Source organism: Rhodococcus sp. YL-1, from assembly GCF_001942025.1.
Lineage (GTDB): Bacteria > Actinomycetota > Actinomycetes > Mycobacteriales > Mycobacteriaceae > Rhodococcus_F > Rhodococcus_F qingshengii.
In genome coordinates this window covers 4125172-4181397 of sequence record NZ_CP017299.1, presented here as the reverse complement: position 1 = coordinate 4181397, position 56226 = coordinate 4125172, and the positions used below count along the sequence as shown (strand labels likewise).

Here is a 56226-nt window from a genome sequence, read left to right as displayed (position 1 = left end):
GGGTATCCGGATGGCGGTGTATTCGCGTGGAAGGGCATGCCCTACGCAGCGGCGCCGGTGGGTGAGCGGAGGTTCCGAGCGCCACAACCCGCACAGCCGTGGGACGGGGTGCGCGACTGTCGTGAGTTCGGGCCGATCGCGCCGCAAGGCCAGAGTCCGGCGGTTCCGATCGATCGGGCCTTCAAAATCGACGAGGACTGCCTGTCGATCAACGTCTGGGCCCCGCGACCCGACGGCACGCCGCGACCGGTGATGGTGTGGATTCACGGCGGCGCCTACTGCCTCGGATCCGCCGCCCAAACGATCTACGACGGCCGTCATCTGGCTGAAACCGGTGACGTCGTTCTCGTCTCCTTCAACTATCGCGTCGGCGCACTCGGATTCCTGGACCTGTCTGCATTCTCCACCGCGGATACTGTTTTCGAATCGAACTGTGGTCTGCGAGACCAGATTGCGGCACTCGAATGGGTTCGAGACAACATCGACGCCTTCGGTGGTGACCCGAGTGCGGTGACCGTGTTCGGTGAGTCCTCCGGCGCAGGATCCATCACGACGCTCATGACCTGTCCGAGCGCCGAAGGTCTGTTCCATCGTGCGATTGCCCAGAGTCCGCCCGCGACCTCCGTCTACGGGGCCGAGCGCGCCAAGACCGTTGCAGAGCGGTTTCTCGAACTGCTCTCGATCGACCCCGAAGACGCAGGCGATCTGCTGACCACGGATCTGGAACTGCTCGTCAAGGCAAGCGATGATTTGGTCAACGAAATTCCGACCCGGATTCCGGGAACTTTGGCGATGGCACCCGTTGTCGATCGCGATCTGGTGCCGCACTACCCGGTTGCGGCTTTCCAGAAGGGTTACGCGCACCGAATCCCACTGATCATCGGTTCCAACAAGGACGAGGCGTCGATCTTCAAGTTCATGAAGTCTCCGCTGATGCCGGTGAGTGCGCAGTCCGTCGAGGCAATGCTCCAATTACTGGCCGACGATCACCCCGACATCTCCGCGACCAAACTTGCCGAGATCATGTCGGCTTACCCTGACCATGCGAAACCGAGTGGCGCGCTGGCACTGTCACGGGACGCTGCGTTTCGCATGCCGACCCTCTGGATCGCAGACGCGCACTGCAGGCATTCCCCTACATGGGTCTACCGCTTCGATCACGCGACGCCGATGCTCAAGGCGGCGCGGATCGGCGCGGGCCACGCGACCGAATTACCTTATGTATTCGGCAATTTCGGAACCCTGAACGTCGACCCCACGTTCTGGCTCGGCGGTCGGAAGGCCGCGATGGAGGTGGCCGGCCGTATCCAACGGCGATGGTTGGCCTTCGCCAGGCATGCCGTGCCGGCGGCCCTCGACGGCTCGAAGCACTGGGCGCCGTACGAGGAAGAGAAGCGGTCGACGCTGTTGATCGACTCCGCCGACACCCTCGTCAGCGACCCCGATCACGGATTGCGCGTCGCCTGGGGCAACGACGTGATGGGGTTCAACTGACGTCGGTCGAGTGCCGCGGACGATCCAGTTCGCGAAGCACCGGCAGAGAGGCACAGACTGCGGCGATCAGGATGATCGGAATCGACAGGGCCACAAAGGTCGACGCGATTCCGAGTTGATCGAGCAGCGGGCCGACCGCGAGGTAGCCGAGCGGGCCTGCGGCGTAGGCCGTCGACGTCATGACACCGACGACGCGTCCACGCATGTGCTCCGGGCTGTGCGTCTGCATGGCGTAGTTGGCGATCGGGCCGACTGGTCCGTAGACGAGGCCCTGCAGTCCGGCAAGTACGAGGATCACCCACAGTGGAGGTAGGAGCGCCATGGCCAGCATCGCTATGCCGAGAACGGCGACGGCAAAAATCATGATCAGCCGCCGGGACATGATCGGCGCCAGTGGGGCGTAGGCGAGAGAGCCGATGATGCCGCCGATCGCCAAGGCCATCAACACCGATCCGAGTTGGGCCGGTTGATCCAACTCTGTGAAGTACACCGGGAACACGACACTCTCCACAGGCATGTAGAGCGCGACGACTGCCATGTCGATCAGCGCCAGGGTGCGCAGCAGTTTGTTGTTCCAGACGAACCGAAGACCGTCGAGTGTGCCGTGCCAGATCGATTTCGGACGGTGTTCGTGTTCGGGCACTCCGGCGCCGGGAAGCCGGATGAAGGCGACCATGACTATCGAGAACACAAAACCTGCCGCCGTGACCCAGAGCGTGTTCACCGCTCCGATCGTTGCGATGAGGACACCGCCGATGCCAGGGCCGATCAGATACGCGACGTTGAAGTTGGCCTCGTACACACTGTTGGTTCGATCGAGCTTCCACTTGGCGGTCCGAGTCGCTGCAGGCAGCATGGACTCCCTCGCCGCCATTCCGGCGGGGTCGAACACGGCGCCGAGTGCGGCCAACGCCGCGATCACCGGGATCGTCAAGCCCGCGGTGGCCGCGATGATCGGAATCGCTGCAACGGACATCGCAGAGAGAGCGTCGGAAATCATCGACGTTCGACGGCGTCCGAACTTGTCGACGAATGTCCCCGAAAACAGGCTCGACACGAGTAGCGGAATGGCTGCTGCGCCGGCAACTATCGCCGCGTCGGTAGCCTTACCGGTTCGTTCGAGAACCAGCCAGGGGAGCACGACGATGGCGATACCGTTGCCGATCGCCGAGAACAGCGTCGCGAGATTGACCAGTACGAGAGGGAGATAGCTGGGGATAACTACGTCCGTGGACGCAGGTGGACGCCGATCTGCTGAGGCGACCACGTTCTTTCCTTCCCCGAGATGGTGCCGCCCAGGATTTCGACGACGGCACCATCGACGCTAGCAGCGGGGTCTGCAGGTTCGCGACTGGTTTTTCGCCGGCCGTTCTCGTTCGGTTATGCCTGGTAGGCGGGGTTCTCCGCAACAAACTTCTCGACGTACGAGCACGTCGGAAGGATCTTCAATCCCTCGTTCCGGGTCTGATCGAGCGCTTCACGCACCACGATGGCGGCAAGCCCGCGCCCACGAAACTGCGGATAGGTCACCGTGTGGTGGAAATCACGGACGCCGGAATGGTCCGAGTACTCGGCGAAACCGGCGAGTTCGCCGTCGACTCGGATCTCGAAACGCGTTTCCGCGGGATTGTGCGCCACTGTCTCGGTCATCTTCGGGCTCCGTTTCGAAAGGGCGGCCGGTTGCGCCGCGCCGCGTCTACGTTCTCTGGAGCACGCTACCTGGCAGGCCGTCCGCAATATCGGTTGCCGACGTGGGATCCGTTACTTAGCGCAACTACAACTGGACGACCGTTCAAGGGACCTTCGTCGCCATGGAGAACGAACAAAACTGGTCTGTACGTGCCGATTTGCCCGTACTTTTGTGCCCACAACGGGTGATACATATGCATCACGATCGTAACTATCCCAATATGTGGGACCGGTCACAAAGTTTTTTGTCGTCTGTTCGGATGGATTAAGTGGAGGGCCTGAAACGGGCAAATTGCAGGTCAGCGGCGCGCTGGTTGCGTGTCGATGATGGGTGCGAGTGGCCGGAAACCCCAGGGGTATTGCGTTGGTCATCAGATCGTTTCTCGGACGTGATCCCAAAGACCCGCTCGGGGGGTTAGCGTTTGAATCGTCGGGGATAGAAGAAGCGTTACAACTTCGCCAAAAAAACTTTGGCGTCGCTGCTCAACGGTTCGATTTCGAGTCTTCGTCGGACAACTTCGAGGAAGGAACGCACATGATTTTCGGGCAGCGTGAGTCGAACAGTTACTTTGCCGCAATTTTTTCGTACGACTTCCTTGACGAAGGTCTGGGATACGAGACCATCGCACGGATTCACCGAGGCGAGATCTGCGAATGGATTCGTGATCTCGAGGCTTCCGGGTTGTTCTCGGCTGCGGAAGTCCATGCCGCTGAACTGGCATGGCGCGAAAATCCACGCCTGCTCCTCGACGCCCTTCTCGAGGACGCTGACGAGGTCTCTGTCAAGCGCTGGGAGATCGCGTGGACGAGGCTCGAGCGTCAGTCGCCGGCAGCCGGAACCGCGGTGGCAGAGCACGGCTGATCCGGTCGGGCCGAGTCGACTGCTCAGTCTGCGTCAAGATCAACCGTCTGCGTTACATCAACGGTCGACGAGTATCGCCTCGTGATCTGTAAGCACGGTGAATTGCGCGCCCGCCGTGGTCAGGGCCGCAACCGTCCGCGCAGTCACCTGTGGATCTTCGAGTAGCGAATCGCCGCCGTGCGGCACTATCGCGAAGTCGATCAGCGCGAGCCCGGACCAGATCGGGTCGATACCGCACGTTGGCATGACTTCAGCGGGGTCGTCCGACGCGTCCAGCCCGATCAGAGTCGGAGTCGCCAGGCACGCTCCGGCGCTGTATCCCGCATAGGCCACGACGCCTGAACGAACCAGCATCTCGATGACCCTGTCAGCGCCACTTCGAGCTAGCTGAGCTCGCAGGACGAACGTGTTTCCGCCGCGAACCCACAGGCAGTCGAATTCGCGGAGCCGGAGTTCCAGTGCTTCCGATGCACCCAGGAAGTCTCGGACATCCACTTCCTCTGCGGTGAAGCCCGCTGCCCGTAGCGGAGTCAATTCGCTGGTGACTGCTGAACTGCGGGCATTCGCGGGCCACGAATCTGCAGCCGCGGCGATGACCGCGATGCGAGCGCCGCGGCCTACGAGATCGACAAAAGCCTCGCGGTGGTCGCCGAATCGGTAGGACGAGAGAAACAGTTTCACTTCTCAGTACCTTCGCGACCTACCCACCCAGCCCTCAAATCGTGAACGCCAGATTGTCGACGACGCGTGTGCCCACCGTGGTGTCACCGCGAAGCGAGATGTCGGTTCGGTGATCCGACGCGTGGACGCGGCCACCGGCAATTCGGGTGAAGAGCGGTGAGCTCATCGAGATGGTCGTGGTCGCCGGACCGTCCAACTCCGGGACGAGTGTTGCTCGCGCGTCGACCGAGACGTGAAGTGAACGGGCAAGTGGCCCTTCGAGTTCGAAAGTGATCCGTGCTCCCTCTGGCGCCTTTCCTCGTTTTCCGACGACGAATCCGAGCGCGCTGGTGATTTCGCCGAATGCAGTCTCCGCGCGCAATCCGCCTTCCTCACCCGGAATGCCAACTGCATCTCTGATGTCGAGTTCGTGCATCCAACAGTCGAAGGTCCGAATACGCATGAACCGGCCATAGGGCGCAAGACCGACCGGTGTTTGTGTCTCGGCGTCCCAGTCCGCGCTGGTCATCGAGCGCAGCGCTTCGGTTCGTTCGGCGGTGATCTCGCGATATCGGGTCAGCAGGTCCGAGTGCAGTGTCCGCCGCAGGCCTTCGACCCAGCGCTCGTTGAACGCCGCAATCTCGTTGTGGACGTGGGGCAATGCGTGCACGTCCAGATTGATCGACGGCGGATTGATGCCCGAGAGCAGTGATTCCGTACCGATCAGATGGGACACGATGTCGTGAACCGTCCACCCCGGAAGGTTCGACGGTGCCAACCACTGATCGCCGTCGAGTTCGGCCAGCAGTGCGTCGATGACTCTCCATTCCTCGGTCAATGCGTCGACTACTGAGTCCTGGGGCCAACCACTCATGTGGACATCTCCTGTTTCGGACGGTGCGGTTCTCCTCACTGTATGTCCCGGCGGATAAGTGAGCGGACATTCCCATGCTTCGAGTCGGTGTCACCAAACCTCCGAGGGTGGCAGAGTTCCTGTGGTAGACCAGGATTGTCGACGCCGAAGCAGGCTCACGCGGCGTTGTCGTCACCGACAGAGGAGTCTTCGTGTTTCCAGGAAATTTTGTCCAGTCCACGCCGGACAAGCCCGCCGTCATTCGCCCTGCGACGGGTGAGTCCATCACCTATCGGGAACTCGACGAACGGTCGACGCAGTTGGCGCGATACTTCCGAAGTGTCGGTGCCAAGCCTGGGGACCACGTCGCTCTCATCTCGAACAACGATCTCCGGGCGTTCGAGGTGTACTGGGCAGCGTTGAGATCCGGCCTCTACATCACCGCGGTGAACTGGCATCTCACGGCTTCGGAGGCTGCCTACATCGTCGACGACTGCGAGGCGACAATTCTGGTGGCGTCGGGGCAGGCGTCCGCAGCAGTTCCGTTGGACGAGAAGCTGATTCCACGCGTGCGACACCGATTGGTGTACGGCGGCGCCCTCGAGGGCTTCGACGACTACGAAGAAGCGGTCGATGCGCAGTCCACTGCTCCACTCGACTCGCAGCCGCGTGGGGCTGACATGCTGTATTCGTCGGGAACCACCGGCAGGCCGAAGGGGATCAAAGGAGATCTCCCGGAGGGTGAGGTGAACACCACCATGGATCCGTACACCGCGGTGTTCGCACCGATGTACGGGTTCGATTCCGACACAGTCTATTTGTGCCCGGCTCCGGTCTATCACGCGGCGCCCCTGCGTTTTTGCGGCGTGATCAATTCGGTCGGCGGAACCGTGATCTTGATGGATGCATTCGAAGCCGAAACCGCGCTGGAGTTGATCGGTAAATACGCTGTGACGCACAGTCAGTGGGTACCGACGATGTTCGTTCGAATGTTGAAACTTCCGAAGGAGACCCGTGATCGTTACGACGTCTCGACGGTGAAGGTCGCCATTCACGCTGCTGCTCCCTGCCCGCCCGAAGTGAAGACAGCAATGATCGACTGGTGGGGGCCGGTGATCTACGAGTACTACGCCTCGACCGAGGGTTCGGGCGCTACCTTCATCAACAGTGAGCAGGCCTTGTCGCATCCGGGTTCCGTCGGGCGTGACGGAGTGATGGGGATCGTGCACATCTGTGACGACGCCGGGCGCGATCTTCCGGTCGGCGAGATCGGTACCGTGTTCTGGGAGCGGGAGACTTTGCCGTTCCGGTACCACAATGATCCCGAGAAAACGGCTGCCGCGCAGCATCCGGATCATCCGACGTGGACGACGAGTGGAGATATCGGCTATATCGACTCCGAGCGTTTCCTTTATCTGACCGACCGCGCCGCGTTCACGATTATCTCCGGTGGTGTGAATATCTACCCACAGGAGTCCGAGAACATCCTTACTTTGCACCCGAAGGTGTTCGACGTGGCGGTCATCGGTGTTCCCGACGAGGAAATGGGTGAGCAGGTCAAGGCGGTTGTCCAACTAGCGGAGGGAATCGAGCCTGGTGCCCATGTCGCCGAGGAATTGCTGGAATACGTTCGCAGTCAGGTCGCACATTTCAAAGCTCCGAGAAGCATTGACTTTGCCGACGAATTGCCTAGGACCGCTACAGGAAAGCTCGTCAAGCACAAGTTGCGGTCTCAATATGTGAGCAATTGATGCTCTAGTGAAATACTAGGACATCAGAGTAATTCTGCGAGATAGTCGGCAAGGACCTGCGCGTGACTGCATGGCAGGTCCTTGCTTGCTGTCAGTAGAACAACGGGTCGAGCATCCGAGGCCGGTGCGAGGCGTACTGCAGGTTTTCACGTTTGAGGCCGCGTGGCCGGAGTCGGTCTACGCGGAGTCGGACGGCGTTACATTCGGAAGCTGGTTCGTAAACTCGCTCGAGGGTGATTATTCGGCGCGTCATTCTGATGCCTTTACGTCTTTCGGCCGTTTCAAATAGTGGAATAGTCCGCCATTCCGGTGTGATCGGCCTCACAGTAGGCTTCTTCAGGTATGTCCAAACATACTGTTCGGACTCGATTCAGATGGAGAAAGTGCGTCGTCGGTTTCCCTACGCCGCGTTAACTCTGGCTACTATCAGTCACCATTCACCCAAAAGCGGGTCATCTTCCGCTCATCACATGCTGGTTGCCGCTCGTCGCAGCAGGCGAACCACCAACCGCAGAAGGTAATGGAAAATGGAAACATCGAAGAGCGCACAAGTGCGTCCGTCGGTCGGCGTCCCTCGAGAATCGAGTGATGGTGAGCGTCGGGTCGCATTGGTGCCGAAAATTGTGTCCGCTTTGATCGGCAAGGGTGTCGACGTGGTCGTCGAGTCCGGGGCCGGTCTCGGGGCGTTGATTCCCGACGAGTTGTACACCGCTGCCGGCGCGAAGATCGGCGATCCGTGGACTGCTGACGTGGTGGTCAAGGTTGCGCCTCCGTCCACAGAAGAGATCGCCCGGATCAGTACCGGCGCGAAGCTCATCGGTTTCCTGAATCCGCGTAATGCGGACAACCGCATCGCCGAGTTGAAGGCCGCCGGCATCGAGGGATACGCCGTGGAGGCGATTCCTCGTATCTCCCGCGCGCAGGTGATGGACGCGTTGTCCTCGCAGGCGAACGTGTCCGGGTACAAGGCTGTTCTGTTGGCAGCATCGGAGTCGACGCGGTTCTTCCCGATGCTCACCACCGCTGCGGGCACGGTGAAGCCTGCGACGGTTCTGGTCCTCGGAGTGGGAGTGGCAGGTCTGCAGGCGCTGGCGACAGCCAAGCGTCTCGGTGGCCGCGCTACCGGGTACGACGTGCGTCCTGAGGTCGCCGACCAGGTGCGTTCGGTGGGTGCACAGTGGCTCGACCTGGGAATCGATGCGGCGGGCGAGGGTGGATACGCCCGCGAGTTGACCGACGACGAGCGAGCGAAGCAGCAGCAAGCACTCGAAGATGCGATCAAGGGCTTCGACGTTGTGATCACCACAGCTCTGGTTCCGGGTCGTCCCGCGCCGCGCCTGGTGACCGCTGCCGCGGTCGAAGGCATGAAGCCGGGCAGTGTCGTGGTCGACCTCGCGGGTGAAACCGGTGGTAACTGCGAGCTGACCGAGCCGGGTCAAACCGTCGTCAAGCACGGCGTGACCATCTGCTCTCCGTTGAATTTGCCGGCGTCCATGCCGGAGCATGCGTCCGAGTTGTACTCGAAGAACATTTCCGCGCTGATCGAACTCATGTTGGTGGAAGGCGCCTTGGCGCCTGATTTCTCCGACGAGGTTCTGGCCGGTGCGTGCGTCACCCGTGAAGAGAAGGGCGCCTGATGTACACATCACTGCTGGCGAACATCGCGATCCTGGTGTTGTCCGGGTTCGTCGGTTTCGCTGTGATCTCCAAAGTTCCGAACACCCTGCACACCCCGTTGATGTCCGGTACGAACGCCATCCACGGCATCGTCGTCCTGGGTGCGTTGGTTGTCCTTGGCAAGGTGCACGATCCCTCGATCGGGTTGCAGATCATCTTGTTCGTAGCGCTCGTCTTCGGAACCGTGAACGTTGTCGGTGGTTTTGTGGTCACGGACCGCATGTTGGCGATGTTCAAGGCCAAGCCGGCCGCCAAGTCTGTGTCGAAGGATGGTGACCAGTAATGGAATACCTGGTCAATGCGCTCTACATTGTCGCGTTCTCGATGTTCATCTACGGCCTCATGGGTCTTACCGGCCCGAAGACCGCAGTCCGCGGCAACCAGATCGCCGCGGTCGGCATGCTCATCGCCGTCGTTGCAACTCTGATCTCCATTCGTGATGCGGAGATGGGGAACTGGATCCTCATCGCTGCCGGCCTTGTCATCGGTGTCGTGCTCGGCGTTCCGCCGGCGCTCCGGACGAAGATGACGGCCATGCCGCAGTTGGTGGCACTGTTCAACGGTGTCGGCGGCGGCACGGTCGCGTTGATCGCGTACGCGGAGTTCCTGGACTCGGACGGTTTCACCGCATTCCAGCACGGCGAGTCGCCGACGGTACACATCGTCATCGCGTCGCTCTTTGCCGCGGTGATCGGATCGATCTCCTTCTGGGGCAGCGTGATCGCGTTCCTGAAGCTGCAGGAAACTCTGCCTGGTCGTCCGATCGGAATCGGTAAGCTCCAGCAGCCGCTCAATGCTCTGCTGCTCATTGCCGCCGTCGCGTTCTCGGTGATCATCGGTATCAAGGCGATCTCACCGGAAGGCCCGACCAGCTCACTGTGGATCGTCGGCGTGCTCGTGCTCTCGGGCATCCTCGGACTGATGGTCGTGCTGCCCATCGGCGGCGCGGACATGCCCGTCGTCATCTCGCTGCTCAACGCTCTGACCGGTTTGTCAGCTGCTGCTGCAGGTTTGGCGCTCAACAACCAGGCGATGATCGTCGCCGGCATGATCGTCGGTGCTTCGGGCACCATCTTGACCAACCTCATGGCCAAGGCCATGAACCGGTCCATCCCGGCCATCGTTGCCGGCGGCTTCGGTGGTGGTGGCGGTGAAGCCGCATCCTCCGACGGCGTCGTGCGCACGGCAAAGGCGACCTCGGCCGCCGACGCGGCTATCCAGATGGCCTACGCCAACCAGGTCATCGTCGTACCCGGATACGGACTTGCCGTCGCGCAGGCTCAGCATGCCGTCAAGGACATGGCGAAACTGCTCGAGTCGAAGGGCGTCGAGGTCAAGTACGCCATTCACCCGGTCGCCGGCCGTATGCCCGGTCACATGAACGTTCTTCTCGCAGAGGCGGATGTCTCGTACGACGCGATGAAGGAAATGGACGACATCAACGACGAGTTCTCTCGTACCGATGTCACCTTGGTGATCGGCGCGAACGACGTCACCAACCCGGCGGCGCGCAACGATCCGAGCTCACCGATTCACGGAATGCCGATCCTCAACGTCGACCAGTCGAAGTCCGTCATCGTGCTCAAGCGCTCGATGAACTCCGGTTTCGCCGGTATCGAGAACCCGCTCTTCTTCGCCGAGGGCACTTCGATGCTCTTCGGTGACGCCAAGAAGTCGGTCTCCGAAGTAACCGAGGAGCTCAAGGCGCTCTAGCGCTGGTACTCGGAAGGGGCGTCCACTCGCAGCTGCGAGTGGACGCCTTTTTTCGTGGCCGTGTGTTGCAAAGATGTCGTGTGTTGCAACGACTTCTTGTGCTGAAACGACTTCTTGTGCTGAAACGACAAAGGCGCCTGCTCCGAGACGAAACTCGGAACAGGCGCCTCTGGCGACGTTTTACGGAACCTCGGGGGTTTCGGGGTCGGAAGAGAAGCCGGAAAGTAGTTCGATCAACTTCTGGATCAGTTCGAGCGGGTTCAGATCTTCGAGGCTCACGGTAAAGACTCCTTCGCTGTGGAACTACTTGATTCGGACATTTCAGAACATACGTCATGTCCAACCGTGGCGGGAGAGCTATCGGCGAAAATCTCTGAATCCCAAAGATTTAGGACTAAAGTCGGATGCTCCGGTGCCTGGAGAACGCGATGGCTGCCGTATCTGGGCGCAGCTCTTCACGTTTCGCGGCGATGGGCGATCGTGCCATCAAAATGGCTGCGGCACAGGCCCATACCAGGGTGATCAGAATGCCAGCTATCACTCCGAAAAGGCCGCTCAGCTCGGCGGCGAGCGCGCTGGCACCGATCGCAGCAACTCCGACGAATCCGAGCCCGGCGACCACCGGACGCCACTGCGGGGCGGAGATCAAGATCGCCGAGCAGTACAGCGCGGTCGCCGCTGCGACGTGACCGCTGGGCAATAGGTCCTGGGGAACATCGGGGAGCCAGGAACCGAATGCCGCGTTGGTGAGATTGGCGCCCATTCCGAGGAGCAGGATCGCGCCGATGCCGTATGGCAGTCCGCGGACCATCGAGACGACGGCCAGAGCGGTAGTGGCTGCGAGTACAGCGGTGACGTCGAATCGGCCTACCGTCCACTCGGCAAGTGCGCGCACCTGTTCCGGGACGCTCAAACCGGGCGAGGTGGGTCGCACGAAATACAAGACGCCCAGCGCTACGACGGCGATCGCGGCAAGGACGAGGAAGCGAGTGGTTGTGGAGGGAGCGGGGTGCTGGGTGGAGGTCGAGACGGTCACGAGTACCAGCATCCCTGTTGAGTCTGTGCCGATCGTGAGGATCAGCTGTGAGGTCTGTAGGCGGTCGGAGAATCGCGCCGAACGACACCCGCACAACCCGCTGCGACCAGGACGCATGCAAACGGGATCAACATTGCTGTGGTGAGAGGCACAAGCTTGGTGACCCAGCCGATGGTTGCCGGCCCGGCGAGGAATCCGATGTATCCCATGCCGACGACGCGAGACATGTTGGTACCGGCCGAACCTGAGCCCAGATTTCCGGCCGTGGTGAAGATCTGCGGAATGCATCCCGACAGGCCTGCGCCGAACAGTGCCCAACCGAGCAACGTCAGTGGTAGCCAGCCGGATACCACGACGGTCAGCATTCCGACGGACGACAGCAACGCGCCGTAGCGAACCACGGCCACCGGGCCTACCGCCGCGCTGATCCGATCCGCGGTGAACCGGCCGACGGTCATCATGGCGGAGAATGCGCCGAACGACAGTGCGGCAACGGCATTCGAAACACCGAGATCTTCCTTGACCTGCAGCGCGCTCCAGTCGTTTGCCACTCCCTCGGCCAGCATCAGAACAAAGGCGAGGGTTCCGAGGGCAAGTACGCGAGCCGAGAATCTGCCGTGTGTCTTTCCGGTAGTCGACCCGGTTTCGGCATGCACGTCGACGTGAGGGAGAAGGGGTCGCGAGCACAACCAGACTGCCAGCAAGCCGATTGCCGACGCGATGCTGAGCGTGACGTACGGCGGAAGATCCAGTGCGAGAGTGCCGAATCCGATGACAGAGCCCAATACGCCACCGACCGAGAACATGCCGTGAAAGGCCGCCATGATCGGGCGCCGGTACAACTGTTCGGCCTCGACGGCCTGCGAGTTCATCGACACGTCCAACGCGCCGTTCGCGAAGCCGAATACAACAAGTGCAGCGCCCAGTTGCCAGGTGTTCGTGGCAAATCCCGGGCCGAGAGTGGCGAATGCCAGCCCGCTACCCGCCAGGATGACCATGCGCCTGCTGCCGTATCGATCGGCGAGCGGACCGCTCAATTGCATACCGGCAATGGCTCCGACAGCAAGAAGGAGAAGCAGTGAGCCGAGCGTCGAGTGACTGATCCCCACTCGGTGTTCGATGGACGGGATGTGGACGACCCACATCGCGAGGAGAAATCCGTTGATGCCGAAAATGCCGAAGATGCCGGCGCGGGCGCGCACCAGGGCGGAGGTGGGGACTGCGCGGTCGGTGGGGTTGACGCTCACTCGTTCCTTTCTACAGGTGAGTCAGCAACAGGTCCGGGTTCGCGAGCATCTCTGCGACAAATGAGAGGAATCTCGCGGCCTGCTCACCGGTCAGCACGCGGTGGTCGAACGTCAACGTCAGTGTCACGACGCTCCGCACTTCGATCTTGCGCTCGATCGCCCACGGACGCTCGCTCACCGAGCCCAGACAGAGGATGACGGCTTCTCCTGGATTGAGAAGCGGAATGCCGCCGTCGACGCCGAAGACTCCGACATTGGTGATCGTGACGGTGCCACCCGTCAGGTGACGGACGTCCGTCTTTCCCTCACGGGCAGCAACGGTCAGTTCGGTCACCGCGCGTGCGAGTTGGACCAGGCTCAGGGTCTGGGCGCTCTTGATGTTGGGCACGGACAGTCCACGTTCGGAGGCGACGGCGATGCCGAGATTAACGTCATCGTCGACGGCGGCGTCGCCGCGGGCCTCGTCCCAATGCGCGTTCACCATCGGGTGCGAGGCGATGGCGGCCACCATTGCCTTGGCAGCGAGTGTCAGCGGAGTGAGAGACAGTCCGGTGAACGCCTCCGAGGAACGGAGCCTGCCGAGCAGTTCCATCGAAGGCGTGACATCGGCGGTGAGGAAGACGCTGGCCTGCGGAGCACGGGTGCTGGCAACCATCGCCGACGCCATCTGTTTTCGTATGCCGGACGAGGCCAGGCGTGTCGCGTTATCCGAAGGCGCCTGCACGGTAAGCGCGTCTGCGACGTCAGCCGCGGTGACGGCACCGTCGAATCCGCTGCCGGTGATTTCGCTCAGATCGATGCCGGCTTCGCGGGCCGCGCGCCGCGCCGCGGGGGTTGCGGGCCGACGCTCGGCACTCGCCGCGGATTGCGAGTATGGCGTGATCCTGCTCCGTCGTCGGCTCGGTCTCTCCGCCGCGGGTCCGTATCCGACCAGCACGCTCGGAGACTGTGAATCACTTGGAGACGGTGAATCTGCAGGCTCCTCGATACGGATGATCGGAGTACCCACCGGAACGGTAGTGCCAGGTTCGACGAGGAGTTCTCTGACAACGCCGACGTAGGGCGACGGCAGTTCGACAAGAGCTTTGGCTGTCTCTACCTGGGCGAGAACTTGATTGAGTGCCACCGTGTCGCCGACGCCGACCGTCCACTCGACCAGATCGGCGGACGTCAGGCCCTCGCCGAGATCCGGCAACCGGAATTCGTGCCCTGTACTCATGCTGCCAGCGTCCGGTCGAGTGCTGCGAGGATCCGGTCGGCGTCCGGAAGGTGAAATCGCTCGAGCTTGGCGGGCGGGTAGGGGATGTCGAATCCGGTGACCCGCAGGATCGGTGACTCCAACTGATAGAAGCAGTGTTCCGCGACGTGTGCTGCGATTTCGGCGCCGACGCCGAGAAACTTCTGCGCCTCGTGGACGACGACCAGCCGTCCTGTCTTGTTCACCGACGCCTCGATCGTGTCGAAGTCGATGGGGGAGAGTGAACGCAGATCCACGACCTCCAGATCGTGGCCTTCTTCTTCGGCGATCCGCGCGGCGTCGAGTGCGGTGGCGACCATGGATCCGTACGCAACCACTGTCGCGTCGTTCCCCGAGCGGGCGACGCGAGCACGGTGGAGCGGAAGCTCGGGCGCGGCATCGGTATTCACGTCGGCGGTATCCCAGTAGCGCCGTTTGGGTTCGAGGAATATCACCGGGTCGTCGGCCGCAATGGATTGGCGGATCATGTGAAAACCGTCGATCGGATTGCTCGGGTACACCACCCGCAGTCCCGCGGTGTGAGCGAAGTACGCTTCCGGCGACTCCGAATGATGTTCCACCGCACCGATTCCGCCGCCACTGGGAATCCGAATCGTCAGTGGCGCAGAGGCAGCGCCTCGGGTGCGGTACTGGATCTTTGCCACCTGCGAGACGATCTGATCGAAAGCCGGGTAGACGAAACCGTCGAACTGGATTTCGCAGACAGGCCGATATCCGCGCAAGGCAAGACCGAAAGCTGTTCCCACGATCCCTGATTCGGCGAGGGGCATGTCGATCACCCGAGTATCGCCGAAGTCCTTCTGCAAGGCGTCGGTAACCCGGAATACACCGCCGAGACGGCCGACGTCCTCTCCCATGATGACAACGCGACGATCGTCTTCGAGTGCGCGTCGCAGGCCGGTGTTGAGCGCTGTCACCAGATTCATGACGGTCATGACGAAGCCCCTTCCAGGCTGCCCAGATACGCGCGATGCTCTTCGCGTTCAGCGTCGATCAGTGGGTGTGCCTCGGCGTAGACGTGATCGAAGAGCGCTGACGGGGGCGGATCGGCGAGCGCGATGGTTGCGCGTCGCAGTCCAGCGGCGACGTCGTCGGCGGCTGCCGCGATGGTGCTGAGTTCGTTTTCTCCGAGAAGATCGCGACGGCCGAGGAGCAGACGCATTCGCTCGAGCGGATCGCGGCTTTTCCACTCCGACATATCCGTATCGGTGCGGTACCTGCTCGGATCGTCGGAGGTCGTGTGCGGGCCCATCCGGCAGGTGATCGCCTCGATGAACGTCGGGCCGCTGCCTTCGCGTGCGCGATTGAGCGCCGAGCGCGTCACGGCGAGCACGGCAAGGACGTCGTTACCGTCGACGCGGATCGCGGGGATGCCGTAACCGATTGCCCGATGTGAGATGGGCGTGCGTGACTGGAGGGATACCGGTTCACTGATTGCCCACTGGTTGTTCTGGCAGAAGAAGACAACGCCGACACGGAAACTGGCGGCAAATCCCATCGCCTCGGCGATGTCGCCCTGACTTGTGGCGCCGTCGCCGAAGTACGCGATCGTTGCGATCTCGGCGCCGTCCAGGTGTGCGCCGAGTGCGTATCCGGTGGCGTGCAGCCCTTGGGAGCCGACGACGATCGCCGGGTTGGTGACGTTGAATTGTTCTGGATCCCAACCGGAATGGGAGATTCCTCGCCACATGGTGGTCAGCAATTCGGGGGGAACACCCCGGCAGTACGCGACGGCATGTTCGCGGTAGCTGGTGAACGCGAAGTCGTCTGGGGCGAGCGCTCTCGCGGAACCGACCTGGGCGGCTTCTTGGCCTAGCATCGGAGCCCACAAACCGATTTCGCCTTGACGCTGCAGGGCAACAGCTTCGGTGTCGATGCGGCGACTCACGACGAGATCGCGATACAACGACAGCAGTTCGTCAGGCCCGATGTCTGTTATCAGGCGGTCGAATTCGGGACGGCACACTCGTGCGCCGTTCGGTTGGATGAGTTGGACCGGATAATCGAGGTTGTCGATCATCTTCGCTCACCTCGGTTTCTGCTCATGCCCGGCGCGCCTCGTGAGTACGCCGCACAATCCCGATGTGTCGTATGCAGTTGTCGCTCTACCATCAGGATCCCCCTGATTGGGAAATCCGCAAGTATTTTCACTGCCGTATCAAGACCTGAACTGCGAACTGGCGAGTAACAAACGTGTCGGTACGGCCAACCGATCGGACTTCAACCGCTAGCATCGGTGCGGTGACTGCAGTCGGTTTGAACGAAGAAGCTGTTTCCGCGTGGATCGCCGAACTGGGGGTCGGCGCCACGACACCACTGACTTTCGAGAGGATCGGTAACGGGCAATCGAACCTGACCTACTCCGTGACGGATGCGGGCGGAGGACGGTGGGTACTGCGCAGACCTCCACTCGGCACGTTGTTGTCGTCCGCGCACGACGTCGTTCGCGAGCACCGCATCCTGTCCTCGCTCCAGGGAACCAAAGTGCCGGTTCCGAAGATCCTCGGCATCACGGAAGATCCGGAGATCACGGACGCTCCGCTGGTCCTCATGAGCTACATCGACGGCGTTGTGATCGACGGCGTTCCGGTGGCTCAGAAGTTGACCGAGGACGAGCGTCGCGCGGTCGGCTTGGCGATGCCCAAAACCCTTGCAAGCATCCACGGAGTTGACCTGGAAGAGACCGGGCTGGACGACCTGGCCAGCCGCAAGCCCTTTGCCGAGCGTCAGCTCAAGCGGTGGTCGGCGCAGTGGGAGAAGTCGAAGACCCGCGATGTTCCGGATGTCGACCGATTGGCCGAGATTCTGCACCGAAACATTCCGGAACAGAACGAAGTGACGTTGGTTCACGGCGACTTCCACCTCAACAACGTCATCACCGATCCGGCCGAGGGGCGCATCGTTGCCGTCGTCGACTGGGAGCTGTGCACGTTGGGGGAGCCGCTCGCGGATCTCGGTGCGCTACTCGCGTACTGGCCGGAAGCCGGTGACAAGGTTGCCGGTCCGTTCATGGCGTCCACGCTGGAAGGCTTCCCGAACCGTGACGAGCTGGTCGCTGCCTACGTCGAGGCGACTGGCCGCGACGTGTCAGCGGTCGGATACTGGCACGTACTCGCTCTGTGGAAGCTCTCGATCATCGCAGAGGGCGTGCTGCGACGCATTCTCGACGATCCGCGCAACAAGGCCGAGCACGGCGGCCCGACGGTCGCGCTGATCGACGGAATCGTTGCACGCGCCGTCTTGACGGCAGATCAGCTCGGCCTGAGCTAGTTTTCGGTCAAGATCCCGGCTGCCGATCTGATGGCCGCCGGGATCTCCACCGGCTTACGGGTGTCGGCGTCGACGTAGACGTGGACAAAGCGGCCGGTGGCAGCGGGTTCCCAATTGCCACCGTCGACCTCGTGGAATATCGCCAGGGCGTAGACGATGCTCTTGGTGCCCAGCTTCTCGACGGAGATACCCACCTGCAACGGCTCGGGGAACGACAGCTCGCTCAGGTACCGGCACGACGTCTCGGCGACGACGCCGATGGCAGGCAGGGTGCGGATGTCGGTTCCAGTGGAAGACATCAGCCAGGCGTTGACCGCGGTGTCGAAGTACGAGTAGTAGGTCACGTTGTTGACGTGGCCGTAGTGATCGTTGTCGTCCCACCGCGTCGGGACGGGCCAGAGAACGGGAAACTCGCTGATCGACGGGGGCGTCTGCGCTGTGCTCACGGCTTCGACTGTAGTGAGGACTTTCGCGAGAGTGGGGGCAGGGTGGTGCCCTGTAGGACGGCGCGCACGATCAGCCCCACTAACAGCGCCCAGAATGCCGATCCGATTCCCAGGATACTGACCCCGGATGCGGCGATCAGAAACGTGACCACGGCGCCTTCACGTTCACTCGCCTCGCTCAGCGCCGACGTGAGGGCGCCGGCAAGCGTTGCCAGGAGCGCCAGTCCGGCAACAGTTTCCACGACTCCGGCCGGAGCGGCGGCTACCAGAGCGGCCACCGCGGCCGCGCCGGCAGCGAGAACGAGATACGCCCAGCCTGCGGTGAAGGCAGCGATCCATCGACGTTTGGGATCCGGATGTGCGGTGGGGGCGGCGGCCAGGGCTGCGCTGATCGCCGCGAGGTTGATCGCATGGCCACCGGCCGGTGCGCCGACGATGGTGCCGATACCCGTCACGATCATCGACGGTCGCCAGGGAACGGTGTATCCGAACGAATTCATCACGGCCACACCGGGAATGTTCTGCGAAGCCATCGTGACGATGTAGAGGGGAATCGCAATGCCGATCATTGCCTGCCAGGTCCACGACGGCGCGGTGAGATCGATGCGGGGAATCATGGCGCTGGCGTCGAGCACTCGATCCGACGTGACGAGGCTGATCCCGATCACGACCGCGGCGGTGAGGAACGCGAGCGGAACCGCCCATCGCTTGGAGAAGCGCTGCGCGGCAAGCCAAACCAGGATGACGGGCGCGACCGCTGCGGGGGCGTCCCGGACGGCGATGATCGGCGCCAGGCACAACGGCATCAGAACCCCGGCGAGCATCGCCTGCGCGAGGGGCGTCGGGATTGCCGAGATGATCCTTCCGAGCGTCGGCCACAGTCCGGTCAGAACAATCGCGATTCCGACGACGATGAATGCTCCGACCGCCGCCGGCCACCCACCCTCGACGGCTCCGGCGCCGGCGAGCAGAGCGGCACCGGGCGTCGACCAGGCCAGGGTGATCGGCATCCGATACCGGCGTGAGAGCCAGAGCATTCCCAACGCTTGGGTCACACACAGAACCAGCAGTCCGGACGCCGCCTCGGTCGCGTCCGCGCCGACAGCGGCGAGGCCGGTGAGGACCACCGCGAACGAACTGGTGAAGCCGACGAGGGCCGTGACGATGCCTGCGCTCATCGGTTGCGAGTTGCTGCGAACGGCTTCCGGTTCGGTGGTATCTGTGGAGTCCGACATGGTCAGTGATTCTGCCCGACCCGCTCGAGGCCCGATTTACCTGTCCGGTCGGATGGGTGAGGTGACCGCTTTGCCGTAGATGAGGTGCGTTTGGGCGTGCCAGACCTCGGGTTGTGCGGCGAGGTAGTCGATCAATACCCGTTGTAGATGAGCGCTGTCACGGACCGCGACGTGGAGGAAGAAGTCCTCGGGCCCCGAGACGTTGAAGAGCGCAAGCGTTTCCGGCAGCGCTAGCGCGTCGGCGGTGAACCGGTCGACGAGGTCGCGGCGGTGTGGTCGCAATTGAACGGCGATGATCGCCTGCATCGACCGGCCAACGGCTGCCGGATCGACAACCGCATGGATGCCGCTGATCGTGCCGTTGGCGCGTAGGCGTCGGACGCGCTCGTGGCACGAGGACGTCGCCAAGCCGACTCGATCGGCCAACACCTTGTTGGTGATCGACGCGTCGTTCTGCAATTCGGCCAAAATCTTCCAGTCCACCGGATCCAGAGGCTCATTCTTCGTCATCTGCCGAACTATATCCGGAGTCGTTTTGAACTTCCCGGATCCAGTTGCACACTCCTGGCATGAACATGTGTCTCGAATCAGCTCGGGTGTGAGGTATTTCGGATGAGCGTCGGTCAATGGCTCGCTTTCGGCTCCCTGCTATCCATCGTCCTGTTCACGCCGGGACCGGATTTTGTCCTGATCCTGCGTCATTCTCTGGCAGATCGTCGGACCGGCGCGGTGGTGGCCGCCGGTGTGATTTCCGGGCTCTTCGTTCACACCGCTGCCGCGTCACTTGGTCTCTCCGCACTTGTGGCAACACGGCCGCAGTTGCTCTCCGCGCTCACATACGCCGGGGCGGCATATCTGACCTGGCTCGGCATCTCCGCGATTCGAAGTGCTTTCAAAGCCCGAGCCTCGGACGAGGGAATTCCGGCAGCGAAAGAACCGATCGCGGTCACCACGGCATTTCGCTACGGCTTCCTCTCGAACCTGCTGAATCCGAAGGCGCTGTTGTTCTTTCTCGGGCTACTCCCGCAATTCATCGAGCCGGGTGAAGGCGCAGGGCTGCGGACGTTGATGTTGGCGGGCGCGACGGTGGTCGCCGCGGCACTGTGGTGGGCGATCGTGGTGGTGTTGGCGGCCGGAGCCGGCAAGAAGCTGCGTCGCCCTGGCGTCGGCAAGCGAATCGACGTGGTGACGGGAGTGTTGTTGGTGGGCCTCGGTGCCTTCTTCGGGGTTGCATGAGTGGTCGTGTCAGGATGGGCTCATGACACTTCCCGTGCTGATCGACGTCGAAGAACTGTCCGCTCTCATCGAGGCCGGCGCTGCGCCGCGATTGCTCGATGTCCGATGGGCGCTGGGTGATTCGAACGGCGAGCAGCATTTTCGCGACGGCCATATTCCCGGTGCGGTATTCGTGAACCTCGACGAGGAACTTGCCTCGCCGCCGTCGCCGGGCAAGGGAAGGCATCCGCTGCCGAGTCTCGAAGACCTGCAGGCCGCGGCGCGTCGTTGGGGAATCGACGACGGTGATTCGGTGGTGCTCTACGACGCCACCGGCAACACGGCCGCGGCCCGTGGTTGGTGGCTGCTGCGGTGGGCCGGGCTCTCGGACGTCCGACTGCTCGACGGCGGGCTGCAGGCCTGGGAGTCCGCAGGACTGCCGTTGGCGGCCGGTATCGGCGAGTCCGTCAGCCCGGGCAACGTGACTTTCACCGGCGGCAACATGCCGACTGTCGACATCGACGGTGTCGGCAACTGGACGAGCGAGGGCGGTGTCCTTCTCGACGCCCGAGCCGGGGAGCGGTACCGCGGCGAGGTCGAGCCGATGGATCCCGTCGCAGGGCACATCCCTGGTGCGGTGAACGCGCCGACCGCCGAGAACATCACCGGCGACGGGCGATTCCTGGATACGACCCACCTGCGTGAGCGATTCGCCGGACTGGGCGTCGGAGACAAGGTGGCGGTGTACTGCGGATCCGGAGTGACTGCAGCGCACGAGATCGCGGCGCTCGCGATCGCCGGCTACGACGCGACGCTGTTCCCGGGCTCGTGGTCACAGTGGTCCAACGACAGCACTCGCGCCGTCGACACCGGAGCCTGAGTCAGCTCTTGGTGCGATCGATGAATGACGGCACGAGAAACCACAGCGCCGTGAACATGATCGCGGCGCACGCTGCCAAAACCTTTGCGGCAACTCCGCCGACGGCGACCTCGGCGATCAACAGGACCGTGCCGGTCATGGAGGCGGCCAGAAAGGCTATGCCGCACAGGGCGAATCGGTTGGCCACGGGCAATATGTTCTCGCGGTGCCCACGGCGGAAAAGCATGCGATGCCAGACCGCGGGTGCCATCAGGAACCCGAACGAGATGGCAACAAGGATCACTGTCACCAAGTGGATGCCGCGGATGTACGCCGACGCTTCCTCGTAGCGTTCGGTGAATGCCACGGCCAGCAGGAAGGCAAACAGGATCTGCACACCAGAGAGCGCGACGCGCAGCTCTTGCAACAACTCGTTGAAGTTCCGCGCGAGTTGTTGAGGTGGAGTCTCCCCGGTCTCGTTCACGGCGACGTGGTTCCTACGCCCGTGAGTATTCCGACGCTCGCTGGATCTGCTCCGCGCTCGGGCGCACACCGGTGTAGAGAACGAACTGCTCGGCGGCCTGAAGGGCAATGACCGACGCTCCTGTGATCGCCGTTTTGCCGAGTTCGGTCGCCAACGCGATCAGTGGCGTCTTCGAAGGCATCGCGACGACGTCGAAGACGACATCGGCTGCGCGCACTGCGTGCTCGGGGAACGACAGTGCATCTGCTTCTGCGCCGCCGGACATACCGATCGGGGTGGCGTTGATCAGCACACCTGGACGAAGCTCACCGAGTTCGGCCTGCCAGTCGAAGCCGTACTGCTTCGCAAGCGATGACCCCACTTGCTGGTTGCGGGCGATCACGGTGACGTCGGTGAATCCGGTGTCGCGCACCGCGGCGACGACTGCTTTTGCCATGCCACCGCTGCCGGCGACAGCGACGGACAGGCTCGTGTCGACGTTGTTGTCACGCAGTAGATCGGCCACCGCCTGATAGTCGGTGTTGTAGGCGTGCAGCACTCCGGACTCGTTGACGATCGTGTTGACGGAGTCGATGGCGCTGGCCGAATCATGCATGACGTCGATGTGCTCGATGACCTGTTCCTTGAACGGCATCGACACCCCGCAGCCTCGAATCCCGAGTGCTCGGATGCCGCCGATCGCGGCTGGCACGTCTTCGGTGGTGAAGGCTTTGTAGACGAAGTTCAGGCCCAATTCTTCGTAGAGGTAATTGTGAAATCTGGTGCCGATGTTGCTCGGTCGCCCGGAGAGCGACATGCACAGGAGCGTGTCCTTGTTGAGGTCGACGGTCATCGTTCCCACTCTAATCGCGAGTTCGGAGTAGTTCTTGATGGAGGAGTGCACCCATCCGGATGGCCCGCAGCGTCGAATGTCGGGTATCCGATCGAAGCACCACTCGCACCGACAGAGCCGAGACGACATGGTCACACAGAACATCGACGAGCACCCGAGCACCGAATCTCGTCCACCGCGTCGTAGATGGGCTGCTCACGCGATCTCCGGGGTCTTGGCCGCGGCTGTCGTCCTGGGCGTCGGTGAACTGGTGGCGCTGCCGATCAACCCGGACGCGTCGCCCTTCTACGCGGTAGGTGCGACTACCGTCGACCGAACGCCGGCGTGGGCTCGCGAGTTCGCGATCGACACTTTCGGTACCAATGACAAGCCGGCGCTGTTCATCGGAATGTCGATCTTGATCGTTCTGCTAGGCGCGGTGGCCGGGCTCCTGGAACGGCGACGCCGCCCGATCGGCAGCGTCATTCTCGTTCTTCTGGGCGCGGTTGGTGTGTATGCGGCGATGCAGCGCCCGACTGCCGATGCGATGTACGTGTTCCCGACGCTGGTCGGTGTGGTGGCGGGCGTCGCAACCTTGCGGTTGCTGATCACACAACTCGAAGTGCCGCTCTCGCCGGGCGTCGCCGACTCGTGGTTGCCTCGTCGTCAGTTCCTCCTGCTTGCGGGTGCGGCGTTGGCAGTGGCTGCGGCAGCGGGTGCGGCCGGGAAGTTCGTGGGGCAGAGAATCGCCGGAGCAGTAGCGAATCGTGAAGATTTTGTCGTGCCCACCGCCGCTGACCCGGCGCCGCCGATTCCGGCGGGTGCGGACATCGCGATTGCGGGTGCGTCGACGTACATCACGCCCAACGACGACTTCTACCGAATCGACACTGCACTCCTCGTTCCGCAATTGACGACGGATTCGTGGGAACTGCGGATTCACGGAATGGTGGACCGCGAGATGACGTTGTCGTTCGACGATCTGGTGGCGCGAACGCCCATCGAGCGAGTCATCACGCTGACGTGTGTCTCGAACGAGGTGGGCGGCGTTCTGGCCGGGAACGCGAAGTGGATCGGTTATCCCATGAAGGACCTGCTCGACGAAGTCGGTGTCCATCCCGACGCCGACATGCTCCTCTCGACCAGCGTCGACGGCTTCACAGTCGGCACCCCGGTCGAGATAGTCACCGACGGCCGTGACGCGATTCTCGCCGTGGCGATGAACGGTGAGCCGTTGCCGTTCGAGCACGGCTATCCCGTTCGGCAGGTCGTTCCCGGTCTGTACGGTTTCGTCTCCGCCACCAAGTGGGTGACGGAGTGGGAACTCACGCGTTTCGACAAGGTCGAGGCCTATTGGACCCAGCGCGGTTGGGGTGCGCAGGCACCGATCAAGACGTCCTCGCGTATCGAGGTGCCGGCAGCTCTGGCTCCCATCGAGCCGGGCCAGGTGCTGGTGGCGGGAACGGCCTGGGCGCAGCATCGCGGGATCGAGAAGGTCGAGGTTCGCGTCGACAACGGTGAATGGCAACCGGCGACACTGGCGCAGGAGTACTCGATCGACACCTGGCGTCAATGGTCGTGGATGTGGGATGCAGGCTCGGGTTTGCACACGGTGCAGGTCAGAGCGACGGATCTGGACGGGAACGTTCAGGTGGAAGAGCGCACTCCGCCGATTCCCGGTGGCGCCACGGGATGGCACACCAGGTCGTTCACCGTGAAGTGACGCCGGAATCCGAATGAGGTTCGGTATACAGACGAACAACGCGCTGAGCCATCCATCCGGCGATCAGGGTTCGCAGGCCGAAGTCGAACGTGTCGTCGGTTCGCAGTGGGGTCGTAGCCTCGCGCGTGATCTCGCTCGGGTTGAAGGATTGGGTCCATGCGACATCCGGCGTCGAGAGTTTCACGACTGATCCGAGAACCAGACTGTCCAGCGTGGAGATTGCGTGACGAGTGTCGGCCGAATCGAAACCCCCGTCCGAAAATGCCTGAACCAGTGCAGTATCGATAGCAAAAGTTACCTCGGTGCGGACGCTGCGTGTCATGAGCAGCGGGATGAGGCGCCAGTGCTCGACCGCAGCTCGGCGATAGGCCCACCCCCACGCGCTGATCCGTTCGCTCCATCCTGGGGGTGGGTGGGGGACAGAGATCGACGACATCACGCGGATGCGCATGAGTTCGACGATCTCGGATCGACCCGAAATATGTGTGTAGAGCGAAGACGGAGTCACGTTCAATTGCTTGGCGATCCCGGGCATGGTGAAGTCGCCGGTCGCGTCGACAGCATCCAGAGCCGCGTCGGTGATGTTTCGCGTGGACAGTATCGGCTGGGTGGGACGCGGCATCGATTCTCCTGGTGAGGGATTCGTCAGCAATCTCGGACTTCATCGAGTGATGACAACTCCTTGATTTCGGGAGCCGATATGCATCATACTAACCGAACCCTATTCGGTATGTCGGCGGAATCTTCCGGCGATCGGTACACGTCGGAGGAACATTCAATATGTCTGTCGTATGGCTGACCGGTGCAACGATCATCGACGGGACGGGCGCCGACCCGATCGAGAACTGCGCTGTTGCTGTGGAAAACGGGCGCATCAGTGCACTCGGTGGCACGCCACCCACGGGGGCGGAGGTGCTGGACTGCACCGGGCTGACAATCACGCCCGGCCTCATCGACGCACACGTTCATCTCGGTGGATCGAGCGATCTCGCACCGAGCCTGCGGCGTCAGATCTCGGTAGCCGAGCTCGCTGCAGACATGTTCGCGACCTGCGCATCGACCCTCGACGGGGGATTCACCACTGTTCGTGACTGCGGCGGAATCGACGGTGGACTCGCCGGAGTTGTCGCCTCGGGCAAGATTCCGGGTCCGCGGATCATTCAGTGCGGCCCGATCCAGTGCCAGACCGGTGGACACGGGCACCTGGCGGCCGAATGGGAGCCGACTTCGGACTGGTCCGATCATGACATCCCCGGATTACGTTGTATGTCTCTGCTTTCCGACGGTCCGCACGAAATGCGAAAGAACGTTCGCGAGACGTTCCGCAGGGGTGCGGACTTCCTCAAACTGTGTGTTACCGGGGGAGTGGTATCGACTCATGACAAGCTCACCGATACCCAGTTCACGGTCGACGAGATCGAAGTTGCCGTCGAGGAAGCCAATGCGCGCGGTACCTATGTCACGGTGCATGCTCACAACAACGAGGGAATCCGTAACGCTGTCACTGCCGGGTCAAAATGCGTCGAGCACGGCTCCGATATCGACGACGAGACCGCCAAGTTGATGGCCGAGCACGACGTCGCGTTGGTGCCGACGTTGGCTGTGGTGCAGGCGCTCTCGGACAGCGCGGCGTCAGCAGGTCTACCCGAATCGATTTCGGCTCGGATCGGCCAGATGATGCAGGGTCAGATCGACGGGCTTCTTGCTGCTCGAAATGCCGGCGTCAGAGTGGGATTGGGATCGGACCTCATCGGTACCGATCAAACGGGCCGGGGAATGGAGCTGGTCCTGCGCGCCAAGGTCGAAACCCCGATGGACGCATTGGTTTCCGCTACCCGGATCAACGCCGACATTCTCGGTATCGCCGACGAGGTCGGCACCATCGAAGTCGGCAAGTTCGCCGACCTCGTTGCATTCCGCGGCAATCCGTTGACGGATCCGTCCATCTTCGCCGATCGTGAGCGCATCGCACTCGTCATTCAGAGCGGTCGAGTGGTGAAGGACGGCCGGTAGCTCAACAGCGAGTGGCGAGTTCTGTCAACGCCGAGTGATCCGCCCAGCTGACCGGTAAGCCGTAGGAAATCGCGACGGTCAAGTACTTGCCGGCGTAAAAGCATCGGTACGCAGGATCGGGCGGCAACCACTCACTGGGCGTGCTGTCGCCTTTCGACTGGTTGTCGGGGCCGTTGACGGCCAACAGGTTCAGAGACATGTCGTTCGCGAACCTCATCCGCAACGCAGGAGTCCAGGAGTTCGCGCCGAAGTCCCAGGCCGCGGCGAGTGGGAAGACGTGGTCGATCTGGACGGACTTGGCCTGGCTGCGTTCGAATTCGATGCGATCTCCGGAGTACGGGTCGGTCATCGCGCCGGACAGTACGACGCAGTCACGTGTTCCCGGTTTGAACACCACGTCCGAGAGATCTTGGGCCAGAACGTTGTTGCGGGTATCGCACCCGTCGTGGCCACCAGGTGCGTCCTGGTCGTCGGACCACGCGGGGCCGAAGACGCAGGCTTCTCTGAACAAGAATTCAAGCTTGGTAATCATGTGGAAGTCCTTCCCGAGATCGATCCGAATCCAGGCATTCCGAGGTCAGTTGTTGCCGATCCTCGTTTCATCGTGGCATCGACCTGTGCGATCTTGTCCCTGACTCCGGTGTAGCTGACCTGCAGTCCTTCGACTTCACCCAGCCAGCCTTCCTGTTTGGCTTCGATGATGCGGGCTTCGAGGTTGTCTCGGATTTCTTCGAGCCTGCCTCGCTGCGTTGGATCCGGCCGCAGGAGTGAGCATCTGACGCAAGCATGCTCATGGATGCAGGGTGTGCCGAACGACCGTGCGCAGGTCCCGACCGATACTTTCCGCTTCTCGAAATGAGACAAGAACGCATCCCATTCCTCGTCGGTCGGTGTCCGGTATTCCTCACTGGGTCTCATCGAACGACGACGCGCGATGAACGCTCGATGCGCTTCGATCGTTTCCGAGGGGTAGACGGCCTTGTAGCCCATCGTCGTGTCAATTGTCTTGTGCCCGCAAATAACCTGTGCGATATGGGGTGGCAGGCCGTTCATGATCGCGTCGGTGACGAATATTCGCCGGAAGTCGTGGGGCTGAAACATCAACGGATCGCCACTGGCATCGGTGAGAGCTGCCACGGTGAGCGCATTGATGAGGAGCTTGCGGACGAAACTCGGTGGGATCGCTCGGCGTTCGTTTCCGATTCCCCGCTGAAAGAGCAGCGGCATCGGCGGATTCCACAGCTTCTCCTGCGTATCGTAGGCAGCCACGAGCGGTATCGATCCGTTGGGTTGCCGCGAACGCTGAACTACCGCACTGAGGACTTCCGCAAGCTCGGGACTGACCAAGATCAGCCGCTCGGTATCGGTCTTCGATGGAGCTATCTGCAGCAGCGGAACCAGTTCACCGGTACTAGGTAGTCGATATTCGGTGATGCTGTGGTGACTGAGCTCGAGGAGCTCTTCATGACGGATACCGCTGAGCCGCAACACTTCGATAGTGGCGAATGCCCAGAATGCTTCCTCGTCCTCGTAGGTGAGATCGCGGCGAACACCGGTAACAGTATTGTCGGCCCATACGACGCGGCCAGTTCCCCGACGGATCAAGGATCGTCGCAGTTCTCCGTCGGTTCCCGCGATCACCTCACCTGGTTCGGTGTTCTGCGCCGCAACAAGTAGAGCCGCTGCGGCCGCGCGGCGGTCAGCTGCGGACCGAACCAACTGCGACAGGACAGGCAATCGCTCGCGAGTGCGCTGATCCATCCGCGCTTTACGGTGTTTGAGTTCCTTGCCTCTTTTGACCTCGGCGTCGCTGATCGGGCAGGGCGCCACCCACTGCGCCCAGCGTGCCGGATCTTCGACGGCCCAGTGCGCGAGGTCGAGATAGAACGCACGCACTTGCAACAGATTGTCTTTGTAATTCTTTCGGGGCGAAGTTGTTTCGTGCTTTCGTCCCGCCGCGTCGACGGCGGTGCGTGTGATCGATCTCAGGTCGTCCTTCCATGCTCGGGCAACGTCAGGCGGCAGCGCCAGGGTGTCGATACCGGGGGCGAGTGTCTCGACGCGGCTCCAGAACAGCCCGGCGAGTCCTCGGGCACGAGAGTTGAGACTGGTGTAGTCCAGCGCGGGTTGACGCTCGCGCAGATAGTCGATGAGCAGAGCTCGGATCGGTTGGTTCTCGATCGGGTAGCGGTCGACGAGTTGTTCGATCGTCAACTGTCCGACCGGAGCGCCGAACGCACGGATGCTGTGTGGTGCATCCTCGGGAAAGATGCCCATCGCACGTAGTCGCAGGTAGAAATCGATCTTCTTCTGACCGCGGCGGGAGTGCACCTGCGCCATCGTTTCGATCAGCTCCACGCAATCGCCGACAGTGATCTCCGCGACCGTCCCGCCTTTGGATACCAGCAGGGTCGCGATTCTGGTCGCTGCGATTCGTGCATCGTCTCGCGAGGTATCCGGCTGAGTGGCAGCAAGCTCGTCCAACCGCGCGAATCCGTCCGGATCTCGCAGCTTTGCCATCATCGGCGCGAGAAACGGGTGCGCCCGGGAGAGCATCCACGGCAACTGCGGCCGGATCACGTCCAGGCACAGCAACATCAGCAGTCCTGCAGCCAGGTCGTTGCGATCATGTCTGACAGGGCGCCCGTGTCCGGCAATCCATTCCACCGGGAGATCGGCCCAGGAGGTTGTCGCGCCGTAACGAGACCCGCGGATGTTCTCGGCGCCGCTGGCGAGCCACCGGGCTTGCCAGGTATCGCCTGGCACCGAAGCCAACCAGGTCAGTATCTTGATCACGCCCCGGTGCCGTCCGGCTCGGGTGGTGACCGCAGCCTCAGCAAGCACCGAGCAGTTCAGTCGGGCCTCGACCTCCTCAGCAGAGGCAGCGGTGTGCGGCCACCAGAGTTCACCTTCGCGTGGTGGAAACTGTTTGTGCAGTTGGCGAATCCTCGAATGCGGCACCGGTGTGACCTCGAAGCGTTCCGGGCGGGTCATGTGCTTGACGGCAGTGCTCACAACGGCCTCCCGAACAGCACGCTCAACGCTGCCGGATCGTATCCAGGAGCAGGAGGCGGCGACGGAGCCCGCGGATGTTCCCGCTGATCAGCAGTACGAGCGTGGTGGGCCAGGACGCTGGCGATCACCTCGTCCTTATCGGGTGTCAGATAAATTTCGGTCGTCGACAAATGGGCGTGCCCCAACACCTCTTTGACCTCCACCAAGGACAAGTGCGGGTCGTTGGCCATCCGCCTCGCTGCACTGTGACGTAAGTCGTGCAGAGTCCAATCCGAACCGAGGGTAGCATTCGCACGCTCGAACATCCGATGCGCCGCATGGTAATTCAACGGGCGGCGAGGCCTTCGCAGTGTCCACCACAACGGTTGCATCCGTCCGAGTGGCACCTCGCCCCGCAACTGCTCCTGATACAACCGCAACCAGACGAACGCGTCCGCCGACGCGGGTACCTGCTCCACCGCACGTGTTCCCTTGCGCACCACAGTAATCAACTGCTGCCCCGGGTCGACATCGCACTCGCGGACTCCCAACAGCTCCGACGCTCGCACCCCCGATGAAATCCAGAACGCCACCAACGCCCGGTCCCGATCCGACGACAACGCCGCGAACAACTTATCGAACAGATCCTCGGGAATCGCTCGGGGAATCCGCTGCGAGACCCGAGGCCGGTAGCGCCCCACACGCTCAGGTGCCCAATGATCCATCGGATTGTGGTGCGCATGAGCCCGTCTCGACCGGCGAGAGAGATCGAGAGGGAACGGATTCAGAAGCGGGCCAGTCCCCGCGTCCCGATGAAAATCGTAGAAACTTCGCAGCACCGTCTCACTGTGCGCCACTGTCGCCGGCGAGTACCCGGCCCCCAGAGCCGGTTTGCCGGTGACAGGATTCGGCGATGCCGCAGCAGTAGCAGCCGCCTCGGCGCTGGCCGGCACCACTGATCCTTGTCGTGCCTTCGCCGTCAACTGGATCCAACAACTGAAATCGCGGGCATCGACCCGATCGGCACGATCCCACGCCACGTCCACAGCGTGAAGGAACCGCCACCATCTGAGCAGATCCATACCGTACGAACGCACCGTCGCCACCGACCTCCCGGAAGCGATCAGCTCCCGGAAGAACACCTCGACGGACTCCACTCGTTCACCGTCGCTGCCCTGCAAGACGTAAGGCTCCGCCGCCTGACCTGTCGCTATCAACCGACCCACTCGGGCCACCACAAGCCCCGACAGATCTCTCGAACTTTCCCCTTCGCTCATGTCCGCAAGCTACCGACCCACATCGACCCCACCCCTTCAGACCTGCACCATTCGGCATTTAGTTCAGTCAACGGGGCCTCGCCGTTACCGCAGCCGCGCTCGTATCCACCCGGATGTGGGCGGTTGTCGACAATCGCGGTCCGGGACAGCAGCGATTCGAGCTCCGATCGTGTCGGGCTGCCCGGGGCCGACTCGAGACGCTCGTCCCCGAACCATCCGCAGGACGCGACGAGACATACGAGCACGAGCGTCGACAGGATCGCAAATAACCGTGCAACCACCTGTGCCCCCGTCCGTCGTAGACGGTGATTCAACGCCGCCCGTCGTAGACGGTGATTCAACGCCGTCCGTCGTAGACGGTGATTGAACCATCGGGGGCCGACAGGAATCAGCCGAACTCGATCACCACTTTGCCGGCGGCATGGCCGTCTTCGACTGCAGCGAGCGCTTCCCCAGCGCGGGAGAATGGGTACCGCCCGGACACGGACGGGTCGAGGATCCCGTCGGCCACGAGCGCCGCGACCTCCGTGAATACTGCTGTAGTTCTTCGGCGTTCGACACCACCGCCGCCGAGTCGGCTCGCAGCCAGAGGATCGGCGATGCTCAGGATCGGTGCGTCCGGTCGGGCGAGCTCAGCGCCGCGAGTGAGAGTGTCCCCGCCGACCAGGTCGAAAACCGCGTCCACTCCGACTGGGGACAACGCGGACACGTCGTCTGCGAAGCCGTCCCCCGACGCAACCCAACGTGCTCCCGCTTCCTCGATCGCGGTTCTCTTGGACTCGCTCGCGACACCGATCACGTTGATACTCCGCGCCAGAGCAAGCGCGATCGTGCTGCGACCAACGCCGCCGCCGGCGCCGAGCAGCAGGAGTGTCGCCCCGGGTTTCAGACCGAGATCGTGGAGTGCGTCGTAGGCCGTTCCTGCCGCAACCGTCAGCACTGCGGCATCGGCCCAGGACACGGTAGGCGGCTTGTGTGCTGTCGAGGAGACGTTGAGCAATGTCGACGCGGCGTAGCCGCCGAAGCCGGTCGCGGTAGCGCCGAACACTTCGTCGCCGACCTCGAACTCGGTGACCCGCGGACCTACTCCGATGACAACACCGGACACTTCGCGGCCCAGAACCGCAGGCAGCGTCACCGGGACAGTATCTTTTCGAGTACCCGCGCGAACTTTCCAGTCAGCGGGGTTGACGCCCGCCGCTCGGACCGACACCAGCAGTTGGCCGGCACCGGGCGGGGGCAAGGTGACGTCGAAGTAGGACTGTGTGTCGGGTCCGCCGTACTCGGTGAAGCCGTATGCCAAAGTCACCCATATAGAACTACCATGTGACCAGGGCATTCGCAACGATTGGAAGGTACCAGCCATGGCGTCGATTGATGGAGCAGTCATCTACTGTCGCGTGTCCAGTGACCAGTCAGGCCGTGCACGGTCGGTATCGGAGCAGGAAGCCGATTGCAGGCGCACGTGTGAGGCCGAAGGGTGGCCGGTGATTGATGTGGTGGTCGACAACGACATAGGCGCGTCTCGGTACTCTCAGGGCACTCGTCCAGGCTTTCTGCGCCTGCGGGCACTGCTGCGGCGTGGCGTCGTCTTGGTGTCCTGGGAGTCGTCTCGGATCACGCGCAAGCTCGGTGAGTTCGCAGAGCTACGGGATTTCTGCGCAGACCTCGGCGTGCAGTGGTTCGTCGGCGGGCGGCTGTACGACTTGAACGAGCCGAACGATAACTACATGCTCGGTATCGCGGCTCAGAATGCCGAACTAGAGGTAGCGCTGTCGCGCAAGCGAATCATGCGGGCGAAGGATCGGACCGCTGCCACAGGGACACACAACGGGTGGATGCCTTTCGGATATGTGCGCGGCCGTGACGGCTGGACTGTGGACCCGGAAGCCGCGCCGATCGTCCAAGAGGCGGTGCGCCGATTGCTGGCGGGTGAATCACTGCGAAGCCTGGCAAAAGAGTTCGCAGAGCGCGGAGTGCCCGCGCCTAGTCGAGGTGTCGGCAGGCAGGGGAGTGGTTGGGCCAAGATCGGCGGGAAGGGTTTGCGTTCGATGGTCCTGAGTCCGACCTATGCCGGAATCCACGTACGTCGGCGGCACGACAAGCAAACTGGCGAACGGGTCGAGATCTCACGTACACGGGGCGATTGGGAACCGCTTATAACCGAAGGCGAACACACTCGGCTGGTTGCCATGCTCACCGACCCCTCTCGGTCCCGTACCTGGGGAAGTCAAGTAACGCATCTACTTTCGGGCATAGCTACCTGTGAAGTGTGCGGCCAGGGAGTCAAGCATTCCAATATGAGGTCAGACCTTCGGCCTCGATACCGTTGCCCAGACAGTCACGTGAAGCGCGCTGCCGACGAGCTGGACAGGCATGTGGAATCGGCTGTAGTGGAGTTCTTTTCGGATCATGTGCGTGCCGCTGCCGCTATGTACGGCGACGACCAAGCTGCCAGGGAAGCTGCCGAACTTGCCCGCGAACTCAGGCAGCAACTCGACGCTGAAATTCTGGAGCTGACCAACGCCAATATCTCGGCGTCCACACGGGCGCGCATGGCAGAGCAGATGGAACAGTCCCTACTGCCGAAGATCGAAGCCGCCGAAGCGAGAGCGCGCCAGGTGGGTAATCCGGTACTGCAGAAATTCGCTGATGGAGACACAAAAGCCGTGTGGGATTCTCTCGACATTCTGGACAGGCGCGAGGTCGTCAGAGAGTGCTTGAAGGTGACGATTCTGAGAGTGAAGGTGCGCAATCCGCGTAGAGTATTCGACCCCGACACTGTGGAAATCGTGCCGAAGAAGATAATTTCGATTGACTCTGACTGGTGGAAGACGGATTAGGCGGTAGGCTCTCGCGCATGTCAGTTGCCGCCCTTGTGTTGTCGATCGTCTCGCTGGTGTGGAGCTTCGCGCTGACATGGATACGGTGGCCAAGAATCTCTGTCGAAATGAGGCAGTCGGTAAGCGTTGGCTCACCGTCGAAGGACACGCTGAATCTGGTTGTTCTTAATCTCGGAGCCGAAGCAACCACTATTGCAAACGTCGGCATTCGTTCCGAAGATAGGTCCATTGGCATCGACTACGAAGCAAATCGCGACCCATTCGAGGGGCCTGATCTGCCAGCTCGCATCGAGGGGCATGGTTGCTTGGTGTGGACACTCTCGGATGATTCTCTGACGCCAATTCCCAGTCAAACCAAAATTGCTGCATATGCTTTTCGATATAAGGCTTACCGGAAATACCCGAAGAGCCGTAGAACAATGCTCCGCATAACTGAAGCGAAATACACTACCCATCGAAACGGCGGCATTCTGCCGACTTCGGAATAGCTATTTAATGAGATTGGCCGACTCATCTCGGCTATTGGTTTTAGTCCTTATATCTTTACGTATTCATACTGCACTGCGCGCGGTCGATTCTCGTCGTCCCATGGCAGATTCTCTTTCAGACCCTCTCGGACGCCGATTCGAGCACTATAGTAACCCTCTGACCTGCGGTTATGCAGTGTCGTTGAAGATTTCAACTTAGAGGGAGAAGCGATCGGAGGCAGGGTCTTGCTCGGCGTCTGCGAATGCCGGAAAACTTGGACCCCCCTACCCACTGGTCCCTACCATCCATTCCTCTGCCTACCTAGTGCCATTAGCGCAATCCAAAACAATTGATTAGTGTCATTGTTAGTGAGGGAATGAATCGCATTAGCGATATGTTTTCCACATGGAATTCACCAACTGGAAGGGGTGAGTCAAACAATGGCTACTACACAGGCAGTGAGCGACTGGAGCGCGTTGGTACGGCAGGAGCTGCCACAGGGCGTTACGGTTCGCAAGGTTGGTTGGAAAGCATTGAAGGTTGCAATAGCAATCAGTGCAGTGTCGATGCTGCTTGCACTTGGTCTGGTGCTAGTGATGGTGTGCATGGTGGCTAACGTAGGACGCAATGCACCATTGGCAGTGGTCACTAGCAGCAACAGGAAGCAGTACAAGATGCATTGCAAGACAGTGCATGTCAGTGGGTTCAGCATGGTTGGCAAGGCATTGCAAGGTGTGTATCAGTTCACAGTGAAGTGATGAGTACATACTGAGACACCAAGGGTGCTACCAGATCTGGCTACCATGCACGTCGTCAGGTCCAACAGGTTCGATGGGTATCAGGCTTGGCTTCGGCTTCGCTGTTGTTGTTCCCGGTGCTCGGCGGCTACGTCGTCTGAACGGTGCGCGGTAGGGCTCTGCTGTGGTACCTGCCAGCTGTCGGCCTTCTCGTTTGCCACTGTTGCACTTCATATGTGCGGGTGCGGTGTTGGCATGGTCGAACAATGCACCCCCTCGGCTGACCGGCACGATGTGATCCACAGACAAACCCAATCGTGTTCTGCCGCTTGCATATGGGTCGATGGGTTCGTTGCAGAGATGGCAGGTCCAGCCCCCGGCAGGTGTGTTCTCCTTGTACCACTTGCGAATCGCGACCCAGCGAGGATCGTGCAACCACCATGAATTCGACATTGCTCAGTCTCCAAGCGTTTCAATAAGTTTGAGGTTCTGTACTACGGTTTGTAGTCATACACCAAAAGGCCCCGAATTCCATGTGGAAAACAGAGCCCTTGGTGGGTAGATGATGCCGCGCCCTCGGCTGATATGGAAACGATGGACCGCCACTACCTCTTCCGAGCTTCTACTCCCGGAATGCCTTGTGGGCCACAGGAAAACGACAACGGCAACGAAAACGCTTCCCTGCGGCCCTGCCGACCCCCTCGCACACCTATCCGAGTCTTCTACTTCCCGGAATCCTTTGAGGGCCACAGGGAGTCGCCGGACAAGCAACCAACCTCCTGTGGCCCCAAGGTGACCGGCTAGGGCTCGCACGCGCTCTGCCGGTCGAACCCTCCCCCTCGGCTATGACAACGAGAGGGAGGGAGCTAACCTACGCGTCTGCGCTGTTCGGCAGTGCCCGCCAGGTTTCGAGCGGGATACCTTCGCGCTTCGGCGTTTCCAGATCGCTCAGGATCTGAGTCAGCGGATCATGGTCGGTCAGAAAGACTTCGAAGCCTGCCATTACGGACGCACCCCCAAGTCGATCGCGAATGCCTTAGGCTGCAACACCTGCACGTCTGCGCGGATATTGGCGATGAACGCCACCTGCCCGTTGTCGGCGTAACGCTCGGTCAGCAATCGAAGCGAGAACCCGGTGCGGATACCGATCGCCAGCTGAGAGAAGTCGCCCACGTAGATTTCGCTCGTGTCGTTACTGGTGCCCACAGTGAGGTTGGTCGGTACCTGGTTGGTTGTGAGAACCTTCGGCAGGTTGGACGGTGCGTCGAGGTAGCGCCCGGAGGTGTCCTTGATCTTGCTGAGCTTGGTCTGAGACCGTGGTGCCAGCAATACCGCCGATGGCTCAAAATTGTTCTGCCGTACCGTTCCGATGCTGTCGAGAATCCAGTCGTAGTCCGGGAGAGCGGTTCCGTTCGCGCCGTGGTTGGTGACCGGAACTCCCGCCGTGTTCAGCAATCCCAAAGGCTGAGGGTCCACACCTGTGCCGCGCAGTGCAACTCGGTCGATTTCAGCTGCCAGCTGTGCCGCGAATGCCTGGGCGATGACGTTACTGGCGCTCGGGTTGCTGTCCTCGAAAAGCTCACGGCTCATGACGATTAGCCGGTCGAGCGACCGGGCTTTGAACGTCACCGCGTCGAAAGTCAAGTCCGATGCCGTCAATGCAGCGTTTTCCAGTCGCCATGCAGCGGTGCCCTCTCCCATCAATCGCGGGATGCGCAATGTCTGTGCTGTCATGGGGACGGTGATGGCCCCGGCTTCGATGACACGCAACTGATTTCGGGCCAGGTCGATCACCTGGTTGCTGAGCGGGGTCGGTACGAGGTAGCCACCCGCGCTCTGAGTTCCCTCGGCCAGTGCACGTTCGGCGTCTGCGCCCTTCCAGTTACCCGTTGCGATGCCCCGGAGATAGTTGTCGAAATTGGCGTCCGTTGCGGTGCTGTGGCCGTTCTCTCGACTCCACTGCTCTACTGACTGAGCGCGCTCGAGAACCTGCAAGCCTTCGAGTGCCGCGCGGGTTTCCTTGCGACTGCGATCCTCGAACTGTGGAGCTTCGATGGTGCCGGGGTCGTTTGCCAGCTGCAACAAGCGGTTACGGCTCTCGTTGCGCTGCTTGAAATATTCGAGGGTGTCAGCGAGTTCCTCGAAACGGTCGGCGTCTGCGCCCTGCAATTCGGAACGCTCGGCCAGCTCGTGTGCCTCGGCGCGAACCTTCTGAGCCTCGGCGGCTACCTGCGCTTCGGGCATGCCGTGGTACTTCTGCCAGCGTGGATCTTTGATGTCGATCATGATAATCAGTCCTTAAAGGTCTAGTAGCCGAAGCCGACGCGCGGCCTGGCTCGAAGTGATGGTGGTGCTGGTGTCTCTGACTCCCACAGATGTGCCCGCGTATGCCGGTGAGACAACGGGTCCGGCTTCGCTCAGCGCAACCTCGCGGATCGTTCGGGAGAGCTTCTCCTTGCCGCGATACAGACGGTCGTAGGCTGCCTCGGCGTCGAGCTTGCGGCCCTTCTCGTCGGTCCACTCGTCCTTCACGACGCGGAACCGAAAGCTCATTCCTGTGAGGGCTCCCGATGCGATCGCTTGGCGAATTGGCTTCACCAGATCGTTGTCGTGCAGGCGACCGGCGACGAACAATCCGTGGCTGTCCTCGCGGAGTTCGGTGTAGACGCCGATGGGGACGGTGCCAGTCCGTGGATCGTGACCATGATCAAACTGCATGACCGGAGTCTTTTCCCGGAGCGTCTTGACGAACGCCCCCTTGGCAATTCGCTCGGAGAAAGTGCCTTCCCAGGAGCTGATTTCGGTGTCTTGGTTGAAAACGGCCGCATATCCTTCGAGAGTAAGCCCGTCGCCAGGTTCGGCGGCAGAGCGAAATTCGACGCTGCGAGTGATCAGAGACGTGTTGCGTGACATTTCGGGAATCCTTTGTTACGGAAGTGGATGCGACAACGCAAGGGAGAATGTTTCCCCTGGTGGACCCGGCTTTTCCGTTCGATTCAAGTGTCCGCGCTGTGGGGACGGCTTGCTTCCCGAAAACTATCTGGGACAAGTGAACCGGCTTGATGCTGTCTCAAGTGATTCGGCTTGCGGGGTCCAGTATAATCGAAATTCTGGGATGGCGCAGGAAGCCGGAAACATTGTGCGGGCAGAGGTTCCGGCTTCCCACGGGTATCAGGTGAACTGGCTCGGGTCGAGGTCGTCGGTCGGTATCCACTCGGGCCGGAATTCGGTGTCGTCGTCGTCGGCCAACCAGGCGCGGGATGCAAGCGCGATCACTTCGCCGGTCGCTTCGAGAATGAACGAAACCTCTTCTCCGTTGGTGTGGCACATGATTCCCGGTTTGAATGCTGCGAGAACCTTGTCTGCTGGTGACAGTCGTTCGTACGCTGCCGCTAGTAGTTTCTTCACCTTGTCGTTGGTGAGTTGGATCGGATCTACTCCGAAGTCATAATTGGGGTCGTCGGGTGTCATCTTGTCCTCCGTGATCGTAATCAGGTGTGTAGGTTCGAATTCCGGTAGTTCTCCCGGTAGCCATGGGATGGTCGCGGCTGTCATTGCTCGGTGTCCTTGTGTCCGTAGTAGTAGCCCTCATTCGGTCGGTAGACGTGTACCGCTGGGGTGCCTTGCAATTCGTAGGTGATTCTCAGCTGCGTGCTCAGTCTGTCTACAGCTGCCACTACTGCTGCCAGACTTGCCGGCACTCGGTCCTCGGTCAGTTGCTTGTGGATCTCTCCCCTTGTCAGGTTCGGGTGTCGCCGTAGCGTTTCCACAATTGCGAATTCAAGTTTGCGTCGGCGGGCTGCTGCCTTGTCCTGTTGCTTCGATCTCTTGCGGCGTGTTCCCTCGGTTACGTCCAGTTTGGTGATTTCGCCGTACCTCGGGTCATTCCACGTTGCCGTCATAGGTACACCGATTCCGAAGCACGCCACCTACTCGCGAACCCTCGGCGGCTGTCCGGGACTCGGGCCACCAGTTCTGCTGCCTCACTTGCCGCCAGAGCGTCGAGAACGATCGGCAAGGGTAGTTGAGTCCGGTCGGCCAGTTCGGACGCTGTGAGGGCACCCGGCGCGGCTTTGAGTGCAACAATCACGCGTAGCGCTTCGGCCACAGGGGATCTGGTCATAGCGTGCACATCACATCGGCTTCGACTTCGCCAGTCTCAGAGTTCACGTATTCGCCCGGTTCGTACCAGGTAACCCCGTCGATCTTGTAGTCGGGGATGAACCATGCAGTGGTGTTCTCGGTCATTGCCTTCTCCTTCATTCGTTGTCCGGCAACCGTTTTCGGCCACAGGGAGGAAAAGCACTATTCGGTTGTCGTTGTAATCGCAAGGGGCGCACGGCGTTTGCTTTTGGGCGAGCGAAGCGAGTTGCTTTGTCGAGCGAAGCGAGATGCCCTGTGGCCCCCCATGGGAGCGCTTGGACCGATCGTCCGCTAACCGGTATAGTTATTCGTGTTGCCGGGAGACCCGCCTCGGCAGAAAATCAGTGGAGGAAAGACCATGACCGCTGCGCTCGAATCCCGTACGGACCGGCTCGTCAGCTGGACAGTTCCGACGAATCCGTTACCGGGAGTCACCTGGTATGAACCGGGCGAACTCTTCAATCCCGATAGCGGGAATCCGGTTTTGTTCACCATGTAAGCGAAAACAGGCTCTCAGTTGCCCGCTGAGGGCCTTTTTCATGCCACCCCTCACTCGGACGCACGCGGGCCGTTTTTGGCGGTCTCCGTCAAGCTCAGCATCCCGTTCAACCATTCCTTGCCTCGGCTGACTGTCCGCTGGACGGCTTCGATTTCCACAGGGAGGGCGCGCCACCCCGTCATGTCGTGGTCGGTGGTGACGATCAGCCACAGTCCAACCTCACGGTTCCCGCGCGAATCCGAGCCGACGTAGGGGTCCACACGAGGGACATGCTCCACGAATCCCGGCACCGACTCGTCTCCGAACTCCTCGGCCAGCCACCCCCGAATGAATTCCATCGTGTTGGACAGGTGAATAGTGTCGCTGCCGGTGCCGACCAATCTGTACCTGACGAACCATCTCCCAGTGTCGTAAATCGGACCGTAGGTGGTGAAATCCTGTTCGAATTTGAAATTGATCTTCATCAGAACTCGAACCATTCGCGACCGTCAGCGGTTCTTTTCGCCGCAGGGTGGTGGGTCGCCACAGGGGATCTCTCTCCGCTCGGGCCGGTGAGATTGCTTTCCGGAGGCGTAGCGCCCGGAGCCCCAGCGGAGGGCGGCGGAGCCGGAGGTTTCTTCTCTACTTCGCTTCTCACTCCACTCTCGCTTCGCTTCGTTTCGTGACGCTTCGTATCGTGCATCGTCACATCGCTAGTCACATCTGTGGTCACGTGACCAGGGTCGTGACGCGTCACATTCTGCAAAGCCCAGCATCGCTTCGGGTCGCATTTACTATGGTCACCGGCCTTGTGGCGTCGATTCCGCTCGGTGGTGATTGCGGAATTTTTGGCGCGCGTCTGAACTTCTTCTGCCGACAACTGTTCATCCAGGAAGTCGACAATCCGCCATCGTTTCGACTGACATCTGACCGACTTTTGACCATCATTCTGACTGACATCTGACCAAAGTCCGGCTGCGACAAAGGCTTGCGCGATCATCGCGGGTTTGCTTGCGTCGGTGAACAATCGGAGGTCGCTGTATTCGATCACGCCATCGGTGCCGTATTCGTTGGCGTGAGCCAGGGCCTCGAAGTACATGAGCCGCTGCGACCGTGGGAGCTTTGTCAATCGCGGGTCGCGGATTGTCTTCAGCTCGTACTTGGTCCACATCCTCTTCTGACTCATGATTCCTCTTCCTCCTTCCTGGCGTTCTTGTGAGCTTCGTAGTGTTTCCGGCAGAGTCCGCGCGCGTGAATTTTGTAGTGACAACCTCGGGCGTCGGCGCAGTGCGGGGTGTCGGTCGCTGGCTCGTCTACGGGATACGTGAATTCGTCGGCGTCGTAGTGAGTCCCGCCGTACTGCCCGATGCTTCTCACGATTCGATTCCGTGCTCGGCTTTGTAGGCGGCAACCCTGCGGAGTATCGAGCGTTCATTGGCTGCGTACTGGCATGTCCTGCAATTTCTGCCAATTGGGATGCCGTCACGCTTTTTGACGATCGTATTTTCGGGTGTGAACTCGTGTCCGTTCTTGCAGTGTGTCTTTGGTGCCATGGCGGCGCGTCCTTTCGTTGGTCTTGTAGATAGTTATACGCCCCAGGTGCGACACATGCGGAGAGACGCGATTCCCGAACACTTCTGCAGTGCAACAGAATTGGGCTCAAATTCATGGCGGCGCAGTAGGCCACAGGGAGCGGGAAGGTGCAACGCTGAACCATTGTTGAGGTTTGGCAACGGCGCACTCGACACGGCGCTAGAATCGGAGGCGTCTCTCACACAAATCTGCGGTCTTGCGGGCCGCGCCAGGCAAAGCCCCTCGGCTACTTCCAAAGCTGGGGGGCTTTGTCATGCGCGCACTCTCGGCGCTTCAATAAGTCCAGGCCCTTAGCGCAGCTAACGAGTACACTCGGGGGCGTTGGTTCAGTTCTCGTTTGACTGTCATCTTTGGGATCACCAGCACGCGGCCCATCACCGCACACAAAGAACCGCCCCTCTCGACTTCCTGCGAGGTGGGCGGTTCTTTTGTCTGTCGGCAATTCAATATATAAAGTCCGAACCCTTCCCGTCGTCAACTCTCGCGGGCTAGCGTCGAGTGACGGCCTGAGAGTTGGAAAGGTGACCGAAATGGATTTCCCATTGATCTGGTGGCTGATGCCCTACGGGCTGATTCCGGACGATATTCGTGTCTGGGTTCGCGATAACGCGCCATGCTGGCTCGGCGGCTACTGCTACTAGGGGGCGAAGATGACACCTTACGGACTCTGGCTCGGGCCTCTCGGGGTTGCGCTGGACGTGTTCTTCGTCTGGCTGAACACCGGCAAGCTGCCCTGGTAGATGCACGCGATCTCGGCATTTCAATATGTGCACAAAAATGCACCCCCGCAAGCCGAAGCCAGCAGGGGTGCAAGCGTTTTGGGGTGTACCCCGTTAGAGTTCTAACTCGGGCCAGTTCTCCAGTTCGATTCGATCATCGCCCCAATCCAGCTGTAGCTGACTCAGTGTCGTCTCTCTCCCGTCGTGTAACAATGTGAATCCGACGATGTGAGAGTTCCCTCGACCAGTTTCCAGTTTGACGAATTGGCCTGTCACCTGAACCATCACTATTTCGCCGCTTGAGCGAACGATCTGCCTCTCACGCGGAGCGTCGTAGGGCAGATTTCGGACTTCCTGTGGACTCATTACGTCGTGATACCCGGTCTCGTGACGGAATTAACAGGGTGCTTGACCTGCCTATTCCCTCTGGTTTGAGTCTATATGGGAGACTTAGCGCAACGGTAGAAGCCGTATGCCGTCGTCATGCCTGCCAGCCTATTGCCCGGTAGGCGGGAAGTGGTGTCGGTGGCACCTGATTGGATGGTCGGATGCTGCATGGACTCTGGTCACCGGGATCGGGGCTCAAACTGTGGGTCGACGGGCACGACGGTGCCGGGACCGACGATCCCCGTGATCCGGTCAGTGCTGTCCTGCATCGCAAGTTCCGTCATCGTGTGAATGTCGCTATGCCGCCCGTACCTGGCGGGCCTTTGCAGAGTGAGTACGCAGCTGTTGCGTTAGCGCCGCCGGACGCAGTCGATCTCCTGCTGCGGTTCAAGGCCGACGATCAGCGAATTGCGGGAGACCTGCACTTTCTCGTACATGTGGCGCGAGGAATAGACCGTTGGGTGCGCGCCGGACGGGTGGTCCCCGCACTGACGCGGGCTGAAGGAAGTTGGTGGCCACGCTGGCAGTTGTCGGTGGGGGAACGCCAGCGCGCCTGGATCGGCGAATTGGTAGTGGCGATGCCGCCGGTGCAGCGGGCGGTCGGTTCGCCGAGGGCGACGATCGAAGACATCACGAACGAACTCACGGACCCGATCGTTCGTCGTGCTCTCGGGGACTCACATCCGGTGGTGCAGACCCCGCTGTGGCAGGCCGTGTTGTCCGGGGACGCTTTCGACGACGTGTCGGTACGAGCGGCCGAGGGACTCGCCGAATGGGGGTCGACGTTCACCGCCGGAGAGCCGGACTTGGTTCTGCGGCTGATCGAGCCTGAACTCGACGACAATTCCGATCCCGACGACGATGCGCTGTGGCGTCTGCAAGTGTGTTTGCGTCCTGAAGGTGAAGCGCCCGAACGTGTTCGACTGCACCGGGCAGATCCCAAACGTATCCAGCTCGGCAGCCGCAAGCTCGAAGACGCAATCAAGGCTTACCCACGTTTTCGCGACGTGCCGCGCGACGAGGACAGCCTCGACCTGTTGCTGCCCACACCTGTCGTGATGGACCTGGTCGGTCACGGCGCGATTGTCCTGCGAGAGCGAGGGATCACGCTGCTGCTTCCTCGCGCATGGAACGTGGTGTCTCCATCCCTGCGTGTGCGCGTGACCTCGGCGGCATCTCCGATCGTTGCGGAGAATCGTACGGTCGGTATGGACCAATTGCTGGAATACGATTGGGAATTGGCGCTCGGAGACAAGGTACTCACCGCCGAGGAAATGACCCGACTCGTCGATGCGAAGTCCGATCTGGTCCAGTTGCGCGGCGAGTGGGTTCAGGCGGACAAAGACGTCCTGGCCCGCGCGGCTCGTTTTGTCAGTCAGCGGCATTCGAGCGGGGACCGAGCGATCGTCGATCTGATCAAGGACTTGATCGCCGACGACCTCAAAGACCTGCCGGTCGAGGAAGTGAAAGCAACCGGATGGGCCTCGGCACTGCTCGACCAGTCGGTGGCTCCGCGGCAGGTGGCGGTACCGTCGACGGTCAACGCGACTTTGCGTCCGTATCAACGACGCGGTCTCGACTGGTTGGCGTACATGAGTGCTCTCGGGCTCGGCGCTGTTCTGGCCGACGACATGGGTCTGGGTAAGACGCTGCAACTGTTGGCGTTACTTGCGCACGAGAAGTCCAAGACAGCAACCCTTTTGGTGTGCCCGATGTCGGTTGTGGGTAACTGGCAGCGTGAATCGGCGCGATTCGTGCCGAGCTTGCGCGTCTACGTTCATCACGGTTCGGATCGCGCTACCGGGGCGGAGTTGGAACAGGCAGTTCGTGAGAGTGACCTCGTGATCACCACCTACGCGCTCATGACCCGCGACGTCGCGGCCCTCAAGGATCTCGACTGGCGGCGCGTAGTGCTCGACGAGGCTCAACACATCAAGAACGCCAAGACATCTCAGGCCCGCGCTGCTCGCAGCATCCCCGCGGATCATCGCGTTGCTCTGACCGGAACGCCGGTGGAGAACCGACTGGACGAGCTGCGGTCAATCCTCGATTTTGCCAATCGCGGTGTACTCGGCTCGGAGCAGATGTTCCGCAAAAGGTTTGTCGTACCGATCGAGCGGGAAAAAGATCAGCTTGCCGTCTCGCGACTGCGAGCCGTCACGTCCCCCTTTGTGCTGCGGCGCGTGAAGACCGATCCCGCCGTGATCGCGGATCTCCCGGAGAAGTTGGAGATGACGGTTCGAGCGAATCTCAGCGAAGAGCAGGCCGCGTTGTACCGCGCCGTGGTGGACGAGATGATGGCGCAGATCAAGGGGACGGAAGGGATGAAGCGCAAGGGCGCCGTCCTGTCTGCGCTGACCAAACTCAAACAGGTGTGCAATCATCCCGCGCACTTCCTGCGCGACGGTTCGCCGGTGATGCGCCGCGGGCAACACCGTTCGGGAAAGCTCGGACTGGTCGAGGACATCGTCGAGTCGGTCATCGGCGACGACGAGAAGGTTCTGTTGTTCACACAGTTTCGTGAGTTCGGCGAATTGGTGGTGCCGTACCTGGCCGACCGGTTCACCACCGAAGTTCCGTTTCTCCACGGCGGAGTGTCGAAAGCCGGGCGCGACGCCATGGTCGAGGCATTCCAAGGTGTAGGCGGCCCGCCCATCATGGTGCTCTCGCTCAAGGCCGGCGGCACGGGTCTGAATCTCACGGCGGCCAACCATGTGGTTCACCTCGACAGATGGTGGAACCCGGCGGTAGAGAACCAGGCGACGGACCGTGTCTTCCGCATCGGTCAGAGAAAGAACGTTCAGGTACGCAAGATGGTGTGCGTCGGAACCTTGGAAGAGCGAATCGACACGATGATCGCGAGTAAAAGTGAACTCGCCGAACTTGCAGTCGGGACCGGTGAGAACTGGGTGACGGAGATGAGCGTCGAGCAACTGGACGAGTTGTTGCGACTCGGCGACGACGCGGTGGGCGAATGAGTCCGCGCGGTAAAGGCCCCGATTTCAGTGAGTACACCGGGCCTCGACGGCGAGCACCCGCGCCGGTCAAGCCTCGTCCAGCGTTCGGGAGGACGTTCTGGGGCAAGGCTTTTGTTCGGGTCGTCGAAGAGATCGGCGACAAACCTCGTGTCACGCGTGGGCGTACGTATGCGCGTTCGGGTCAGGTCTTGGCGCTCGACATCGAACCAGGAGTGGTGACGGCCGAGGTTCAGGGCAGCCAACTTCAACCGTTCGTTTCCACGCTGTCGATCGACACCCTTGACCAATCGGATATCGACGACATCATCACCAAGATCCGCCGCGTGCCGGGAAGTCTTGCCGCACTGGTGTCCGGCGTTGTCCCGGACATGCTTGCTGCTCAACTGATACCGGACGGCCCGTCGGCTTTTCGCTTCGACTGCACCTGCCCCGATGTCGGTTGGCCGTGCAAACACGCTGCGGCCGTGGCGTTCTTGACCGCGGAGCGAATCGACACCGATCCGCTCAGGTTGCTGAGACTTCGCGGGGTCGACCTGGAGCAGTTGATCGGGGGAGTGGAAGACGAGTCGACTGTTTGGGTGGACGTCGAGAATTGGTTCGGAATCGCGGCTGCCCTCCCTGCGCTACCGAAGGTGCCTTTTCGCGCGGCGATCGACGATCTGGATATCAGGCGGTTGCGCGAGGCGGTTGCGGCATTGGGATTGGACATGGCTCAGCAGAACGTCGCCTTGGACGAAATACGGTCCATCTACCGACGGTTGGACGGTTGAAATCGGACAACTCCGGACTGGTGCTAGTTTCCTGTCGTAAATTCCAGTATCGTTAATTGGACCGGTCCGGTCGGGACCTGCCTGCGATTTCAGGTCGTTGTCGTCGGCGAATAGACGACTATTCATTTCTCGGAGGGACAGTCGCTGTGATGCCCGTTCATTTGCGCGACAGCGCAATACCCAAACACGAACAGTTGCGCACCATTCTCCTGCGCAAGTGCACCCAAGAACTCCAGCCTGGCGACTTGATGACCAGCGAGCGAAACCTGATGCAGGACTACGGCGTCAGTCGGATCACCGTTCGCGAGGCAATCGGGCAACTGGTCAATGACGGACACCTCGTTCGCGTGCGTGGCAAGGGAACCTTCGTTGCGCACCGTGCTGTCCAATCCAAGCTGCACCTTGCATCCTTCACCGAGGAAATGCGCGCCCAGGGGCATCACCCCACGACAGTGGTCCTGGTCAGCGAACAGGGGCCGGTCCCCGAAAACACTGCTGCCGCACTGAATATGCGACCGGGTTCCGACGGTTACCACGTCAAGCGCTTGCGCCTTGCCGACGGCGAGCCGGTGAGCGTGGACGACGGCTGGTTCAATCCCGAACTGTTGCCGGGTTTACTCGACATGGACTTGACGGGTTCGATCTATCGGGCAACCGCCGACAAGTACGACAAGCCGATCGATCGGGCAGAGCAGACAGTCAGTGCAGATGGTGCCAGTACGGAGATCGCGACTCTCCTGGGCACTCGTAAGGGCGCTCCGGTTCTGTACTTCGATCGAGTGTCGTTCAGCGAGATCGCACCGGTCGAGCACACTCGCAGTTGGTACCGATCCGACCGCTACCAGTTGCAGATGGAAGTCCAGGGCCAAGCGCGGCCCAAAACGCGCGGCGACCAATAGTCATCGTTCGAAGCGAAAGGGCGAGCACACCTTCCGGTGTGCTCGCCCTTTGCGCTACGCCGACCAGTCGAACAGAGTGTCGCCAGTGGTGACGTCCCTACCGACGGAAGGGGATTCGACGGTGTCCGGTTTGGAATCCATTACGACAACCGGGCAGATCGCCGAGTAGCCGGTCGTGTCGATGTGCGCTGGATCGAAGCTGACAATGGGATCACCCGCATCGACGGTGTCACCCTCGGCGGCGATGAGCGTGAATCCGTCGCCTTCCAGCTTGACCGTGTCGATGCCGATATGGACCAGCACGCCGGTGGCCTTCTCGCCGAAGATCACAAACGCGTGGGGGTGCAGTTTCAGGATCTTTCCGCTGATCGGCGCCACGACCGTGAGCGGGCCTTGACCGCGGGCGGGTTCGATCGCGACGCCCGAGCCGACCATCTGCTGAGCGAACACCGGGTCCGGGACGTCCGCGAGTGCGACGACCCGGCCGGGCAGCGGGGCGAGGACGACCGTCACAGGATGTCCTCGATGTCCTCGGCAAGGGTGTCGGCCTCGGGCCCGACGATGACCTGGACAACCGTTCCGGCTTTGAGCACGCCGTGTGCGCCGGCAGCCTTGAGAGCGGACTCGTTCACCTTCGCTCCGTCCTTGACCTCGGTACGCAGGCGGGTGATGCAAGCCTCGATCTCGACGATGTTCTCTGCGCCGCCGAGGCCCTTGATGATTGCTTCCGCTTTCGACATTTGCTGCTCCTGATTGTCGGGTTGGTCGTGATCGTTGAACGGTCGTACAGGTGGGCTGACTAGTTGCTGGTCAAGGCTATCCCGGTTACGTATGTCACATTTGGGTGTTGACAACTCGCCTCCACCAGGTAAAACTACAACTGGTTATGACCGGACAGTACCCGTTGGAAGTCCGGCTCCACAACAGTTTCGACAAAACGGTTTCGGCCTCACTTCCGAGCAAGAACCGTGACCTGCATTTTCACGAAACCTGCACGTGTACGACACCCGAATTTCCAGAACCAGCGGCCGATCGCGACGCGGCCCGGCGAACGAAGAAGGTCCTTGATGACTCTCGAAGACACCCCGAAGAAGGAATCGAAAGTGTTCGCCGGGGTTCAACGCCTCGGCCGAAGCTTGATGCTTCCGATCGCCGTTCTGCCGGCTGCGGGAATCTTGCTCCGCCTCGGCCAGGACGACCTGCTCGGGCGATTCAGTTCGATGCACAGTGCTGCTGCAGTGATCTCTGCGGCAGGACAAGCAGTCTTCACGTGGCTGCCGCTGATCTTCGCCGTCGGTATCGCGATCGGCTGGGCCAAGAAGGCCGACGGATCGACTGCCTTGGCAGCCGTCGTCGGCTACATGGTGATCGACGGCGTGTTCAAGGCGATGTCGCCGATCGTCCTCGAAGGGAAGACGGACCCGAACGGGGATCAATCCCTGATCAACTACGGTGTGCTCGCCGGTATCGTGATGGGCTTGCTGTCGGCGATCTTGTGGCAGCGGTTCTATCGAACGAAGCTTCCCGATTATCTCGGGTTCTTCAACGGGCGCAGGCTCGTTCCCATCCTGACAGCGATCACCGGTCTTGTGGTCGGTGTCCTGATGGCATTCGTGTACCCCTTGTTCAACTCCGGCCTCAACTGGGTCGGTGAAGCAGTTGCTTCCAATACCGTTGTGGGCGGCGGCATTTACGGCGCAGCGAACCGCCTCCTGATCCCCACGGGCCTGCACCACATCTTGAACTCCGCCGTGTGGTTCCTGATCGGCGACTACCAGGACGCGAGCGGTCAGATCGTTCGCGGTGACCTCAACCGGTTCTTCGCCGGCGACCCCTCCGCCGGTACGTTCATGACCGGCTTCTTCCCGATCATGATGTTCGCCCTCCCCGCTGCAGCCTTCGCAATCTGGCGCAACGCCAAGCCTTCTCAGAAGAAGCTCGTCGGCGGCATCATGCTCTCCACCGGCCTGACCGCATTCCTCACCGGTATCACCGAGCCGCTCGAATTCTCCTTCATGTTCGTCGCGTGGCCCCTGTACGTCATCCACTCGCTCCTGACCGGAACGTCGATGGCCTTGGTCAATGCGCTCGGGATTCACGACGGATTCACGTTCTCCGCAGGCTTCTTCGACTACGTGTTGAACTTCGGCAAGGCAACCAACGCATGGATGTTGATCCCGATCGGACTCGGCTACGCCGTGATCTACTACTTCCTTTTCAGCTTCGTCATCAAGAAGTGGAATCTGCGCACGCCAGGACGAGAAGAAGAGGTCGAGGTGGCCGCAGGTGAGCCCGACCCAGCGCTGCTCGAGGCCGAACTGGCACTGGCTGCCGAAGGTGACAGCCGCACCGACGCCCCGCTCGTCGCCGAACTGGAAAACAAGCTCGACAAGGAACTGGAAGGACGCTGAACATGGCGATCGCAACCACGACAATCGGATCCCGCGTCGGACTCCACGCACGACCCGCAGCGCTCTTCGCGCGCGCCGCAGCCGATCTACCGGTAGACGTCACCATCGCGCTCGGCGACGGTGAACCCGTCGATGCCTCCAGCATGTTGTCTGTCATGACTCTCGGTGCAGCATTCGGGGATTCGGTGACCTTGCGTGCTGACGGTGACGGCGCCGACGCTGCGGTCGGTTCGCTCGCAGAGCTTCTCGCATCCGAACTGGACGAAGCCTGATGACGGCGAGTGTGGACAACCGCATCGCGGGTATCGGAGTGAGCGCGGGTTCGGTCTGCGCGCCGTGGTTGCGATTCTCCACGCCTGAGCCGACCTCGGCGGCGGACCCGATCACGGGCAGTCCCGAGGCGGAGCTGATCAGGATCCGTGAGGCACTGGACGCCGTCGCGGAGGAACTGCTCTCGCGTGCAAAGACAGTCGAGGGCGTCTCCGCGGAGATCCTGACGACGTCGGCTGCGATGGCGCGCGACGCGGGCATCGTGAAGGCGGCCAAGGCGAACCTGGAATCGGGGCTGCCGACCGCACACGCCGTCGCAGTCGCCTTCGACGCCTTCTGTGAAAAGCTCACGGCGCTCGGCGGGTACATGGCCGAACGGGCAACCGATCTGCGCGATCTCGGGCAGCGAGCCGTGGCCGTTCTTCGCGGGGAGCCGATGCCCGGAATCCCCACTCCCGGTTACCCGTACATACTGGTGGCGCGCGACCTCGCTCCGGCGGATACGGCGACGCTGGGCACCAGTGACGTGGTCGGATTGTTGACTGCCGAAGGAGGTCCGACCAGCCATACGGCTATCTTGGCGAAGTCGCTCGGAATCCCGGCCGTGGTCAACTGCTCGGGAACCGATCTGCTGGCGGAGGGGAAACTTCTCATCCTCGACGGCACCACCGGGACGGTCACCATCGATCCCTCGGCAGAAACGCGCGAGCGCGCAGTCCTCGAAGCATCGTTCGTGGCAGAGCAGTCGGCTTCGGCACAGGGTCCAGGACGCACGCGTGACGGGTTCGCGGTGAGGTTGTCGGCCAACATCGGAACCCTCGAGGACGCCGCGCGGGCCGGAGCGGCGGATTGCGAGGGCGTCGGACTGTTTCGTACCGAATTCTCGTATCTCGGGCGTCACGACGCACCGTCGGTGGAGGAGCAAGCACAGACGTACGCGTCGGTGCTCGGGCACTTCGCCGGACAGAAGGTGGTGGTCCGCACTCTCGATTCGGGTTCGGACAAGCCGTTGCCGTTTCTCGATCTCGGGGTCGAGGAGAATCCGGCCCTTGGTATCCGCGGGCTCCGTGTCGGCACGGTTTATCCCGACACGCTCATCAGCCAGCTCGACGCCCTCGCGGCGGCAGGCAATGCGACGGGTGCCGATCTGTGGGTCATGGCGCCGATGGTAGCTACGGCCGACGAGGCGAAGGACTTTGCAGAACTTGCGCGTTCGCGGGGGATCGGCAAGGTCGGAGCGATGATCGAGGTTCCAGCTGCAGCGTTGCGGGCGAAGGATATCCTCGAGCACCTCGATTTTGTCAGTATCGGTACCAATGATCTGAGCCAGTACACCTGCGCCGTGGATCGTATGGCCGGAGGCCTGGCGCAACTGCTCGATCCGTGGCAGCCGGCGGTCCTCGATCTGATCGCGATGGTCGGTCAGGCGGGCGCCGATGCCGGAAAACCTGTTGGTGTGTGCGGAGAATCCGCGTCTGACCCGCTGTTGGCTCCGGTTCTGGTCGGTTTTGGCGTGACGAGTCTGTCGATGTCGGTCCCGGCATTGGGCGCAGTTCGCGCGCAACTGGCCTCTCTCGATCTGGCGGTGTGCAAGGACATGGCCGCGGCGGCGCGGGGCGCGCGAAACCCGATCGAGGGTAGAGCGGCCGTCGCGCGGATTCGCGAGTCGGCATGAGTACATCAGGCTCGGCTGCTGTCGGCGATCCGATCGTATTGCGGGGAACTGTGATCGGATCTCCGGCCGGGAAGATTCACGACGGAGTCGTCGTCGTGGACGGCGAAAAGATCAGTTGGGTCGGCTCGGCTGCGGACTATGTGGCGTCCACACCCGTCGTCGTCATTCCGGAACGCACCGACGCGGTGATCATGCCCGGCTTGATCGATGTCCACAGCCACGGCGCCGCGGGTGCTGGTTTCCCGAACACCGACGCCGATGGAGCGAGCCGCGCGGCGGCGCACCATTGCGAGCACGGCACGACCGGAATGCTGGCCAGCCTGGTCTCCGCACCGCGCGCAGATCTGGTGCGACAAGCAACGATGCTCGCTGATCTGGTCGAACGCGGAGAACTTCTGGGTATCCACCTCGAGGGGCCGTTCATCAACGGCGTCCGCTGCGGTGCCCAGGATCCGGCAGCGATCATTCCCGGTGATCCGGATCTGCTCGAAGCCGTGTGTGACGCTGCGCGGGGGACCGTGCGGTCCATGACCTTGGCGCCCGAGACCGAAAATTTCGAAGAGTTGCTCGCGATCATGCGTCATCGCAACATCGTGCCGAGTTTCGGTCACACCGATGCCGACGCGGCAACGACGTCGGCGCGCATCGATGCTGCGGTGCACGGGGATTGGGCCGGACAGATCAGCGCGACCCACCTCTTCAACGGGATGCCGCCCCTGCACCATCGATCTCCGGGTCCCGTCGCGGCGTGCCTGGCGGCTGCCGCGAGAGGCGAGATGGTGGTGGAACTGATCGCAGACGGTGTGCATCTTGCGCCCGAGACCGTGTCGATGGTCTTCGACGCTGTCGGACCGGACCAGATCGCCTTGGTCAGCGATTCGATGGCCGCTGCGGGAATGGACGACGGCGACTACCAACTCGGTGCGCTCGACGTCACCGTACAGGCGGGCGTCGCACGGCTCGCGACGACCGACGGCTCGGCCGGCGCGATCGCCGGAGGGACCGCGAGGTTGCTCGACGTGCTGCGCAGCACCGTCTTCGACGGCGGCGTTGCGCTGGAAGACGCTGTCGCAGCGGCAACTCGGAGCCCAGCGCGTCTGCTGGGACTCGGCGACCTGATCGGATCGCTGGCCGTGGGCTGCCGAGCCGACATCGTGGTCACCGATCGTCAATTGCGCCTGGGGCGTGTACTACTCGGCGGAAGAGTCGCCGGAAAGGAAAAATCATGGAAATCGTAATTCAGCCGACACCCGCGGAGGTCGACTCGACCGTCGCGGACATCGTCGAAGGCTACGTCAGAGCCGGGGCGACGACGCTCGGTCTCGCAACGGGGTCGTCGCCGATCGGAACCTATCGTGAACTGGCAGCGAGGCATCGCGACGCCGAACTCGACTTCTCGCTGGCTCGGGCATTCCTGCTCGACGAGTACCTGGGATTGCCGAAACGCCATCCGCAGTCGTACTACTCGGTGATTCGCTCGGAGTTCGTCGATCACGTCAACCTGGATCCGGCGATGGTGTCCAGTCCCAACGGTGAAGCGCCGTGCCCGGAGCAGGAGATCGCCCGGTACGACCAGAGCATCGCTGCGGCCGGGGGAGTGGACGTGCAGTTGCTCGGCATCGGCACCGACGGTCACATCGGCTTCAATGAGCCCGGATCGTCGTTGACCTCGAGAACTCGCGTGAAGACGTTGACCGAGCAGACCCGGATCGACAACGCACGCTTCTTCGACAGTGTGGACGACGTCCCACACCATGTGCTCACCCAGGGTCTCGGAACCATCAGCGATGCAAGGCATCTGGTGATGATCGCGACCGGAGAAGGCAAGGCTGACGCGATCGCCGCTGCCGTCGAAGGTCCGTTGTCTGCTTTCTGCCCGGCTTCGGTGATGCAATTGCATCGCCATGTCACCGTCGTCATCGACGAAGCTGCGGCCAGTTCACTCAAACTTGCCGACTACTACCGGTATGCGCTCGAACACAAGCCGTCGTGGCAGTCCTTCTGACATGACGGTCCTGGAGCTGGCTGTGCAGGACGTGCGGGGGGCGAGGATCGCGCGTTCGGTGGGAGCGACTCGAGTCGAGTTGTGTGCGGCACTCGGCCCGACGGGGGGATTGACGCCCAGCATCGGAGTGATCGAGGCTGCGACGGAAGTGGGGATCGCGGTACACCCGCTGATCCGTCCGCGCGCCGGAGGTTTTGTGTTCTCACCCGACGAAGTGTGGGTGATGGAGCACGACGTACATGCTGCTGTGGCCGGTGGAGCGTCCGGCATCGTGATCGGCGCGCTGACAGAAGACAACTCGATCGACACCGTCGTGCTGCGCCGCATCATCGGATGCGTGGACCGGGCGAGAGTCGAGGTGACAGTACATCGTGCGATGGACGTGGTGACCGACCGTCTGACCGCGCTGGACGAACTGATCGACCTGGGCGTGACCCGCGTGCTGACGTCCGGGGGTGCGGACACTTGCAGTGAGGGACTCGACGAGATCGGTCGAATGGTCGAACATGCCGCGGGCCGGATCCAGATCATGGCCGGTGGCGGAATAACCGTCGACGACATCCCGGCAATCGCTGCCGTCGGCGTCGATGCGGTGCATCTCTCGGCGCGCAAGGTTGTCGCAGTTTCCGGCGGACCTGGTGGGGGATCGGACGGATACGACGTCACCGATGCAGTAGTCGCGCAGGAAGCGGCGGCCGCGCTCCGCGCTGTGCGCCTTTATTAACCCCCCGCGGTTATTAAAGGCGCACAGCCCTTGGGCTCTAGACATACATGGACATCCAACTATAGGATGGTAGACATATTCACTGCTGCCTCCTGGGCGGTCCATACGAGCAAGGAACGGGTTAGCACAATGGTTGAAAATGCGACGGTTCACGAGTTGACGCACTTCGTCGGTGGCAAGCGTGTTCCCGGGACATCTGATCGATTTGCGGACGTGTTCGATCCCAACACCGGCAAGGTGCAGGCCCGCGTTCCCCTCGCGAGCAAGGCCGAGACCGAAGCCATCATCGCCAATGCCGAAGAGGCGCAGCAGGTGTGGGCAGCGTTCAACCCGCAGAAGCGTGCCCGCGTGCTGATGAAGTTCCTGCAGCTCGCCCAGGCCGAGATGGATTCTCTGGCCCGCCTCCTCTCGTCCGAGCACGGCAAGACCGTCGCCGACGCCAAGGGCGACATCCAGCGTGGCCTCGAGGTCATCGAGTTCGCCGTCGGCGCTCCGCACCTGCTCAAGGGTGAATTCACCGAGAGTGCCGGCACCGGCATCGACGTGTACTCCATGCGTCAGCCGCTCGGCGTCGTTGCCGGCATCACGCCCTTCAACTTCCCCGCGATGATCCCGCTGTGGAAGGCCGGCCCCGCCCTCGCCGCCGGTAACGCCTTCATCCTCAAGCCCTCCGAGCGTGACCCCTCCGTCCCGCTGCGCCTGGCCGAGCTGTTCCTCGAAGCAGGACTGCCCGCAGGTGTGTTCAACGTGGTCAACGGTGACAAGGAAGTTGTCGACGTCCTGCTCACCGACGACCGCATCAAAGCCGTCGGCTTCGTCGGCTCCACGCCGATCGCTCAGTACATCTACGAGACGGCCGCAGCTCACGGCAAGCGCGCACAGTGCTTCGGTGGCGCCAAGAACCATGCGATCGTCATGCCGGACGCGGACCTCGACGAGGTTGCCGACGCCCTGATCGGTGCAGGCTACGGCAGCGCCGGCGAGCGTTGCATGGCCATCTCGGTTGCCGTTCCCGTCGGCGAGGAGACCGCGGACGCTCTTGTCGCGAAGCTGAAGGAGCGCGTCGCGAAGCTCAAGATCGGTCGCAGTGACGACGAAGGCGTCGATTTCGGACCGCTCGTTTGCCAGGATGCCCTCGACCGCGTCAACAACTACGTGCAGATCGGCATCGACGAGGGCGCAACGGCAGTCGTCGACGGCCGCGGCTTCACCCTCGAAGGCCACGAAGGTGGATTCTTCGCCGGCGCAACCCTGTTCGACAACGTCACCTCGGACATGCGCATCTACAAGGAAGAGATCTTCGGACCCGTCCTTCAGGTGGTCCGCGCTGCCGATTACGAAGAGGCACTGCGTCTTCCGACCGAACACGAGTACGGCAACGGCGTCTCCATCTTCACCCGCGACGGCGACACCGCGCGTGACTTCACCGCTCGCGTCAACGTCGGCATGGTCGGCGTGAACGTGCCGATCCCGGTCCCGATCGCCTACCACACCTTCGGTGGCTGGAAGCGCTCCGGATTCGGTGACCTGAACCAGCACGGTCCCGACTCCTTCCGCTTTTACACCAAGACCAAGACCGTGACGCAGCGCTGGCCTTCCGGCAAGAAGGAAGCAGGTCAGGAGGGTCGCTCCGTAGACTCCGCTCCTGACAACCACTTCGTCATCCCCACGATGAACTGATCGGAACACTTTCCATGTTTACTCTGACCGATGACGAGCGGGCGATTCGTGACACTGCCCGCGACTTTGCGGCCGAGCATCTGGCGCCCAACGCAGTGGAGTGGGATCAGACCAAGCATTTCCCGGTGGACGTCCTCCGTAAGGCGGCGTCCCTGGGAATGGGCGGTATCTACATTCGTGAAGACGTGGGCGGCAGTGAGCTGAGCCGCGTCGACGCTGCCCGGATCTTCGAAGAGCTGGCCAAGGGCGATCCGTCGATCGCCGCGTACATCTCCATCCACAACATGGTCACGTGGATGATCGACCAGTTCGGCAACGACGAACAGCGCCACAAGTGGGTCCCCGGACTCTGCTCGATGGATCAACTGGGCAGCTACTGCCTCACCGAACCCGGCGCTGGCTCCGATGCTGCGGGCTTGAGCACCAAGGCCGTTCGTGACGGCGACGACTACATCCTCAACGGCGTCAAGCAGTTCATCTCCGGCGCAGGCACTTCCGACGTGTACGTCGTGATGGCGCGCACCGGATCTGCCGGTGCCAAGGGGATCTCGGCGTTCATCGTGCCCAAGGATTCGCCCGGACTGTCGTTCGGTGCCAACGAGGTCAAGATGGGCTGGAACGCGCAGCCCACCCGTCAGGTGATCTTCGAAGACGTGCGAGTTCCTGCCGCCAACATGCTCGGTGAAGAGGGCAGCGGCTTCCGCATCGCTATGAAGGGTCTCAACGGCGGCCGGCTGAACATCGCCGCCTGCTCGGTCGGTGGGGCCCAGGCGGCGCTGGAGAAGGCAGTCGCATATCTGGTGGACCGCAAAGCTTTCGGTTCGGCACTGATCGAGTCGCAGGCCCTGCAGTTCCAGCTCGCCGACATGCGTACCGAAC

The 56226-nt window shown here is 61.7% G+C and carries 56 protein-coding genes and 1 pseudogene (2 of these 57 cut by a window edge); 26 read left to right on the top strand and 31 right to left on the bottom strand.

Going from position 1 to position 56226, the window contains the following annotated elements; genetic code table 11:
- A protein-coding gene (locus tag BH682_RS19380) for a carboxylesterase/lipase family protein (RefSeq protein ID WP_007726092.1) crosses the window boundary here: on the top strand, positions 1–1494 show its 3' portion. 75 nt of this gene lie to the left of the window's left edge; the window shows 1494 of its 1569 coding nt (coding positions 76–1569); the start codon falls outside the window, past its left edge; the stop codon is at positions 1492–1494.
- On the opposite strand, the gene BH682_RS19375 is transcribed toward BH682_RS19380, so the two are convergent.
- Together BH682_RS19375 and BH682_RS19370 are read right to left on the bottom strand one after the other, a co-directional pair.
- On the bottom strand, positions 1487–2713 hold the full coding sequence (locus BH682_RS19375) for an MFS transporter (RefSeq protein ID WP_075835366.1): 1227 nt from the start codon (positions 2711–2713) through the stop codon (positions 1487–1489). The genes BH682_RS19380 and BH682_RS19375 overlap by 8 nt on opposite strands.
- 161 nt (positions 2714–2874) lie before the next feature.
- Positions 2875–3144 carry a GNAT family N-acetyltransferase gene (locus tag BH682_RS19370; RefSeq protein ID WP_042923125.1) on the bottom strand — a complete coding sequence of 90 codons (270 nt, stop codon included), beginning with the start codon at positions 3142–3144 and terminating at the stop codon, positions 2875–2877.
- Between the two features lie 574 nt (positions 3145–3718).
- Here BH682_RS19370 and BH682_RS19365 point away from each other — a divergent pair.
- Positions 3719–4045: a hypothetical protein gene (locus BH682_RS19365; RefSeq protein ID WP_003941297.1), complete on the top strand. Its 327-nt coding sequence runs from the start codon at positions 3719–3721 to the stop codon at positions 4043–4045.
- Between the two features lie 57 nt (positions 4046–4102).
- Here BH682_RS19365 and BH682_RS19360 read toward each other — a convergent pair whose 3' ends face one another.
- Both BH682_RS19360 and BH682_RS19355 read right to left on the bottom strand, forming a co-directional pair.
- Positions 4103–4726 carry a Type 1 glutamine amidotransferase-like domain-containing protein gene (locus BH682_RS19360; RefSeq protein ID WP_075833801.1) on the bottom strand — a complete coding sequence of 208 codons (624 nt, stop codon included), beginning with the start codon at positions 4724–4726 and terminating at the stop codon, positions 4103–4105.
- 34 nt (positions 4727–4760) lie between these two features.
- The gene (locus BH682_RS19355; RefSeq protein ID WP_075833799.1) at positions 4761–5579 is read right to left on the bottom strand and encodes a maleylpyruvate isomerase family mycothiol-dependent enzyme; all 819 of its coding nucleotides are present in this window, start codon (positions 5577–5579) and stop codon (positions 4761–4763) included.
- 191 nt (positions 5580–5770) lie between these two features.
- On the opposite strand from BH682_RS19355, the gene BH682_RS19350 reads away from it, so the two are divergent.
- From BH682_RS19350 to BH682_RS19335, 4 genes are all read left to right on the top strand, one after another.
- Positions 5771–7309, top strand: a complete 1539-nt coding sequence (locus BH682_RS19350) for an AMP-binding protein (protein ID WP_003941397.1) — start codon at positions 5771–5773, stop codon at positions 7307–7309.
- A gap of 527 nt (positions 7310–7836) precedes the next feature.
- The gene (locus tag BH682_RS19345) at positions 7837–8946 is read left to right on the top strand and encodes a Re/Si-specific NAD(P)(+) transhydrogenase subunit alpha (RefSeq protein WP_003941381.1); all 1110 of its coding nucleotides are present in this window, start codon (positions 7837–7839) and stop codon (positions 8944–8946) included.
- Entirely contained in the window at positions 8946–9269 is a 324-nt protein-coding gene (locus BH682_RS19340) for an NAD(P) transhydrogenase subunit alpha (protein ID WP_003941319.1), read from the top strand. The genes BH682_RS19345 and BH682_RS19340 overlap by 1 nt, the downstream gene beginning before the upstream one ends.
- Positions 9269–10699 carry an NAD(P)(+) transhydrogenase (Re/Si-specific) subunit beta gene (locus BH682_RS19335; protein WP_003941368.1) on the top strand — a complete coding sequence of 477 codons (1431 nt, stop codon included), beginning with the start codon at positions 9269–9271 and terminating at the stop codon, positions 10697–10699. The genes BH682_RS19340 and BH682_RS19335 overlap by 1 nt, the downstream gene beginning before the upstream one ends.
- Before the next feature lie 394 nt (positions 10700–11093).
- Here the strand turns inward: BH682_RS19335 and BH682_RS19330 are convergent, their stop codons facing one another.
- Genes BH682_RS19330 through pdhA form a run of 5 tightly spaced genes read right to left on the bottom strand, consistent with a single transcriptional unit; the run spans position 11094 to position 16260 of the window.
- Positions 11094–11747, bottom strand: coding sequence for a hypothetical protein (locus BH682_RS19330; RefSeq protein WP_007726101.1), 654 nt, complete (start codon positions 11745–11747; stop codon positions 11094–11096).
- Positions 11748–11776: 29 nt separating this feature from the next.
- Positions 11777–12982 (bottom strand): MFS transporter, encoded by a 1206-nt coding sequence (locus BH682_RS19325; RefSeq protein ID WP_058037979.1) that lies wholly within the window; start codon positions 12980–12982, stop codon positions 11777–11779.
- Positions 12983–12992: 10 nt separating this feature from the next.
- Complete coding sequence (locus tag BH682_RS19320; RefSeq protein WP_075833796.1) at positions 12993–14201, bottom strand: dihydrolipoamide acetyltransferase family protein; 1209 nt, start codon at positions 14199–14201, stop codon at positions 12993–12995.
- Positions 14198–15175, bottom strand: coding sequence for an alpha-ketoacid dehydrogenase subunit beta (locus tag BH682_RS19315; protein ID WP_007726108.1), 978 nt, complete (start codon positions 15173–15175; stop codon positions 14198–14200). Before BH682_RS19315 ends, BH682_RS19320 begins: the two co-directional genes overlap by 4 nt.
- The gene (pdhA, locus tag BH682_RS19310; RefSeq protein ID WP_075833794.1) at positions 15172–16260 is read right to left on the bottom strand and encodes a pyruvate dehydrogenase (acetyl-transferring) E1 component subunit alpha; all 1089 of its coding nucleotides are present in this window, start codon (positions 16258–16260) and stop codon (positions 15172–15174) included. Before pdhA ends, BH682_RS19315 begins: the two co-directional genes overlap by 4 nt.
- A 221-nt stretch (positions 16261–16481) precedes the next feature.
- Here pdhA and BH682_RS19305 point away from each other — a divergent pair, with 221 nt between their 5' ends.
- Positions 16482–17510, top strand: a complete 1029-nt coding sequence (locus BH682_RS19305) for a phosphotransferase family protein (RefSeq protein WP_075833792.1) — start codon at positions 16482–16484, stop codon at positions 17508–17510.
- On the opposite strand, the gene BH682_RS19300 is transcribed toward BH682_RS19305, so the two are convergent.
- From BH682_RS19300 to BH682_RS19290, 3 genes are read right to left on the bottom strand one after another with little or no spacing between them, the layout of a single operon-like run.
- Positions 17507–17956: an acyl-CoA thioesterase gene (locus BH682_RS19300; RefSeq protein WP_064112972.1), complete on the bottom strand. Its 450-nt coding sequence runs from the start codon at positions 17954–17956 to the stop codon at positions 17507–17509. The two genes, BH682_RS19305 and BH682_RS19300, sit on opposite strands and share 4 nt — an antisense overlap.
- Entirely contained in the window at positions 17953–19191 is a 1239-nt protein-coding gene (locus tag BH682_RS19295) for a benzoate/H(+) symporter BenE family transporter (protein ID WP_075833790.1), read from the bottom strand. The genes BH682_RS19300 and BH682_RS19295 overlap by 4 nt, the downstream gene beginning before the upstream one ends.
- Before the next feature lie 36 nt (positions 19192–19227).
- Complete coding sequence (locus tag BH682_RS19290) at positions 19228–19701, bottom strand: Lrp/AsnC family transcriptional regulator (protein ID WP_075833788.1); 474 nt, start codon at positions 19699–19701, stop codon at positions 19228–19230.
- A gap of 102 nt (positions 19702–19803) precedes the next feature.
- Here BH682_RS19290 and BH682_RS19285 point away from each other — a divergent pair, with 102 nt between their 5' ends.
- Complete coding sequence (locus tag BH682_RS19285) at positions 19804–20427, top strand: LysE family translocator (protein ID WP_003941342.1); 624 nt, start codon at positions 19804–19806, stop codon at positions 20425–20427.
- Positions 20428–20449: 22 nt separating this feature from the next.
- Positions 20450–21286: a sulfurtransferase gene (locus BH682_RS19280; protein WP_075833786.1), complete on the top strand. Its 837-nt coding sequence runs from the start codon at positions 20450–20452 to the stop codon at positions 21284–21286.
- A 1-nt stretch (position 21287) separates the two neighbouring features.
- On the opposite strand, the gene BH682_RS19275 is transcribed toward BH682_RS19280, so the two are convergent.
- Positions 21288–21749 carry a DUF6328 family protein gene (locus tag BH682_RS19275; RefSeq protein ID WP_003941357.1) on the bottom strand — a complete coding sequence of 154 codons (462 nt, stop codon included), beginning with the start codon at positions 21747–21749 and terminating at the stop codon, positions 21288–21290.
- 13 nt (positions 21750–21762) lie between these two features.
- Positions 21763–22581, bottom strand: a complete 819-nt coding sequence (locus BH682_RS19270; protein ID WP_007726117.1) for a shikimate 5-dehydrogenase — start codon at positions 22579–22581, stop codon at positions 21763–21765.
- 127 nt (positions 22582–22708) lie between these two features.
- Here BH682_RS19270 and BH682_RS19265 point away from each other — a divergent pair, with 127 nt between their 5' ends.
- Positions 22709–24283 (top strand): molybdopterin-dependent oxidoreductase, encoded by a 1575-nt coding sequence (locus BH682_RS19265; protein ID WP_020908339.1) that lies wholly within the window; start codon positions 22709–22711, stop codon positions 24281–24283.
- Here the strand turns inward: BH682_RS19265 and BH682_RS19260 are convergent.
- The gene (locus tag BH682_RS19260) at positions 24270–24905 is read right to left on the bottom strand and encodes a TetR/AcrR family transcriptional regulator C-terminal domain-containing protein (protein ID WP_075833784.1); all 636 of its coding nucleotides are present in this window, start codon (positions 24903–24905) and stop codon (positions 24270–24272) included. The genes BH682_RS19265 and BH682_RS19260 overlap by 14 nt on opposite strands.
- Before the next feature lie 158 nt (positions 24906–25063).
- On the opposite strand from BH682_RS19260, the gene BH682_RS19255 reads away from it, so the two are divergent.
- Positions 25064–26296, top strand: coding sequence for a metal-dependent hydrolase family protein (locus BH682_RS19255; RefSeq protein ID WP_075833782.1), 1233 nt, complete (start codon positions 25064–25066; stop codon positions 26294–26296).
- 1 nt (position 26297) lies between these two features.
- Here BH682_RS19255 and BH682_RS19250 read toward each other — a convergent pair.
- The 4 genes and pseudogenes from BH682_RS19250 to BH682_RS19235 all read right to left on the bottom strand — a co-directional run.
- Positions 26298–26798: pseudogene (locus tag BH682_RS19250) on the bottom strand (HNH endonuclease family protein); the annotation flags it as partial.
- A gap of 26 nt (positions 26799–26824) precedes the next feature.
- Positions 26825–29311 carry a site-specific integrase gene (locus BH682_RS19245; protein WP_011133408.1) on the bottom strand — a complete coding sequence of 829 codons (2487 nt, stop codon included), beginning with the start codon at positions 29309–29311 and terminating at the stop codon, positions 26825–26827.
- Positions 29308–30567 (bottom strand): tyrosine-type recombinase/integrase, encoded by a 1260-nt coding sequence (locus tag BH682_RS19240; protein WP_011133407.1) that lies wholly within the window; start codon positions 30565–30567, stop codon positions 29308–29310. Before BH682_RS19240 ends, BH682_RS19245 begins: the two co-directional genes overlap by 4 nt.
- A 388-nt stretch (positions 30568–30955) precedes the next feature.
- Positions 30956–31906: an NADP-dependent oxidoreductase gene (locus BH682_RS19235; protein WP_075835364.1), complete on the bottom strand. Its 951-nt coding sequence runs from the start codon at positions 31904–31906 to the stop codon at positions 30956–30958.
- A gap of 25 nt (positions 31907–31931) precedes the next feature.
- Between BH682_RS19235 and BH682_RS35940 the strand changes: the two genes are divergently transcribed.
- The 3 genes from BH682_RS35940 (at position 31932) to BH682_RS19225 (ending at position 34636) form a co-directional block, all read left to right on the top strand.
- Positions 31932–33410, top strand: a complete 1479-nt coding sequence (locus BH682_RS35940; protein ID WP_075833780.1) for a recombinase family protein — start codon at positions 31932–31934, stop codon at positions 33408–33410.
- A 17-nt stretch (positions 33411–33427) separates the two neighbouring features.
- The gene (locus BH682_RS35935; RefSeq protein ID WP_143542614.1) at positions 33428–33898 is read left to right on the top strand and encodes a hypothetical protein; all 471 of its coding nucleotides are present in this window, start codon (positions 33428–33430) and stop codon (positions 33896–33898) included.
- Between the two features lie 420 nt (positions 33899–34318).
- Complete coding sequence (locus tag BH682_RS19225; RefSeq protein ID WP_087503885.1) at positions 34319–34636, top strand: hypothetical protein; 318 nt, start codon at positions 34319–34321, stop codon at positions 34634–34636.
- A 27-nt stretch (positions 34637–34663) separates the two neighbouring features.
- Here the strand turns inward: BH682_RS19225 and BH682_RS37315 are convergent, their stop codons facing one another.
- The 10 genes from BH682_RS37315 to BH682_RS19180 form a co-directional block, all read right to left on the bottom strand.
- A complete protein-coding gene (locus BH682_RS37315) occupies positions 34664–35068 on the bottom strand; it encodes an HNH endonuclease (RefSeq protein ID WP_075833776.1) in 405 nt (134 codons plus the stop codon).
- A 418-nt stretch (positions 35069–35486) separates the two neighbouring features.
- Positions 35487–35618 (bottom strand): hypothetical protein, encoded by a 132-nt coding sequence (locus tag BH682_RS37100; RefSeq protein WP_263284184.1) that lies wholly within the window; start codon positions 35616–35618, stop codon positions 35487–35489.
- Positions 35618–36901 (bottom strand): phage major capsid protein, encoded by a 1284-nt coding sequence (locus BH682_RS19215; protein ID WP_075833774.1) that lies wholly within the window; start codon positions 36899–36901, stop codon positions 35618–35620. Before BH682_RS19215 ends, BH682_RS37100 begins: the two co-directional genes overlap by 1 nt.
- Positions 36902–36913: 12 nt before the next feature.
- Positions 36914–37528, bottom strand: a complete 615-nt coding sequence (locus BH682_RS19210; RefSeq protein WP_075833772.1) for an HK97 family phage prohead protease — start codon at positions 37526–37528, stop codon at positions 36914–36916.
- Between the two features lie 258 nt (positions 37529–37786).
- Positions 37787–38086, bottom strand: coding sequence for a hypothetical protein (locus tag BH682_RS19205; protein ID WP_157127657.1), 300 nt, complete (start codon positions 38084–38086; stop codon positions 37787–37789).
- 80 nt (positions 38087–38166) lie between these two features.
- On the bottom strand, positions 38167–38517 hold the full coding sequence (locus BH682_RS19200) for a hypothetical protein (RefSeq protein ID WP_075833768.1): 351 nt from the start codon (positions 38515–38517) through the stop codon (positions 38167–38169).
- Entirely contained in the window at positions 38514–38738 is a 225-nt protein-coding gene (locus BH682_RS19195; protein WP_075833766.1) for a MarR family transcriptional regulator, read from the bottom strand. Before BH682_RS19195 ends, BH682_RS19200 begins: the two co-directional genes overlap by 4 nt.
- Entirely contained in the window at positions 38735–38863 is a 129-nt protein-coding gene (locus BH682_RS37095; protein WP_263284183.1) for a hypothetical protein, read from the bottom strand. The genes BH682_RS19195 and BH682_RS37095 overlap by 4 nt, the downstream gene beginning before the upstream one ends.
- Positions 38864–39307: 444 nt before the next feature.
- On the bottom strand, positions 39308–39721 hold the full coding sequence (locus BH682_RS19185; RefSeq protein WP_075833762.1) for a hypothetical protein: 414 nt from the start codon (positions 39719–39721) through the stop codon (positions 39308–39310).
- Positions 39721–40422 (bottom strand): hypothetical protein, encoded by a 702-nt coding sequence (locus BH682_RS19180; RefSeq protein WP_087503884.1) that lies wholly within the window; start codon positions 40420–40422, stop codon positions 39721–39723. Before BH682_RS19180 ends, BH682_RS19185 begins: the two co-directional genes overlap by 1 nt.
- Before the next feature lie 65 nt (positions 40423–40487).
- Here BH682_RS19180 and BH682_RS35930 point away from each other — a divergent pair, with 65 nt between their 5' ends.
- The 4 genes from BH682_RS35930 (at position 40488) to BH682_RS19155 (ending at position 46582) form a co-directional block, all read left to right on the top strand.
- A complete protein-coding gene (locus tag BH682_RS35930; RefSeq protein ID WP_157127656.1) occupies positions 40488–40640 on the top strand; it encodes a hypothetical protein in 153 nt (50 codons plus the stop codon).
- Positions 40641–42096: 1456 nt separating this feature from the next.
- Positions 42097–44913 (top strand): DEAD/DEAH box helicase, encoded by a 2817-nt coding sequence (locus BH682_RS19165; RefSeq protein WP_075833755.1) that lies wholly within the window; start codon positions 42097–42099, stop codon positions 44911–44913.
- Positions 44910–45683: an SWIM zinc finger family protein gene (locus BH682_RS19160; protein ID WP_075833753.1), complete on the top strand. Its 774-nt coding sequence runs from the start codon at positions 44910–44912 to the stop codon at positions 45681–45683. The genes BH682_RS19165 and BH682_RS19160 overlap by 4 nt, the downstream gene beginning before the upstream one ends.
- Positions 45684–45832: 149 nt before the next feature.
- Entirely contained in the window at positions 45833–46582 is a 750-nt protein-coding gene (locus tag BH682_RS19155; protein WP_007726130.1) for a GntR family transcriptional regulator, read from the top strand.
- Positions 46583–46636: 54 nt separating this feature from the next.
- Here the strand turns inward: BH682_RS19155 and BH682_RS19150 are convergent, their stop codons facing one another.
- Together BH682_RS19150 and BH682_RS19145 are read right to left on the bottom strand one after the other, a co-directional pair.
- On the bottom strand, positions 46637–47095 hold the full coding sequence (locus BH682_RS19150) for a PTS sugar transporter subunit IIA (protein WP_063316888.1): 459 nt from the start codon (positions 47093–47095) through the stop codon (positions 46637–46639).
- On the bottom strand, positions 47092–47322 hold the full coding sequence (locus tag BH682_RS19145) for a glucose PTS transporter subunit EIIB (RefSeq protein WP_003941324.1): 231 nt from the start codon (positions 47320–47322) through the stop codon (positions 47092–47094). The genes BH682_RS19150 and BH682_RS19145 overlap by 4 nt, the downstream gene beginning before the upstream one ends.
- Before the next feature lie 327 nt (positions 47323–47649).
- Here BH682_RS19145 and BH682_RS19140 point away from each other — a divergent pair, with 327 nt between their 5' ends.
- From BH682_RS19140 to BH682_RS19105, 8 genes are all read left to right on the top strand, one after another.
- Positions 47650–48993, top strand: a complete 1344-nt coding sequence (locus BH682_RS19140; protein ID WP_003941307.1) for a PTS transporter subunit EIIC — start codon at positions 47650–47652, stop codon at positions 48991–48993.
- Between the two features lie 2 nt (positions 48994–48995).
- Entirely contained in the window at positions 48996–49265 is a 270-nt protein-coding gene (locus tag BH682_RS19135) for an HPr family phosphocarrier protein (RefSeq protein WP_003941322.1), read from the top strand.
- A complete protein-coding gene (ptsP, locus tag BH682_RS19130; protein WP_075833751.1) occupies positions 49265–50938 on the top strand; it encodes a phosphoenolpyruvate--protein phosphotransferase in 1674 nt (557 codons plus the stop codon). Before BH682_RS19135 ends, ptsP begins: the two co-directional genes overlap by 1 nt.
- A complete protein-coding gene (locus BH682_RS19125) occupies positions 50935–52176 on the top strand; it encodes an N-acetylglucosamine-6-phosphate deacetylase (protein WP_075833750.1) in 1242 nt (413 codons plus the stop codon). The genes ptsP and BH682_RS19125 overlap by 4 nt, the downstream gene beginning before the upstream one ends.
- Positions 52164–52943, top strand: a complete 780-nt coding sequence (nagB, locus tag BH682_RS19120) for a glucosamine-6-phosphate deaminase (RefSeq protein ID WP_075833748.1) — start codon at positions 52164–52166, stop codon at positions 52941–52943. Before BH682_RS19125 ends, nagB begins: the two co-directional genes overlap by 13 nt.
- A 1-nt stretch (position 52944) precedes the next feature.
- Entirely contained in the window at positions 52945–53667 is a 723-nt protein-coding gene (locus BH682_RS19115) for a copper homeostasis protein CutC (RefSeq protein ID WP_075833746.1), read from the top strand.
- Positions 53668–53796: 129 nt separating this feature from the next.
- Positions 53797–55347, top strand: coding sequence for a CoA-acylating methylmalonate-semialdehyde dehydrogenase (locus tag BH682_RS19110; protein WP_042445510.1), 1551 nt, complete (start codon positions 53797–53799; stop codon positions 55345–55347).
- Positions 55348–55361: 14 nt separating this feature from the next.
- Positions 55362–56226 carry the 5' portion of an isobutyryl-CoA dehydrogenase gene (locus BH682_RS19105; RefSeq protein ID WP_007726145.1) on the top strand. It continues 296 nt past the right edge of the window, so only the first 865 of its 1161 coding nucleotides appear in the window; it begins with the start codon at positions 55362–55364; its stop codon lies off the right edge, out of view.

Excerpts from the sequence above, each read along its gene's own strand:
- BH682_RS19370 (WP_042923125.1), bottom strand. The coding sequence starts at position 3,144 with ATGACCGAGACAGTGGCGCACAATCCCGCGGAAACGCGTTTCGAGATC.
- BH682_RS19365 (WP_003941297.1), top strand. The coding sequence starts at position 3,719 with ATGATTTTCGGGCAGCGTGAGTCGAACAGTTACTTTGCCGCAATTTTT.
- BH682_RS19355 (WP_075833799.1), bottom strand. The coding sequence starts at position 5,579 with ATGAGTGGTTGGCCCCAGGACTCAGTAGTCGACGCATTGACCGAGGAA.
- BH682_RS19345 (WP_003941381.1), top strand. The coding sequence starts at position 7,837 with ATGGAAACATCGAAGAGCGCACAAGTGCGTCCGTCGGTCGGCGTCCCT.
- BH682_RS19340 (WP_003941319.1), top strand. The coding sequence starts at position 8,946 with ATGTACACATCACTGCTGGCGAACATCGCGATCCTGGTGTTGTCCGGG.
- BH682_RS19335 (WP_003941368.1), top strand. The coding sequence starts at position 9,269 with ATGGAATACCTGGTCAATGCGCTCTACATTGTCGCGTTCTCGATGTTC.
- BH682_RS19330 (WP_007726101.1), bottom strand. The coding sequence starts at position 11,747 with ATGCTGGTACTCGTGACCGTCTCGACCTCCACCCAGCACCCCGCTCCC.
- BH682_RS19320 (WP_075833796.1), bottom strand. The coding sequence starts at position 14,201 with ATGAGTACAGGGCACGAATTCCGGTTGCCGGATCTCGGCGAGGGCCTG.
- BH682_RS19315 (WP_007726108.1), bottom strand. The coding sequence starts at position 15,175 with ATGACCGTCATGAATCTGGTGACAGCGCTCAACACCGGCCTGCGACGC.
- pdhA (WP_075833794.1), bottom strand. The coding sequence starts at position 16,260 with ATGATCGACAACCTCGATTATCCGGTCCAACTCATCCAACCGAACGGC.
- BH682_RS19295 (WP_075833790.1), bottom strand. The coding sequence starts at position 19,191 with ATGTCGGACTCCACAGATACCACCGAACCGGAAGCCGTTCGCAGCAAC.
- BH682_RS19290 (WP_075833788.1), bottom strand. The coding sequence starts at position 19,701 with ATGACGAAGAATGAGCCTCTGGATCCGGTGGACTGGAAGATTTTGGCC.
- BH682_RS19285 (WP_003941342.1), top strand. The coding sequence starts at position 19,804 with ATGAGCGTCGGTCAATGGCTCGCTTTCGGCTCCCTGCTATCCATCGTC.
- BH682_RS19280 (WP_075833786.1), top strand. The coding sequence starts at position 20,450 with ATGACACTTCCCGTGCTGATCGACGTCGAAGAACTGTCCGCTCTCATC.
- BH682_RS19270 (WP_007726117.1), bottom strand. The coding sequence starts at position 22,581 with ATGACCGTCGACCTCAACAAGGACACGCTCCTGTGCATGTCGCTCTCC.
- BH682_RS19265 (WP_020908339.1), top strand. The coding sequence starts at position 22,709 with ATGGTCACACAGAACATCGACGAGCACCCGAGCACCGAATCTCGTCCA.
- BH682_RS19260 (WP_075833784.1), bottom strand. The coding sequence starts at position 24,905 with ATGCCGCGTCCCACCCAGCCGATACTGTCCACGCGAAACATCACCGAC.
- BH682_RS19255 (WP_075833782.1), top strand. The coding sequence starts at position 25,064 with ATGTCTGTCGTATGGCTGACCGGTGCAACGATCATCGACGGGACGGGC.
- BH682_RS19240 (WP_011133407.1), bottom strand. The coding sequence starts at position 30,567 with ATGAGCGAAGGGGAAAGTTCGAGAGATCTGTCGGGGCTTGTGGTGGCC.
- BH682_RS19235 (WP_075835364.1), bottom strand. The coding sequence starts at position 31,906 with ATGCCCTGGTCACATGGTAGTTCTATATGGGTGACTTTGGCATACGGC.
- BH682_RS35940 (WP_075833780.1), top strand. The coding sequence starts at position 31,932 with ATGGCGTCGATTGATGGAGCAGTCATCTACTGTCGCGTGTCCAGTGAC.
- BH682_RS35935 (WP_143542614.1), top strand. The coding sequence starts at position 33,428 with ATGTCAGTTGCCGCCCTTGTGTTGTCGATCGTCTCGCTGGTGTGGAGC.
- BH682_RS19225 (WP_087503885.1), top strand. The coding sequence starts at position 34,319 with ATGGCTACTACACAGGCAGTGAGCGACTGGAGCGCGTTGGTACGGCAG.
- BH682_RS37315 (WP_075833776.1), bottom strand. The coding sequence starts at position 35,068 with ATGTCGAATTCATGGTGGTTGCACGATCCTCGCTGGGTCGCGATTCGC.
- BH682_RS37100 (WP_263284184.1), bottom strand. The coding sequence starts at position 35,618 with ATGGCAGGCTTCGAAGTCTTTCTGACCGACCATGATCCGCTGACTCAG.
- BH682_RS19215 (WP_075833774.1), bottom strand. The coding sequence starts at position 36,901 with ATGATCGACATCAAAGATCCACGCTGGCAGAAGTACCACGGCATGCCC.
- BH682_RS19210 (WP_075833772.1), bottom strand. The coding sequence starts at position 37,528 with ATGTCACGCAACACGTCTCTGATCACTCGCAGCGTCGAATTTCGCTCT.
- BH682_RS19205 (WP_157127657.1), bottom strand. The coding sequence starts at position 38,086 with ATGACACCCGACGACCCCAATTATGACTTCGGAGTAGATCCGATCCAA.
- BH682_RS19200 (WP_075833768.1), bottom strand. The coding sequence starts at position 38,517 with ATGACGGCAACGTGGAATGACCCGAGGTACGGCGAAATCACCAAACTG.
- BH682_RS19195 (WP_075833766.1), bottom strand. The coding sequence starts at position 38,738 with ATGACCAGATCCCCTGTGGCCGAAGCGCTACGCGTGATTGTTGCACTC.
- BH682_RS37095 (WP_263284183.1), bottom strand. The coding sequence starts at position 38,863 with ATGACCGAGAACACCACTGCATGGTTCATCCCCGACTACAAGATCGAC.
- BH682_RS19185 (WP_075833762.1), bottom strand. The coding sequence starts at position 39,721 with ATGAAGATCAATTTCAAATTCGAACAGGATTTCACCACCTACGGTCCG.
- BH682_RS19180 (WP_087503884.1), bottom strand. The coding sequence starts at position 40,422 with ATGAGTCAGAAGAGGATGTGGACCAAGTACGAGCTGAAGACAATCCGC.
- BH682_RS19165 (WP_075833755.1), top strand. The coding sequence starts at position 42,097 with ATGCTGCATGGACTCTGGTCACCGGGATCGGGGCTCAAACTGTGGGTC.
- BH682_RS19160 (WP_075833753.1), top strand. The coding sequence starts at position 44,910 with ATGAGTCCGCGCGGTAAAGGCCCCGATTTCAGTGAGTACACCGGGCCT.
- BH682_RS19155 (WP_007726130.1), top strand. The coding sequence starts at position 45,833 with ATGCCCGTTCATTTGCGCGACAGCGCAATACCCAAACACGAACAGTTG.
- BH682_RS19145 (WP_003941324.1), bottom strand. The coding sequence starts at position 47,322 with ATGTCGAAAGCGGAAGCAATCATCAAGGGCCTCGGCGGCGCAGAGAAC.
- BH682_RS19140 (WP_003941307.1), top strand. The coding sequence starts at position 47,650 with ATGACTCTCGAAGACACCCCGAAGAAGGAATCGAAAGTGTTCGCCGGG.
- BH682_RS19135 (WP_003941322.1), top strand. The coding sequence starts at position 48,996 with ATGGCGATCGCAACCACGACAATCGGATCCCGCGTCGGACTCCACGCA.
- ptsP (WP_075833751.1), top strand. The coding sequence starts at position 49,265 with ATGACGGCGAGTGTGGACAACCGCATCGCGGGTATCGGAGTGAGCGCG.
- BH682_RS19125 (WP_075833750.1), top strand. The coding sequence starts at position 50,935 with ATGAGTACATCAGGCTCGGCTGCTGTCGGCGATCCGATCGTATTGCGG.
- nagB (WP_075833748.1), top strand. The coding sequence starts at position 52,164 with ATGGAAATCGTAATTCAGCCGACACCCGCGGAGGTCGACTCGACCGTC.
- BH682_RS19115 (WP_075833746.1), top strand. The coding sequence starts at position 52,945 with ATGACGGTCCTGGAGCTGGCTGTGCAGGACGTGCGGGGGGCGAGGATC.
- BH682_RS19110 (WP_042445510.1), top strand. The coding sequence starts at position 53,797 with ATGGTTGAAAATGCGACGGTTCACGAGTTGACGCACTTCGTCGGTGGC.